The organism is Streptomyces sp. CB02366, assembly GCF_001905905.1.
GTDB lineage: Bacteria > Actinomycetota > Actinomycetes > Streptomycetales > Streptomycetaceae > Streptomyces.
Genome location: NZ_LIVT01000004.1, coordinates 456688 through 512987 on the forward strand (window position 1 = coordinate 456688; position 56300 = coordinate 512987).

The 56300-nt window shown below is 72.8% G+C and carries 51 protein-coding genes and 2 other RNA genes (2 of these 53 only partly in view); 20 read left to right on the top strand and 33 right to left on the bottom strand.

Translation table 11 applies throughout. From position 1 onward, the window contains the following. Positions 1-832: the 3' portion of an ABC transporter permease gene (locus tag AMK24_RS16355; RefSeq protein ID WP_073769471.1), read on the top strand. It extends 29 nt beyond the left edge of the window; the window shows 832 of its 861 coding nt (coding positions 30-861); the start codon falls outside the window, past its left edge; it ends in the stop codon at positions 830-832. Between the two features lie 69 nt (positions 833-901). Here the strand turns inward: AMK24_RS16355 and AMK24_RS16360 are convergent, their stop codons facing one another. Further along, positions 902-4288 (bottom strand): AfsR/SARP family transcriptional regulator, encoded by a 3387-nt coding sequence (locus AMK24_RS16360; protein WP_073769598.1) that lies wholly within the window; start codon positions 4286-4288, stop codon positions 902-904. Positions 4289-4447: 159 nt separating this feature from the next. Here AMK24_RS16360 and AMK24_RS16365 point away from each other — a divergent pair, with 159 nt between their 5' ends. Beyond that, positions 4448-5254, top strand: a complete 807-nt coding sequence (locus tag AMK24_RS16365) for a site-2 protease family protein (protein ID WP_073769472.1) — start codon at positions 4448-4450, stop codon at positions 5252-5254. A 45-nt stretch (positions 5255-5299) separates the two neighbouring features. Here the strand turns inward: AMK24_RS16365 and AMK24_RS16370 are convergent, their stop codons facing one another. From AMK24_RS16370 to npdG, 3 genes are all read right to left on the bottom strand, one after another. Further along, positions 5300-6412, bottom strand: a complete 1113-nt coding sequence (locus tag AMK24_RS16370) for a DUF3533 domain-containing protein (protein WP_384578320.1) — start codon at positions 6410-6412, stop codon at positions 5300-5302. A 180-nt stretch (positions 6413-6592) separates the two neighbouring features. Beyond that, positions 6593-6793: a hypothetical protein gene (locus tag AMK24_RS16375; RefSeq protein WP_073769474.1), complete on the bottom strand. Its 201-nt coding sequence runs from the start codon at positions 6791-6793 to the stop codon at positions 6593-6595. A gap of 241 nt (positions 6794-7034) precedes the next feature. Continuing rightward, positions 7035-7745 carry an NADPH-dependent F420 reductase gene (npdG, locus tag AMK24_RS16380; RefSeq protein WP_073769475.1) on the bottom strand — a complete coding sequence of 237 codons (711 nt, stop codon included), beginning with the start codon at positions 7743-7745 and terminating at the stop codon, positions 7035-7037. A gap of 299 nt (positions 7746-8044) precedes the next feature. On the opposite strand from npdG, the gene AMK24_RS16385 reads away from it, so the two are divergent. Beyond that, complete coding sequence (locus AMK24_RS16385) at positions 8045-9304, top strand: MFS transporter (protein ID WP_073769599.1); 1260 nt, start codon at positions 8045-8047, stop codon at positions 9302-9304. 118 nt (positions 9305-9422) lie between these two features. Here the strand turns inward: AMK24_RS16385 and AMK24_RS16390 are convergent, their stop codons facing one another. After that, the gene (locus tag AMK24_RS16390) at positions 9423-9659 is read right to left on the bottom strand and encodes a hypothetical protein (RefSeq protein ID WP_073769476.1); all 237 of its coding nucleotides are present in this window, start codon (positions 9657-9659) and stop codon (positions 9423-9425) included. Between the two features lie 58 nt (positions 9660-9717). On the opposite strand from AMK24_RS16390, the gene map reads away from it, so the two are divergent. Together map and AMK24_RS16400 are read left to right on the top strand one after the other, a co-directional pair. Then, positions 9718-10575 (top strand): type I methionyl aminopeptidase, encoded by an 858-nt coding sequence (gene map / locus AMK24_RS16395; RefSeq protein ID WP_073769477.1) that lies wholly within the window; start codon positions 9718-9720, stop codon positions 10573-10575. Positions 10576-10772: 197 nt separating this feature from the next. Further along, the gene (locus AMK24_RS16400) at positions 10773-11438 is read left to right on the top strand and encodes a biliverdin-producing heme oxygenase (protein ID WP_073769478.1); all 666 of its coding nucleotides are present in this window, start codon (positions 10773-10775) and stop codon (positions 11436-11438) included. 71 nt (positions 11439-11509) lie between these two features. On the opposite strand, the gene AMK24_RS16405 is transcribed toward AMK24_RS16400, so the two are convergent. Continuing rightward, positions 11510-12190, bottom strand: a complete 681-nt coding sequence (locus AMK24_RS16405; protein WP_073769479.1) for a PhzF family phenazine biosynthesis protein — start codon at positions 12188-12190, stop codon at positions 11510-11512. A 283-nt stretch (positions 12191-12473) separates the two neighbouring features. On the opposite strand from AMK24_RS16405, the gene AMK24_RS16410 reads away from it, so the two are divergent. After that, the gene (locus AMK24_RS16410) at positions 12474-13493 is read left to right on the top strand and encodes a hypothetical protein (RefSeq protein WP_073769600.1); all 1020 of its coding nucleotides are present in this window, start codon (positions 12474-12476) and stop codon (positions 13491-13493) included. A gap of 127 nt (positions 13494-13620) precedes the next feature. Here the strand turns inward: AMK24_RS16410 and AMK24_RS16415 are convergent, their stop codons facing one another. Then, on the bottom strand, positions 13621-14367 hold the full coding sequence (locus tag AMK24_RS16415) for a bifunctional DNA primase/polymerase (RefSeq protein ID WP_073769480.1): 747 nt from the start codon (positions 14365-14367) through the stop codon (positions 13621-13623). A gap of 165 nt (positions 14368-14532) precedes the next feature. Beyond that, positions 14533-15198, bottom strand: coding sequence for a TetR/AcrR family transcriptional regulator (locus AMK24_RS16420; RefSeq protein WP_073769481.1), 666 nt, complete (start codon positions 15196-15198; stop codon positions 14533-14535). A gap of 181 nt (positions 15199-15379) precedes the next feature. Here AMK24_RS16420 and ddaH point away from each other — a divergent pair, with 181 nt between their 5' ends. Beyond that, a complete protein-coding gene (ddaH, locus tag AMK24_RS16425; protein ID WP_338012697.1) occupies positions 15380-16261 on the top strand; it encodes a dimethylargininase in 882 nt (293 codons plus the stop codon). Between the two features lie 17 nt (positions 16262-16278). Here the strand turns inward: ddaH and AMK24_RS16430 are convergent, their stop codons facing one another. Further along, positions 16279-17277, bottom strand: coding sequence for a small ribosomal subunit Rsm22 family protein (locus AMK24_RS16430; protein ID WP_073769483.1), 999 nt, complete (start codon positions 17275-17277; stop codon positions 16279-16281). Between the two features lie 230 nt (positions 17278-17507). Between AMK24_RS16430 and AMK24_RS16435 the strand changes: the two genes are divergently transcribed. Next, positions 17508-18830 (top strand): hypothetical protein, encoded by a 1323-nt coding sequence (locus tag AMK24_RS16435; protein WP_073769484.1) that lies wholly within the window; start codon positions 17508-17510, stop codon positions 18828-18830. A 63-nt stretch (positions 18831-18893) separates the two neighbouring features. Here the strand turns inward: AMK24_RS16435 and AMK24_RS16440 are convergent, their stop codons facing one another. After that, complete coding sequence (locus AMK24_RS16440) at positions 18894-20324, bottom strand: multidrug effflux MFS transporter (protein WP_073769485.1); 1431 nt, start codon at positions 20322-20324, stop codon at positions 18894-18896. A gap of 89 nt (positions 20325-20413) precedes the next feature. Between AMK24_RS16440 and AMK24_RS16445 the strand changes: the two genes are divergently transcribed. Next, positions 20414-21430: a Gfo/Idh/MocA family protein gene (locus tag AMK24_RS16445; protein WP_073769601.1), complete on the top strand. Its 1017-nt coding sequence runs from the start codon at positions 20414-20416 to the stop codon at positions 21428-21430. Between the two features lie 10 nt (positions 21431-21440). On the opposite strand, the gene AMK24_RS16450 is transcribed toward AMK24_RS16445, so the two are convergent. Beyond that, entirely contained in the window at positions 21441-23108 is a 1668-nt protein-coding gene (locus AMK24_RS16450) for an alkaline phosphatase D family protein (RefSeq protein ID WP_073769486.1), read from the bottom strand. 144 nt (positions 23109-23252) lie between these two features. Between AMK24_RS16450 and AMK24_RS16455 the strand changes: the two genes are divergently transcribed. Together AMK24_RS16455 and AMK24_RS16460 are read left to right on the top strand one after the other, a co-directional pair. Further along, on the top strand, positions 23253-24080 hold the full coding sequence (locus tag AMK24_RS16455; RefSeq protein WP_079190536.1) for an SDR family oxidoreductase: 828 nt from the start codon (positions 23253-23255) through the stop codon (positions 24078-24080). Positions 24081-24305: 225 nt separating this feature from the next. Then, a complete protein-coding gene (locus AMK24_RS16460) occupies positions 24306-24785 on the top strand; it encodes a lamin tail domain-containing protein (protein WP_073769487.1) in 480 nt (159 codons plus the stop codon). A gap of 333 nt (positions 24786-25118) precedes the next feature. Here AMK24_RS16460 and tnpA read toward each other — a convergent pair whose 3' ends face one another. The 3 genes from tnpA to AMK24_RS16475 all read right to left on the bottom strand — a co-directional run bounded on the left by tnpA (position 25119) and on the right by AMK24_RS16475 (position 27411). Continuing rightward, a complete protein-coding gene (gene tnpA / locus AMK24_RS16465; RefSeq protein ID WP_073769603.1) occupies positions 25119-25481 on the bottom strand; it encodes an IS200/IS605 family transposase in 363 nt (120 codons plus the stop codon). A 129-nt stretch (positions 25482-25610) separates the two neighbouring features. After that, positions 25611-26675, bottom strand: a complete 1065-nt coding sequence (locus AMK24_RS16470; protein WP_073769488.1) for a hypothetical protein — start codon at positions 26673-26675, stop codon at positions 25611-25613. A 109-nt stretch (positions 26676-26784) separates the two neighbouring features. Further along, complete coding sequence (locus AMK24_RS16475; protein ID WP_199876438.1) at positions 26785-27411, bottom strand: TetR/AcrR family transcriptional regulator; 627 nt, start codon at positions 27409-27411, stop codon at positions 26785-26787. Between the two features lie 206 nt (positions 27412-27617). Here AMK24_RS16475 and AMK24_RS16480 point away from each other — a divergent pair, with 206 nt between their 5' ends. From AMK24_RS16480 to AMK24_RS16490, 3 genes are all read left to right on the top strand, one after another. Next, entirely contained in the window at positions 27618-29018 is a 1401-nt protein-coding gene (locus AMK24_RS16480) for an MFS transporter (RefSeq protein WP_107427413.1), read from the top strand. A 169-nt stretch (positions 29019-29187) separates the two neighbouring features. Then, the gene (locus AMK24_RS16485) at positions 29188-29814 is read left to right on the top strand and encodes a GNAT family N-acetyltransferase (RefSeq protein WP_073769605.1); all 627 of its coding nucleotides are present in this window, start codon (positions 29188-29190) and stop codon (positions 29812-29814) included. A gap of 79 nt (positions 29815-29893) precedes the next feature. Then, complete coding sequence (locus AMK24_RS16490; RefSeq protein ID WP_073769490.1) at positions 29894-30796, top strand: glycosyltransferase family 2 protein; 903 nt, start codon at positions 29894-29896, stop codon at positions 30794-30796. A gap of 116 nt (positions 30797-30912) precedes the next feature. Here AMK24_RS16490 and AMK24_RS16495 read toward each other — a convergent pair whose 3' ends face one another. Next, a complete protein-coding gene (locus tag AMK24_RS16495) occupies positions 30913-31425 on the bottom strand; it encodes a GNAT family N-acetyltransferase (RefSeq protein ID WP_073769491.1) in 513 nt (170 codons plus the stop codon). 280 nt (positions 31426-31705) lie between these two features. Then, positions 31706-32113: RNase P RNA component class A (gene rnpB, locus AMK24_RS16500), an RNA gene on the bottom strand. 243 nt (positions 32114-32356) lie between these two features. Here rnpB (AMK24_RS16500) and bglS point away from each other — a divergent pair. Then, positions 32357-33136, top strand: a complete 780-nt coding sequence (gene bglS, locus AMK24_RS16505; protein WP_073769492.1) for a beta-glucanase — start codon at positions 32357-32359, stop codon at positions 33134-33136. A gap of 58 nt (positions 33137-33194) precedes the next feature. Here the strand turns inward: bglS and AMK24_RS16510 are convergent, their stop codons facing one another. From AMK24_RS16510 to AMK24_RS16560, 11 genes are all read right to left on the bottom strand, one after another. Further along, positions 33195-34463, bottom strand: a complete 1269-nt coding sequence (locus AMK24_RS16510) for an ABC transporter permease (protein WP_073769493.1) — start codon at positions 34461-34463, stop codon at positions 33195-33197. Then, positions 34460-35158, bottom strand: a complete 699-nt coding sequence (locus AMK24_RS16515; protein ID WP_073769494.1) for an ABC transporter ATP-binding protein — start codon at positions 35156-35158, stop codon at positions 34460-34462. Before AMK24_RS16515 ends, AMK24_RS16510 begins: the two co-directional genes overlap by 4 nt. Continuing rightward, positions 35155-36609: a hypothetical protein gene (locus tag AMK24_RS16520; protein ID WP_073769495.1), complete on the bottom strand. Its 1455-nt coding sequence runs from the start codon at positions 36607-36609 to the stop codon at positions 35155-35157. Before AMK24_RS16520 ends, AMK24_RS16515 begins: the two co-directional genes overlap by 4 nt. Positions 36610-36717: 108 nt before the next feature. Next, positions 36718-37275: a hypothetical protein gene (locus AMK24_RS16525; protein WP_143203713.1), complete on the bottom strand. Its 558-nt coding sequence runs from the start codon at positions 37273-37275 to the stop codon at positions 36718-36720. Then, positions 37272-38228 (bottom strand): hypothetical protein, encoded by a 957-nt coding sequence (locus tag AMK24_RS16530; protein ID WP_143203714.1) that lies wholly within the window; start codon positions 38226-38228, stop codon positions 37272-37274. The genes AMK24_RS16525 and AMK24_RS16530 overlap by 4 nt, the downstream gene beginning before the upstream one ends. A gap of 63 nt (positions 38229-38291) precedes the next feature. Next, on the bottom strand, positions 38292-38588 hold the full coding sequence (locus tag AMK24_RS16535; RefSeq protein ID WP_073769498.1) for a hypothetical protein: 297 nt from the start codon (positions 38586-38588) through the stop codon (positions 38292-38294). 647 nt (positions 38589-39235) lie between these two features. Further along, positions 39236-39997, bottom strand: coding sequence for a twin-arginine translocation signal domain-containing protein (locus tag AMK24_RS16540; RefSeq protein ID WP_073769606.1), 762 nt, complete (start codon positions 39995-39997; stop codon positions 39236-39238). A 5-nt stretch (positions 39998-40002) separates the two neighbouring features. After that, positions 40003-40461, bottom strand: a complete 459-nt coding sequence (locus tag AMK24_RS16545) for a hypothetical protein (protein ID WP_073769607.1) — start codon at positions 40459-40461, stop codon at positions 40003-40005. Between the two features lie 10 nt (positions 40462-40471). After that, on the bottom strand, positions 40472-42709 hold the full coding sequence (locus AMK24_RS16550; RefSeq protein ID WP_073769499.1) for a glycoside hydrolase domain-containing protein: 2238 nt from the start codon (positions 42707-42709) through the stop codon (positions 40472-40474). A gap of 523 nt (positions 42710-43232) precedes the next feature. Further along, positions 43233-43640, bottom strand: an RNA gene (rnpB, locus tag AMK24_RS16555) — RNase P RNA component class A. 57 nt (positions 43641-43697) lie between these two features. Next, positions 43698-44267 carry a Uma2 family endonuclease gene (locus AMK24_RS16560; RefSeq protein ID WP_073769500.1) on the bottom strand — a complete coding sequence of 190 codons (570 nt, stop codon included), beginning with the start codon at positions 44265-44267 and terminating at the stop codon, positions 43698-43700. Positions 44268-44446: 179 nt separating this feature from the next. On the opposite strand from AMK24_RS16560, the gene AMK24_RS16565 reads away from it, so the two are divergent. The 4 genes from AMK24_RS16565 to eda all read left to right on the top strand — a co-directional run bounded on the left by AMK24_RS16565 (position 44447) and on the right by eda (position 47717). Next, positions 44447-45196 (top strand): MerR family transcriptional regulator, encoded by a 750-nt coding sequence (locus tag AMK24_RS16565; protein WP_073769501.1) that lies wholly within the window; start codon positions 44447-44449, stop codon positions 45194-45196. Between the two features lie 11 nt (positions 45197-45207). Beyond that, positions 45208-46104 (top strand): hypothetical protein, encoded by an 897-nt coding sequence (locus AMK24_RS16570; RefSeq protein ID WP_073769502.1) that lies wholly within the window; start codon positions 45208-45210, stop codon positions 46102-46104. 81 nt (positions 46105-46185) lie between these two features. Next, on the top strand, positions 46186-46986 hold the full coding sequence (gene yaaA / locus AMK24_RS16575) for a peroxide stress protein YaaA (RefSeq protein ID WP_073769503.1): 801 nt from the start codon (positions 46186-46188) through the stop codon (positions 46984-46986). Positions 46987-47066: 80 nt separating this feature from the next. Further along, positions 47067-47717 (top strand): bifunctional 4-hydroxy-2-oxoglutarate aldolase/2-dehydro-3-deoxy-phosphogluconate aldolase, encoded by a 651-nt coding sequence (eda, locus tag AMK24_RS16580; protein WP_073769504.1) that lies wholly within the window; start codon positions 47067-47069, stop codon positions 47715-47717. A gap of 60 nt (positions 47718-47777) precedes the next feature. Here eda and AMK24_RS16585 read toward each other — a convergent pair whose 3' ends face one another. The 5 genes from AMK24_RS16585 to AMK24_RS16605 all read right to left on the bottom strand — a co-directional run bounded on the left by AMK24_RS16585 (position 47778) and on the right by AMK24_RS16605 (position 52872). Then, entirely contained in the window at positions 47778-48563 is a 786-nt protein-coding gene (locus AMK24_RS16585) for a sulfite exporter TauE/SafE family protein (protein WP_073769505.1), read from the bottom strand. Between the two features lie 11 nt (positions 48564-48574). After that, positions 48575-50011, bottom strand: a complete 1437-nt coding sequence (locus tag AMK24_RS16590) for a bifunctional RNase H/acid phosphatase (protein ID WP_073769506.1) — start codon at positions 50009-50011, stop codon at positions 48575-48577. Continuing rightward, positions 50011-50754 carry a zinc ribbon domain-containing protein gene (locus AMK24_RS16595; RefSeq protein ID WP_199876443.1) on the bottom strand — a complete coding sequence of 248 codons (744 nt, stop codon included), beginning with the start codon at positions 50752-50754 and terminating at the stop codon, positions 50011-50013. Before AMK24_RS16595 ends, AMK24_RS16590 begins: the two co-directional genes overlap by 1 nt. Further along, positions 50751-51587, bottom strand: a complete 837-nt coding sequence (locus tag AMK24_RS16600) for a Nif3-like dinuclear metal center hexameric protein (protein WP_073769508.1) — start codon at positions 51585-51587, stop codon at positions 50751-50753. Before AMK24_RS16600 ends, AMK24_RS16595 begins: the two co-directional genes overlap by 4 nt. A gap of 241 nt (positions 51588-51828) precedes the next feature. Next, positions 51829-52872: an ABC transporter substrate-binding protein gene (locus AMK24_RS16605; RefSeq protein WP_073769509.1), complete on the bottom strand. Its 1044-nt coding sequence runs from the start codon at positions 52870-52872 to the stop codon at positions 51829-51831. A 211-nt stretch (positions 52873-53083) separates the two neighbouring features. Here AMK24_RS16605 and AMK24_RS16610 point away from each other — a divergent pair, with 211 nt between their 5' ends. After that, on the top strand, positions 53084-54517 hold the full coding sequence (locus tag AMK24_RS16610; RefSeq protein ID WP_073769510.1) for a hypothetical protein: 1434 nt from the start codon (positions 53084-53086) through the stop codon (positions 54515-54517). 432 nt (positions 54518-54949) lie between these two features. Here the strand turns inward: AMK24_RS16610 and AMK24_RS16620 are convergent, their stop codons facing one another. Further along, positions 54950-56300, bottom strand: the 3' portion of a protein-coding gene (locus AMK24_RS16620; RefSeq protein ID WP_073769512.1) for an MFS transporter. It continues 92 nt past the right edge of the window; only the last 1351 of its 1443 coding nucleotides appear in the window; the start codon falls outside the window, past its right edge; the stop codon is at positions 54950-54952.

Here is a 56300-nt window from a genome sequence, read left to right on the forward strand (position 1 = left end):
CGCCGGGTCCGCGGGCGCCGAACCGGCGGACCCGGCGGCGGCCGACGAGGGCCGGATCGGCCTGCGGGCCAACCTGCGGCACATCGGGGCCCTGGCGCGGCGCAACCTGCTCCAGATCAAGAAGGACCCCGAGTCGATGTTCGACGTCCTTCTGATGCCGATCGTCTTCACGCTGCTGTTCGTGTACGTCTTCGGCGGCTCGGTCGGCGGCAGCCTCGGCGGCGACCGGCAGGACTACCTGAACTACCTGGTGCCGGGGCTGATGGCGATGATGGGGATGAACATCGCCATGGCCGTCGGCACCGGCGTCAACGACGACTTCCGCAAGGGCGTCATGGACCGGTTCCGGACGATGCCGATCGCCCGCTCCTCGGTGCTCATCGCCAAGATCGTCGTCGAACTGGGCCGGATGACGGTCGCCATCGTCATCCTGCTCGCCATGGGCTTCGCCCTCGGCATGACCCTGGGCACCTCGGTGTTCGGCCTGCTGGGCGCCGTGGCCCTGTCGGCGGTGTTCGGCGCCGCCATCATGTGGATATTCATCGTGCTCGGGCTGGTCATGAAGACGGCCCAGTCGGTCCAGGGGATGGGGATGCTGGTGCTGATGCCCCTGCAGTTCGGGTCCTCCATCTTCGCCCCGCCGACGACCATGCCGGGCTGGCTACGGACGTTCACCGACTACAACCCGCTGTCCAACCTCGCGGACGCGGTACGCGGCCTGATGATGGGCGGTCCGGTCGCGGACTCCGTGGGGGTGACGCTCGCCTGGGCCGCCGCGATCACGGTGGTGATGGCCCCGCTGGCCGTGTCCAAGTTCCGCAAGAAGGCGTGAGCGCGCAGGCGTCGCGCCGGGAGGGGCGGGACGCCGAACGGATCCCCGGGGGCGCGCCCCCGCCGGGCGTCATGCCGGCGGGGGCGTTTGCCGGTACGTCTCCGCCAGGGCGGTGGCCTCGTCGAGGGTGAGGCCGCCGCCCTGTTCGTACGCCTCCTCGTACGCCGCGTCGTCGAGCCGGTCCCGGACGGCCTGCTCGGCCAGCGCCAGGTTGCGGCGCTCCATCGTGCTCGGCACGTGCCCCTTCGGCAGAAGCGTCCCCTGGAACGCCAGCAGCCTGGCGGCGTCCCGCGCCGCGTCGGCGCCGCCCCGCCCGGCGAGCGCCTGGGCGATGGCCGTCAGATGGGCCGAGGGCATCTGCGGGGCGATCATCATCGACAGCGGCTCGCGGGCGCTCTCCAGGGCGGACAGCGCGTGGCCGAGAGCGGACGCGTGATCGCCGTCGAGGTTGTCCAGCCAGGCCAGCACGCCGTGGATGAAGCCGCCGAAGATGGCGACGTCGCGGTCCTTGAAGTCCTCCCGGACCCAGTGCGCCTGCTGCCGGGCCTCGTCCACCCGCCCCTGGAGCCCGAGGACGAACGCCAGGTGCATCCGGGCCATCGGGGTCGCCTCGTGGCCCGACTGCCGGCCGTTCTCGGTGACGTCACGCAGGATGGCCTCGGCCTCCGGGAGCCGTTCGAGCTCGATGAGGGATCCGGCGTACCGGGCCCGCAGGAGCGCCGCCTGGCTCTGGGCGCCGATCTTCCGCGCGTACTCCACGGCCTCCCGGTAGTCGTCCAGGGCGGCCGGGAAGTCGCCGGCCTGCTCGTTGGCCTCGCCCCGGGCGGAGAGGGCCTCGGCGGCGCCCCAGTCGTCGCCGAGCCGCGTGTAGATCTCCAGGCTCTCGTCGGCGTCGGCGCGCGCGTCCGCCACCCGCTCGGGGTTGTTGGACCGGATGTTGGCGCGGGTGTGGAGCGCGGAGCCCAGCTCCCACTCGCCGCCGTGCACCCGCGAGGCCCGGACCGTCTCGTCGAGCACCGCGTTCAGCCGGTCCTGGTCACCGGTGAGCATGATCGCGAACAGCCACAGCGTTCCGGGCAGTCGGCAGGTCTGCGGCATGCCGGGCCGGTAGGTGTCCGCGATGATCCTCAGCCGCTCCTTGCCCTCGGGCGTCGACCAGGTGCTGATCGCGTGGTCCGCCCCGGCCAGTTGGAGGAGGGCCGCCCCGCGCCGCGCCTCCGCGAGTTGTTCGTCGTCCATCGGCGGCGGCCGGTCGATGGGCCGCTCCAGGAGCGCCGGGGCCCGGCCGCCGGGCGCGGCGAAGGGGTCGGGGCCGAGCGCCGTCACGGACGCGCTCCACTGACCGGCGTCCGAGCGCAGGTCCCGCAGCATCCAGTACCAGGCCAGCGACAGCACGATGCACAGCGCCTCGTGCTCGTCCCGGGCGGCGACGGCGTGGCGGAGCGCGGTGCGCAGGTTCTCGTACTCGCGCTGGAGGACCGCGATCGCGTCGCGCTGTCCGGCGCCGCGCACCCTGGGGCCGGTGCCGCGGGCCAGTTCCCGGTAGTGGACCAGGTGGCGGTGTTCGACGGCGCCGCGTTCGGCGGCGTCTACCAGGCGCTCGGCCGCGTACTCGCCGACCGTCTCCAGGAGCCGGTAGCGCATCTCGCCGTCCCCGCCGGGCGCGGCGACCACGAGCGACTTGTCGACCAGGGAGCCGAGCAGGGCCGCGACGTCGCGGGAGTCCACGGTGACGCCGTCGGCGGGTTCGGGCAGGGCGCAGACCTCTTCGGCGGCGGCCAGCGAGCAGCCGCCGGCGAAGACGGAGAGGCGGCGCAGTACGGCGCGTTCGGCGGCGTCCAGCAGGTCCCAGGACCAGTCGACGACGGCGCGCAGGGTCTGCTGGCGGGGCAGTACGGTACGGCTGCCGCTGGTGAGGAGGCGGAAGCGGTCGTCGAGCCGGTCGGCGATCTGACGCGGGGTGAGCATCCGCAGCCGGGCGGCGGCCAGTTCGATGGCGAGCGGCAGCCCGTCGAGCCGGCGGCAGATCTCGGCGCAGGCGGCGGCGGTCGCCCCGTCCGCGTCGGTACGGAAGCCGGGCCGGGCCGCCGCCCCCCGCTCGGCCAGCAGTCGCAGCGCCATCGGGTCGGGCAGCGGGTCGACGGGGCGCACCGCCTCCCCCGGCACGCCCAGCGGTTCACGGCTGGTCGCGAGGATCGTCAGCCGCGGGCAGTGGGCGAGCAGGTGGTCGGCCAGGGCGGCGGCGGCGCCGATGACGTGCTCGCAGTTGTCCAGGAGGAGGAGCATCCGCCGCGGCGCGCAGTGCTCGGTGAGGCGTACGAGGGGGTCGGCGGCGGCGCGGTCGGTGGCCCGCAGCTCCTCGGCCCCGGCGCCGCGCAGCACGGTCTCGCGGGCGCCGAGCGCGGTCAGGACCGCCTCGGGCACGGTGTCCGGGTCGTCGACGGGAGCCAGTTCGGCCAGCCAGACGCCCTCGGGCCACTCCTCGGAATCGGCCTCGGCGGCTTCCTGGGACAGCCGGGTCTTGCCGGCGCCGCCGGGTCCGAGCAGGGTGACGAGCCGGGAGCGGCCGAGATCCTCGCGCAGGGCGGCGATGTCGGTGTCCCGTCCGACGAAACTGGTGAGCCGGGCCCGGAGGTTGCCCGGGACGGGCCGGGGGGACGCCGGGGCCCGGCGGGACGACGGCCCCCGGTGGGGCGGTGGTTCCCGGCGGAGGAGCGGCTCCCGGCCGAACGGCGGTTCCTGGTGGAGCAGTTCGGTGTGCAGGGCGCGCAGGGCCGGGCCGGGCGCGGTGCCGAGCCGGTCGTCCAGCAGGGTGCGCACCTCCTCGTACGCGGCCAGGGCCTCGGCGGGGCGGCCGGCGTCCCGCAGGGCCCGGATGCGCAGCGCCTGGAGCGGTTCGTCGAGCGGACGGGCGTCGCAGAGCACGGCCAGCTCAGGCAGCGCCTCCCCCGGCCTGCCGAGGGCCAGGAGGGCGCCGAGCGCGGCCCGCCGGGCGTCGAACCTGCGGGCCTCCCAGCGGGACGCGGCCGCCGCCCGGTCGGGAAGATCGGCGAGGGCGGGCCCGTTCCACAGGGCGAGCGCCTCCTCCAGGGCCGCGAGGGCCTTCTCCGCGTCGCCGTCCTCCAGGGCCCGGCTCCCCTCCCCCGCCAGCCGCTCGAACCGGTACAGGTCCACGGCGTCCGGCGCGGCGGCGAGGCGGTAGCCGCCCTCCGCGGACTCGACGGCGCCGTGGCCCAGGGCGCGCCGCAGCCGTCCGACGAGGGCCTGGAGCGCACCGGCGGCGTCGGCGGGGGGATCGCCGTCCCACACCTCGCCGACCAGGACCCCTGCCGAAACGGTCCGCCCGGGGCGCAGCGCGAGGACGGTGAGGAGGGCGCGCAGCCGCGCCCCGCCGAGGGCGACGGCCGTGCCGTCGTCGCGGAGTGCCCGGGTGGTGCCGAGAACGCAGTAGTGCACGGGCCCATTGTCCGTGACGGCCGGCGGACCGCCGGTGACCGGGGGGAACTCCACAAGCGGTCGCCGACGTTCCGGCTGTGCCGGACCGTACGATCACCCGAGCCCGTACCCCCGTGCGGTCCCGTCCCGTCCCCGTACCGCCCCAGGAGTCGAACGCCGATGACCACAGCAGCCACCCGGGGCGACCGGAGGATCAGCCCGGTCTTCCTCGGCATCGCCGCCGTCACCGCGGTCGCGGGCTGGGCGGTGTGGACGGGTTTCGCGGACTCCACCGGGTTCGCGGTGTTCCTTTTCGTCACCGGGGCCTGGATCGTCTCGCTCTGCCTGCACGAGTACGCGCACGCCCGGACCGCGTTGCACGGCGGGGACCTCACGGTCGGGGCGAAGGGCTATCTGACGCTCGACCCGCTGAAGTACACGCACGTCCTGCTCAGCATCGTGCTGCCGGTGATCTTCGTGATCATGGGCGGGATCGGGCTGCCCGGCGGTGCGGTGTACATCGAGCGGGGCCGTATCCGGGGCCGGTGGAAGCACAGCCTGATCTCGGCGGCGGGCCCGCTGACCAACGCCGTGTTCGCGGTGGTGTGCACGGCCCCGTTCTGGCTGGGCGCGCTCGACGAGGTGCCGCGCGCCTTCTCGTACGCGCTGGCGTTCCTGGCGATGCTCCAGGTGACGGCGGCGATCCTGAACTTCCTGCCGGTCCCGGGTCTCGACGGGTACGGGGTGATCGAGCCCTGGCTCCCGTACAGGATCCGCCGCCAGGTGGAACCGTTCGCCCAGGTCGGGCTGGTCGCGGTGTTCGCGCTCCTGTGGGTGCCCGAGGTGAACGTCGCGTTCTTCGACGCGGTCCACGCGCTGCTGCGGGGGTTGGGCGTCGAGGAGTACCAGCGGTACTGCGGCTACGACCTGTACCGCTTCTGGCGGGGCTTCTTCGACGAGCAGGACCCGGGCTGCGCGGTGGGCTGACCCGCGGCCGGGCGCCCGGGCCCTGCCCTGGGGGATTCCCCGCGTTCAGACCGCGGGAGCGGCGGGCCGTGCCGGTGGGGTCTCCCGGGCGGACCGGGACGTGCGCAGGGCGGCGGCGAGGACCGCCACGACGACGCCCCCGAAGGCCCAGGCGCCGAGGACCCACAGGGCGCCGGTGGTGGCGTTCCCGTCGAAGTAGACGGTGTTGCGGACCACGGTCGTCCCGGCGCCCGGCGGGAGGGCCTGGCCGATCGCGCTCCAGAACGGCGGCAGCAGCGAGGACGGGTAGACCCCGCCGGAACTGGGGTTGCCCAGGATCGTGAAGATCAGGATGGTGAGCCCGAGGCCGACCGTGCCGGCCACCGACTGCAGGGCCACGCCCACCGCTCCGGAGGCGAACACCACCAGGGTGCCGATGCCGGCCAGCTCCCAGAACGCGCCCGGCAGACAGTCCAGCACCGGGCCCACGATGATCGCGCCGCCGATGCCGGAGACGAATCCGTATGGCAGCATCGCCGCGAGCCGGACCAGGGTGCGGGACAGCGTGGGCTTCTTGGAACCGGCGGCCATGTTCAGGGCCGAGGCCGCGAGGTAGCCGCCGATGGTCCAGCTCAGGACGAGGTAGAAGGACGACAGCCCCCGCGAGTCGCCCGCTGCGGGCGGGCGGATGTCCCGTACGACCAGGGTGCGGTCCTGTGCGCGGGCGACCTCCCGGAGGATCTCGACGGCCGCCGTGGAGGCCGAGGGCCCGCCGGCGGAGGCGACGATCAGGGTGTCGGCGCGGCTCGCCGGGTCCACGACGAGGGCGGCGTCGGTACGCCGCTCCAGCAGACGGGCGCGGGCCTGGGCGCGGGACTCGACGGGAGTGACCCGGAGCGGGTCGCCGGGCAGTCCGTCCAGGCGGGCCACCAGGTCGCTCTCCATGGCGGCCGGGGCGACCAGGGTGATCGGCACCCGGTGCGGCTCGGGGGCGTGGAAGGCGCCCATGTAGGAGAGTGCGAAGCCCAGTTGCAGCAGGAGCACCCCGAGCATGACCAGGGCGGAGCGGGTGGAGACGGCGTCGCGCACCTGCCCCGGGAAGCCCCGGGCTCTCCGCTCGCTCCGCACGCTCGCCACCGAAGCGGTCGATCCCGGCCTGTCGTCCCTCGCGTCCACCACGCGGCCCTCCCTCGTCCGGCTCCGCCACGGCAGGGGCGGGCCGTCACATGTTCGGCCCCGGAGGGTGGACGCCGTCCCGGGCACGCCCGGGGGGGAGGAGCGCCCGACCCGATCGGCCGAATCACCCGCGCGAGGGAAGCGCGAGGGAAGAAGGAAGGGCGGGGAGGAGGGGCCGGAGGATCAGGCCGCGTCAGGCGCGGAGGCGGTGGCGGCGTCGGCGGCCAGCCGGTGCCTGCGGACGTAGAACCAGGTCATGTTCGAGGAGAGCCCCGCGATGAGCACCCAGACGATCCCGAGCAGGCTGCCCTGAACGAAGGAGACCACGGCCGCCACGACGGCGAGGACGCAGACGACGAGGGCGTAGAGGGCGATGCGGGGCATGGGGGTGGACTCCTGTCGGAACGGGTCGCGCTCCCTGTCGGGAACGGTCGCGGTCCCCTCCAGTGTCCCCCATGCCCCGATGTGCCCCGCCCCGGGGCGCGTCCGGACCCTCGCGCGCGGCGCGCGACCGGCCGCCGGACGACGATGGGGCGGGCCCCGGAGGACGGCGGCACGGCCCTCGGACGACGGTGGCGCGCCCCTCGGGCGAGGGTGGCACGGCCCTCGGGCGAGGGTGCGGGCGTCAGACGTCGGTGGTGCGCAGCCCGGCGTGGGCCTTGTAGCGGCGGTTGACCGAGATCAGGTTGGCGACCAGCGACTCGACCTGGTGGGCGTTGCGGAGCCGGCCCGCGAAGACACCGCGCATCCCGGGGATGCGGCTCGCCAGCGCCTGCACGATGTCGGTGTCGGCCCGCGCCTCGCCCAGGACCAGCACGTCGGTGTCGATCTCCTCGATGGCCTCGTCCTGGAGCAGCACGGCCGAGAGGTGGTGGAAGGCGGCGGTGACCCGGGAGTCCGGGAGCAGGACGGCGGCCTGCTCGGCGGCGCTGCCCTCCTCCGGCTTGAGGGCGTAGGCGCCCTTCTTGTCGAAGCCGAGCGGGTTGACGCAGTCGATGACGAGCTTGCCCGCCAGCTCCTCGCGCAGGGACTCCAGCGTCGCCGCGTGGCCGTCCCACGGCACGGCGACGATCACGATGTCGCTGCGCCGGGCGCACGCGGCGTTGTCCGCGCCCTCGATGCCGAAGCCCAGCTCGGCGGCCGCCTGCTCGGCGCGGGCCGCGTCCCGGGAGCCGAGCGTCACCTTCTGCCCGGCGCGGGCGAGCCGGTAGGCGAGGCCGCGCCCCTGCGGTCCGGTCCCGCCGAGCACGCCGACGCTCAGGCCGGAGACGTCGGGCAGGTCCCAGGGGTCCTTGGCGGGGGGCTTGGGCGCGTTGCCGTTGTCCTGTGTAGTCATGGGCCGACCCTACTGCCAGGTAGCGCCCGGGACGCCGTTCCCCGGCCCCGGGCGCCGCTCCCCGTGCGGTGGCCCGTTCGAGTGAGGGGGCCGGGAGCGGGGCGCGGCGAGACGGTGCTGCCGCTCGCGCCGGACCGGCCGGGCGGCGCCCCCCGCGGCGGCCCGCCGGGTCCGCGGCGGAATACCCGGTTGCCCGGGGCGCCCCGTTGTACGGATGATGACCCCTCGTGACCTCAGCACCTCCGCCGCCCGGCCCCTCCTCGCCCCCGCCCGCCCCCGCCCCGCCGCGGCCGGGCAGGATCCGCGCCCTGCTCCCGGACCTCGCGCCGTGGCGTTCCTCGGCGGACTTCCGGCTGCTGTGGGTCCAGGGCCTCGTCACGTACTTCGGCAGCTTCATGGCGCTCATCGCGCTGCCGCTCCAGATCAAGGACCTGACCGGCTCCCCGCTCGCGGTCGGGGCGATGGGCGCGGTCGAGCTGGTCCCGCTGGTGGTGTTCGGGCTGTACGGGGGCGCGCTCGCGGACTCGGCCGACCGCCGCCGGGTCATCCTGCTCACCGAGGCGGGGCTCGGCGTGCTCGCCGCGATCCTGCTGGTGAACTCCCTGCTGCCCGAGCCCCTGCTGTGGCCGCTGTACGTGGTCGCCGGCGGGGTGTCGGCGCTGGCGGGGCTCCAACGGCCCGCGCTGGACTCCCTGATGGCCCGGATCGTGCCGCACGCCCAGCAGACGGCGGCGGCCGCCCTGAACTCGCTGCGCTGGCAGATCGGAGCCATCGCGGGCCCGGCGCTGGCCGGGCTGGTGGTGGCGTACGCGGGTCACGGCACGGCGTACGGGGTGACGGTGTGCACGTTCGCCGTCTCCGTGATCCTCTGCCTGCGGCTCTCCCCCGCCCCGCCGGCCGGCGACGCGCAGAAGCCGTCGCTGCGCGGGATCGTGGAGGGGGCGCGTTACGCCTGGAGCCGTCCGGTGCTGCTGGGGACGTACGCGATCGACCTGGCCGCGATGTTCTTCGCCTTCCCCAACACGATCTTCCCCTTCCTGGCGGACGACCTGGACGCGGAGTGGTCTCTGGGCCTGATGTACGCGGCGGGCTCGGTCGGCTCGCTGGCGCTGGGGCTGACCAGCGGCTGGACGAGCCGGGTGCGGCGGCACGGGCTGTTCGTGGTGTTCGGCGCGGCGGCGTGGGGGCTGGCGATCGCCGCGGCGGGCTGGTTCTCCAGCGTGTGGGTGGTGCTGCTCTGCCTGGCGGTGGCGGGTGCGGGCGACATGCTGAGCGGGCTGGGGCGGGCGACGATCTGGAACCAGACGATCCCGGAGGAGCTGCGGGGCCGCCTCGCGGGCATCGAGGTGCTGTCCTACAGCGTCGGGCCGCAGCTGGGCCAGGTACGGGCCGGGGCGATGGCCGGGTGGACGGGGACCCGGTCGGCGATCTGGACGGGCGGGGTGGCGTGCGTGGCGTCGGTGGCGCTGCTGACGGCGGCGCTGCCGAAGCTGGTGCGGTACGACTCCGAGACGGACGAGGACGCCGTGCGCAGGCGGGCGGCCCGGCCGGAGGGGTGACCCGCACGGCCCGGGCGGCGCGGGCCGCGGGGCTCCGCCCGGCACACCGCGCCGGGCCCGCGCCCCGCTGCCCGCGCGCCGGTCCCCCTCCGCGCGGGCTCCGCGAGGAGGGGGGACCTCAGTCGTCGGACGGCCGGGAGGGCCCCTTGTCGTCGTCGTGCCACTTGGGGTCGGTGTCCCACTCCAGGTTCCGGTCGCGCGCCGTCTCCATCGCGTGCTGGGCCGCCGCGCGGGAGGGGTAGGGGCCGAATCGGTTCTGCGCCGGGCATTCCGGCCCTTCCTCGACCTTCTTGTGCTCCAGGCAGTAGTACCACTCGCCCGGTTTGCCCACCGTGCGCTTCTTGAACAAGGCCATCGACGGCTCCTTTCCTTATCGCCATGGTGCCCCGAGGCCGCTGGTTAGACTCGCTGACATGTCTGGCCAGTCGCTTCTCGTACCAGGGGAGATCACTCCCGTCCGTTCCGTACCCGGAAAAATCCGGCGCCCCGAGTACGTGGGGAAGCCGGCTCCGACGCCGTACACCGGCCCGGAGGTCCAGGACGCCGAAACCGTGGAGCGGATGCGCGTCGCGGGCCGCATCGCCGCGCAGGCGATGGAGGAGGCCGCCAAGCACATCGCCCCGGGCGTCACCACGGACGAGCTCGACCGGGTCGCCCACGAGTTCATGCTCGACCACGGCGCGTACCCCTCCACCCTCGGCTACCGGGGCTTCCCGAAGTCGCTGTGCACCTCGGTCAACGAGGTCATCTGCCACGGCATCCCCGACTCCACCGTGCTGCGCGACGGCGACATCGTGAACCTGGACGTCACCGCGTACATCGACGGGGTGCACGGCGACAACAACGCCACCTACCTCTGCGGCGACGTGGACGAGGAGTCCCGGCTCCTGGTCGAGCGCACCCGGGAGTCGCTGAACCGGGCCATCAAGGCGGTCAGGCCGGGGCGGCAGATCAACGTGATCGGCCGGGTCATCGAGTCGTACGCGAAACGGTTCGGCTACGGGGTGGTCCGCGACTTCACCGGCCACGGCATCAACACCTCGTTCCACTCCGGCCTGATCATCCCGCACTACGACAGCCCGCACGCCACCACCGTGATGCGGCCCGGCATGACGTTCACCATCGAGCCGATGCTGACGCTGGGCACCCACGAGTACGAGATGTGGGAGGACGGCTGGACCGTGGTGACGAAGGACCGGAAGCGGACGGCCCAGTTCGAGCACACGCTGGTGGTCACGGAGACCGGGGCGGAGATCCTGACCCTCCCGTAGACCGCTCCCGCGCCCACAGCACGGCGCCCTCCGCGCCCGGGTTTACCGACAACCGGTCGGCAACCGGTTGACTTAGGTAAACCTAAGAACGAGGATCGGCGTACCGGCACGCGCCGTCGCACCGCCGCGGCGGTCGCCTGCCGGCATCTCCGTCCCTTTCCGGACGTCCCGTCCCCCTCGGTCCCCGGAGGCCCGCCTTGGACGCAACCGCCACCGCCACCCCCTTCTCGACGCTGATCCGCACCGCCTCGCACGAGCAGCACACCGAGGCCGAGACCTCGACCTTCATGGGCGACCTGCTCGGCGGGCGGCTGGGGGTGGAGGCGTACACGCGCTACACCGAGCAGCTGTGGTTCGTGTACCGGGCGCTGGAGGAGGGCGCGGAGGCCCTGCGCGGGGATCCGGTCGCCGGTCCGTTCATACGGGCCGAGCTGATGCGCTCCGCCGAGCTGGAGCGCGACCTCGCGCATCTGCGCGGGGCCGGCTGGCGCGCGGGCCTCGAACCGCTGCCCGCCACCGCGGCGTACGCGGCCCGGGTCGCGGAGTGCGCGCGCACCTGGCCCGGCGGTTACGTCGCCCACCACTACACGCGCTACCTGGGCGACCTGTCGGGCGGTCAGATCATCCGCGACAAGGCGGAGAAGACCTGGGGGTTCGAGCGCAAGGGCGACGGCGTCCGGTTCTACGTCTTCGAGCGGATCGCCAATCCGGCGGCCTTCAAGCGGAGCTACCGGGAGCTGCTGGACGCGGTGGACGCGGACGACCTGGAGAAGCGGCGGATCGTCGAGGAGTGCAAGCGGGCCTTCGCCCTGAACACCGCGGTCTTCCACGCGTTGGGCGCGGCCTTCCCGCTCGGCGCGTGACCGGCTGACGGGCGCGAGGCGGCTCCGCCGGGACCTCCCGGCGGAGCCGTCCGCCCTCGGCCGTCCGGGGCTCAGCCCCGGACGGCCATCAGGACGCGGCCCCCGACCTCCACCGCGCCGTCCGGCCCGGGTGCGGTGAGGATCTGGGAGCCGCGGCCCTGCGTGATGTTCAGGGCCCGGCCGAGGCGGGCGCTGAGCAGGAGGGCCGCCGCACCCGTCGCCTCGTCCTCCACGATCCCGGCCGCCCCCTCCCCGCGCCTCGGGAAGGCCCGCGCGCGCACCCGCCCGGCTGCCTCGTCCTCCCAGGCCCAGGCGTAGAGCCACCCCTCGCCGGGCGGCGGTCCCGGCAGCGCCTCCACCTCGGCGGCGCTCGCGTACTGCTGGAACGTGCGGGGCGGAACCCACTCGGGGCGGGCCGTGATCCAGGTGAACTCGCCGTCCTGGCGCGCGAACACGTCCCCGACCGTCAGCTCCAGGACCTCCAGGTCGAGCAGCCAGGCCGCGCCCACCAGCGGATGCCCGGCGAACGGCAGCCGCAGCCCCGGGGCGTGGATGTCCACCCGTCCGCGCTCCGGGTCGTCGACGAACACGGTCTCGCTGAAGCCGAGCCGCCGGGCCAACCGCTGCCGGGACGCCTCGTCGGGGTGGCCGCGCCCGTCCCGTACGACGCCCAGGGCGTTGCCGTGCCGGCCGTCCGGTCCGCAGAACACCCGCAGGACGTCGATGCCCCGGGGCACGTCGTAGTCGTTCACGGAGGCATTCAAGCACTGCCGGGTGACGGGACGGGGCCCGAGCGGGTACGCACGCCCGCGGGGCCGCGCCGGGCGGTGGGCCGCCGGTACGGCCCCGCGGGAGGGGGTCCGAGCGGTGCGGGCCGGGCGGGGCGCCGCACCGTGCCGGTCCGTCGGGTCCGGCCCGCGGGGGCGGGTCACGGTGGGGACGCGGTCCCCGGTCCCCGCCCGCACGCCGTTCGCCGCCCGGTAGGGTTTCGACGGTCAGTGCGGGCGACGGATGCAGAAGGCGCAGAAGCAACGGATGACGAGACACCCTGGGCTGGGCCGGCTGGCGGCGGGGATCGCGGCGGCGACGGTGCTGTGCGTGACGGCGAGCGGCTGTGTGACGGTGCACGGGGAGCGGGAAGTGCTGCCCGGCGCGAAGAAGTCCGAGGCGGCCCGGGCCCTCAAGGACTTCACCGACGCCTACAACGCGGCGGACGAGGCGTTCGATCCGGCGCTGGACGCGGACCGGGTGACGGGTTCGCTCGGCGCCGTCAACCAGGCCGGGCTGAAGGCGCGGCGGACGTACAACCCGGACGGCAACAAGCAGCATCGGCCCCTGGTGCTGGACGACGCGACCTACGTCGTCCCCAAGAAGGCGGGCTGGCCGCGCTGGTTCCTCGCCGACACCGACTCCAACCGGGACGAGGAGGGCGGGAAGCTGGACACCCGCTGGCTGCTGGTGTTCGTACGGTCGGGCCCCGACGCGCTGTGGAAGGCGGCCTACCTCGCGGTCCTCCCGCCGTCGCAGGTACCGGAGTTCGCCCTGGACGAGGACGGCTTCGCCTCCCCGGTGGAACCGCGGGACGACACGCTGGCGGTGGCGCCCGCGGAGCTGAGTTCCTCGTACACCGGTTTCCTGCAGAACGGCTCCCCCGACGTGTTCGCCCCCTCCGCGTCGACCACGGGGTGGCGCGAGACGCGGCGTACCACCAGAAGGCCGGGGTTCACCTACCAGTACGCCGACCAGCCGTTGAAGGACGCGTCGTTCGCGCCGCTCGGACTGCGCACCGAGGACGGCGGGGCGCTGGTCTTCTTCAGCAGCAGGCACTTCGAACGGCAGACGGCGGCGAAGGGGCTGCGACCCGAGGTGAACGCGGACACGAAGGCGCTGCTCACCGGCGAGGTCGACAGCAGCCTGACCAAGGAGCGGATCTCCGGGCAGGCGGCGCACGTGCCGCCGCGCGCCCAGGGGGCCGGTTCCGGCTCGGACGCGGGCGGCGGCAAGGTGCGGATACTGAACCGGCTGCCGGGCCTGGTCGCGGCGAAGGGCGAGTAGGAGCGCGCCGCCGGTCGGACGGCGGACCGGCCGCGGCTCAGCCGCCGAGGGCCCGACGGCCCTCCCCCGCGCGGCTCACCCGGCGAAGCCTCCCGGCCCGCCGGGGCACGGTTCACGTGTCAACGGCCTACCGGCTCAGCGGCCAGGCCACCGCGTCGTGGTCCAGGTCGCTCTGCTCGGCGCTGACCGCGTACCGCGCGCAGGCGTCGGTGAGCGTCTCCAGCAGGGTCAGCGGGTCGGGCAGCTCGTGCTCCGGGCCGCGGACCCAGCGCACGTCCAGTTCTCCGGGGAGCCGGGCCGGGGGCAGCAGGACGTAGCTGCCCCGGCAGTGCCAGCGCAGCCCCGGGTGGGCGTCCATCGTCTCGGGGTGGCAGTCCAGCTCGCAGGGCCACCACTCGTCCTCGTCCTCGGGGGTGCCGCGGGTGGCGGTGAAGAAGAGCATCCGGTCCTCGCCGGACTGGGCGACCGGGCCGACGTCGACGCCCGCGTCGAGGAGCCGCTCCAGGGCCTCCCGGCCGGCGGTGAGCGGGACGTCCAGCACGTCGTGGACCATGCCGGTCGCGGTGATGAAGTTGGCCAGCGGCTGGCCCGCGGCCCAGCGCTCGATCTGGGCGCGGTCGGTGGTCGACTGCGTCTGCCAGGCGAAGGAGACGGGATGGCGGGCGGGGGTGGGGCAGCCGATGCGCTCGCACGAACATCGGTATCCGAGGGGATGGGCGGCGGGGGCGATGGGCATGCCCGCGTCGGCGACCGCCAGGAGCAGCGCCACTCTGGCCGTCTCGTCGGCCTCGGCCCCCGATGACGCGGGACGTCGCCGCAGCCACTGGGAGATCCTGCTCTCTGTGCCGCGGAAACGGCCGGAATCGGCGCCCATCTATCCCCTCACCTCAGCAGTTCACCTCAGCGTTGCCTCTCCATGGTCGCACCATCCTGCGGTTCGGGTGGCCAGAGTTCACCAGCGGGGCCGTGTACCACTGCGCCGAGTGAGCACCATCACGCCCGATGTCGCCACATACCGGATAAGCCGACTGTTCGGTCCTCAGGGCCGGGGGGCGAGCCCTCCGACCGCGTGGTCGACCACCGCGTCGGCGTACGCGTGGGTGAGCGGCAGGGTCCGCAGCAGCCAGCGGTGCATCAGCGGGCCGACGAGCAGTTCCAGGGCGACCCGGGGCTCGACGTCGGCGCGCACGTGTCCGGCCTCCTGGGCGGCCCGCAGCCGTGTGACGTACAACGCGAGCTGCGGATCGAGCAGCTTGCGGACGAACTCGTCGCCGAGCTTCGCGTCCACGATGCCCTCGGCGGTCAGCGCGCGGGTGACGGCCTCCAGCACCGGGTCGTTCAGCTCGTCGACGGTGGCCCGCAGGACGGCCTTGAGGTCGGCGGCCAGGTCGCCGGTGTCGGGGAAACCCGGGGCGCCCCCACCGGGCGGGTCGGCGGCGGGGGGCTCCTCGCCGTCGCCGGGCCCCGTCCCGGCCTCCTCGGCGGTGCGGCCCGCCAGGTCCAGGAAGGCGTCCATCAGCACGGCGGCCTTGGAGGGCCACCAGCGGTAGATGGTCTGCTTGCCGACCCCCGCACGGGCGGCGATACCCTCGATCGTCGTACGCCGGTACCCCACCTCCGCGACGAGGGCGAGGGCGGCGTCGTGGATCGCGCGGCGGGAGCGGTCGCTGCGGCGGCTGGAGTCGGGCGCCTTGGTGGGTGGCATGCCCCCAGACTACGCCCGGCGAGCCGATACGTTTCGTCTTGCCGAGGGGGAGGGCGGCGACCCCACCCTCGGCGCCCCGTCCTCCCCGCGCCGCGGCCCGGCGGATCATCGCACGGACCTCACCCCCGGTAAACCACCTGATCGGTTCACTGCGGATCCGACGCACAGGGCCCACCATGGGCTGACGCACAGGCCGTGCGCATCCCACCGTTCCGCGGCCACCGCCGCCGATCGCGAGGAGCCCGAGTTGAACCGTGACGCCACCCCTCGTCGCTACCTGATGTGCGCCCCGGCGCACTTCCGGGTCACCTACTCCATCAACCCGTGGATGGACCCGTCCAAACCCGTCGATCTGCCGCTGGCCCAGACCCAGTGGGAGGACCTGCGCGACCGCTACCGCGCCCTCGGCCACACCGTCGACCTGCTCGACCCCCGTCCCGACCTGCCCGACATGGTCTTCGCCGCCAACGGGGCCACGGTGATCGGCGGCCGGGTGCTCGGAGCGCTGTTCGCGTACCGGGAGCGGTACGCCGAAGCCGGGGCGCACCGGGAGTGGTTCCGGGAGCACGGCTTCACCGAGATCCATGAACCGGAGCACGTCAACGAGGGCGAGGGCGACTTCGCCGTCACCGCCTCGTACCTGCTGGCCGGGCGCGGCTTCCGGTCCAGTCCGCTCTCGCACGCGGAGGCCCAGGAGTTCTTCGGGCTGCCGGTCGTCGGGCTCGACCTGGTGGACCCGCGCTACTACCACCTGGACACCGCGCTGTGCGTGCTGGACGCGGCCGCCGACGAGATCATGTACTACCCGGACGCCTTCTCCCCCGGCAGCCGGGCGGTGCTGCGGCGGCTGTTCCCGGACGCGCTGCTCGCGCGCGAGGCGGACGCGGCGGCGTTCGGCCTCAACTCGGTCAGCGACGGCCGGCACGTGCTGCTGCCGCAGGGAGCGACGGGACTGCTGGACCCGCTGCGGGACCGGGGTTTCGAGCCGATCCCGATGGACCTGGGGGAACTGCTCAAGGGCGGCGGCAGCGTGAAGTGCTGTACGCAGGAGCTGCGGGTCTGACCGGGCGGCAGGCGGCGCTAGGGAGTGCCGTCCGCCGGCGGCCAGGGGTCGCCCCAGGCGGCGTTCCTGGCCGCCCGGTACAGCGCGCCGTGGCGCTTGGCGACCGTGGCGCGGGCCAGCCCCTCCTCCCGGGTGCACAGCTCCAGCAGCACCTGGCCCTTGCGGATCTGCGGCCTGCGGGTGATCCGGGCGGGCGCGGGGGCGGTGGGGAAGCGGGTGGCGACGACGTAGCTGAACTTCTCGTCCTCGTGGCTGAGCGAGCCGCCCTTGACCTGCCGGTGCAGGGAGGAGCGGCTGACCCGGGCCGAGAAGTGGCACCAGTCCGCCCCGGGTTCGATGGGGCAGGCGCCGCTGTGCGGGCAGGGGGCCGCGATCCGCAGCCCGGCGGCGATCAGCCGGTCGCGGGCCTCGATGATCCGGGCGTACCCGTCGGGGGTGCCCGGTTCCACGACCACGACCGCCTGCCCGGCCGCCGCCGCCGCGTCGACCAGTTCGGTCCGGGCGGCGGCGGTCAGTTCCTTGAGGACGTAGCTGACGGTGACCAGGTCCACCGGCTCCAGCTCCAGCGCCGCGCCGATCCGGGCCCGCTCCCAGCGGGCGTCGCGGAGGCCGGGGGCCCCGGACGCCGCGGCCAGTTCGCGGCCGAGGGCGAGGGCCGGTTCCGCCCAGTCCAGGACGGTGGTGGCCGGCCCCTCCCAGGCCCCGGCCACCGCCCAGCTCGCCGCCCCCGTGCCGCCGCCGACGTCGGTGTGGGTGGCGGGCGCCCAGTCGGGCGCGGCCTCGACCAGGGCGTCCAGGGCGGAGCGGACGGCTTCGAAGGTGGCGGGCATCCGGTACGCGGCGTACGCGACGACGTCGGAGCGGTCCCGGAGGATCGGGGCGTCCGTCGGGGTCTCCCCGCGGTAGCTGGCGATCAGCCGGTCGACGGCCTGCGCGGCCTGCTTGGGCGGCAGGCCGTCGAGCAGACCGGCCAGCGCCGTGCGCAGGGACTGGGCGGTGGGGAGGGTGGCGTTCACCGCCGAATTGTAGGCGGCGGCGGCCGGTGGGCCGCATTCCGCTGCCCCGGACCGGACGGGGCCTGTCGCCGCGCGCGCGGGGCGGCGCGGTCCCGGCGCGGGGCCCGCGCCCCGTCCCCGTGCGACCGGCGGGGAACGGTGTTCCGGCGAACTCCACGCCTTCGCGGGCCTGTTGCTACGCTGGCCCGCGCGTGGACGGCACCAGATCAAGAGGGTCCGGCAGGGGAGCCATGAGGCAGAAGATCGTGCGGCTGACGCTGGTCGGCGGGGTGGTCTTCCTCGCCCTGCTCCTGCTGCTGGCCACCTGCGGCGGGGACCCCGGGGGCGACGGGAGGAACGGCGCGGCGACCGGGACGGCGAAGCCCGTGGAGTCGCCGAGCGGCGGGCCGGTGACCCGGCTGACCGTGCCGCCGCAGTACGCGACGGACCGGGGCTGGGAGATCATCGGGGCCTCCCCCGACGTGGCGGTCTCCCACACCGCGGGGCTGCTGGCCTATCTGGAGCGTTCGAAGGACAACCGCTACCGGCTGCGCACCGTCGACACCGCCACCGGCGAGCTGGGCTGGCGGGGCAGGGCGTGGACCCAGCCGGACCCGCTGCACTACCCCAAGCTGGCCACGGTGGCCAAGGGCGACCGGCAGTACTTCGTGACCTGGTCGTACGGGAAGGTCGGCGACGGCCTGTCGCCGTCGAGCACCTTCATCGCGCTCGACCTCTACGACGTGACGAACGGGAACCGGCAGCGGGTCGAGGTGCCGTGGTCCGGAGCCCCGGACGTCCATACGACCGGACCCGACATCGTGATCAGCGACGGGAAGGCGAACAGCACCCTGGTGGACCCGGTCACGGGCGAGGTGTCCGAACTGGCCGCCGACAAGCTGAAGTACCCCAAGGGCTGCACGGCCTGCAAGCAGCTCACCGAGGTGCACGGGCAGACCCCCGAGGGCCTGCTGCTGGGCGGGGCCCGGGAGTTCTGGGTGCGCGACGGCTGGTTCAGCCGGAACGTGGCGCCCAAGGGGACCGACCGGGGCAGCGGTGTGGTGACCTCGGTGGCCCCGGGCCGGGTGCTGGCGAAGTGGGCGCCCGCGAAGAAGACCAAGCGGGCGGCGACCCACGAGCTGTGGGCGGTGCACGACGCGGCGAGCGGCGAGGTGCTCACCTCGGTGGAGTGCCACAGGCCGGCCATAAAGCCGGGGCGCTATCCGCAGGCCGTCCTCTCCCCCTCGGGCGCCTACCTGATCGCCGGGAACCTGGCCTTCGATCTGGAGGCGAAGCAGGGCCGCTGCTTCGAGGACGAGGAGGGCGCCGCGCACCTGACGCTGGCGACGGTGACGGACGACGGCATCGCGTACGGCGCCGAGAACGCGCGCGACGCCTCGGAGGCGCTGGCCGGCGGCGGGATCCCGGTCGCGATGGACTTCGCCACCTGGAGCACCGAGCGGCTGTCGCGCAACGCGCGGCTGCCGGGCACGGAGACGACCGGGGTCGGGGTGTTCCGCTGGACGGACCGGCAGGACCGCACGCATCTGATCGGCTATCCGCGCGCGGGCTGACCTTCGGCGGCCGGGCCGGTCCCGGGCCGCTCCCCCGCGGGGCGGGCCGCCGCGTGCCCCGTCTCAGAGGCCGCCGGCCTCCTGGCCCGCGCGCTGCCAGGGGCGGCACAGGAGCAGGAAGCAGCCCACCGCCGCCGCGGCGCAGACCACCTGGACCACGGCCATCGGGACGGCCGTGTCCTCCCCCGCGATCCCGACCAGCGGGGAGGCGACGGCTCCGATGAGGAACGAGGACGTGCCGAGCAGCGCGGAGGCGGAGCCCGCCGCGTGCTTGGTCCGCATCAGCGCCTGGGCGTTGGTGTTCGGCATCGCGAGGCCCATCGCCGACATCAGGACGAAGAGTCCGGCCGCGACCGGGACGAGCCCGACCTCGCCGAAGACGCCGAGTGTCATGAGCAGCAGGGCGACGGCGGCCAGCACGATCACGGCGAGGCCGAAGCCGAGCACCTTGTCGAGGCTGATCCGGCCGACGAGGAGTTTGCCGTTGATCTGCCCGACGACGATCAGGCCGATCGAGTTGAGCCCGAAGAGCAGGCTGAACGTCTGCGGCGAGGCCCCGTAGATCTCCTGGACGACGAACGGGGAGGCGGAGATGTACGCGAACAGGACGGCGAAGGCGAGACCGCCCGTGACCATGTAGCCGGTGAAGACCCGGTCGGCGAGCAGTCCGCGCATGGTGCGCAGGGCGTCGGCGACCCCGCCGGTGTGGCGGTCGGCCGGCGGCAGCGTCTCGTGCAGCCACTTCCACACGACGAGGGTGAGCACGATGCCGACGGCGGTCAGCACGACGAAGATGCCCCGCCAGTCGGTGACGCGCAGGACCTGCCCGCCGATCAGCGGCGCGATGATCGGGGCGACGCCGGAGATCAGCATGAGGGTGGAGAAGAAGCGGGCCATCTCCACGCCGTCGTACAGGTCGCGCACCACGGCCCGCGCGATCACGATGCCGGCCGCGCCCGCGAGCCCCTGGAGGAGGCGGAAGCCGATGAGGAGTCCGGCGGTGGGGGCCAGGGCGCAGATCGCGGTGGCGAGGACGTAGACGACCATGCCGAGCAGCAGGGGCGTGCGGCGGCCCCAGCGGTCGCTCATCGGTCCGACGACGAGCTGGCCGAGCGCCATACCGGCCAGGCACGCGGTCAGCGTGAGCTGGACGGTGGCGGCGGGAGCGCTCAGGGAGTCGGTGACCGCCGGGAGCGCCGGGAGGTACATGTCCATGGAGAGCGGCGGGAGGGCGGTGAGTCCGCCGAGGACCAGGGTGACCAGGAGTCCGGTACGGCGGGTGGCCTTCGCCGCCCCGCCTCCGGGGCCCGCCGCGCCGGGAAGGGCCGGCGGGCCGGGCAGCCCGGCCGGGGCGGTGGCCTGCGGGGCCCCCGGGTCCACGGAGAGCGCGCCCGCGTCGCCGTGCGGGACGACGGGTGCGTCATCGGTCCCGGGACCGTTCCCGGAAGGGGGTATGTGCGCTCGCTGGGCCCGGCTGCCGCCGCTCTCCGGCATTCTCATCTCCACATCGTTGAATCCGCATCTATGCTCTCAGCTCGGCCGGAGTGGTCGATACCTTTTCGGGGCGGGCTGGGGTGGCGGAGATGGCTGGAGCGACGGGCGCGGGCACGGGCACGGTGCGCTGGGGCGTGCTGGCGACGGGCGGCATAGCCGCGACGTTCACGGCGGACGTCCAGCGGCTGCCGGACGCCGAGGTGGTGGCGGTGGCGTCGCGCACGGAGGCGTCGGCGCGGGCCTTCGCGGAGCGGCACCGGGTGGGGCGGGCGTACGGGAGCTGGGCGGAGCTGGTGGCGGACGACGAGGTGGACGTGGTGTACGTGGCCACCCCGCACTCGGCGCACCACGCGGCGGCCTCGCTCGCGCTGCGGGCCGGGAAGCACGTGCTGTGCGAGAAGGCGTTCACCCTCAACAGCCGGGAGGCGGAGGAGCTGGTGGCGCTGGCCCGCGAGCGGGGCCTGTTCCTGATGGAGGCCATGTGGACCTATCTCAACCCGGTGGTCCGCCGGCTGACGGAGCTGGTGCGGGACGGGGCGATCGGCGAGATCAGGACCGTGCAGGCGGACTTCGGTTTCGCCGGCGACGTCGCCCCCGGACACCGGCTGCGCGATCCGGACCTGGGCGGCGGGGCGCTGCTGGACCTCGGGGTGTACCCCGTGTCGTTCGCCCATCTGCTGCTGGGCGAGCCGGACCGGGTGGCGGCCCACGCGCTGCTGTCGCCGGAGGGTGTGGACCTGAACACCGGCATGCTGCTCGGCTGGGACTCGGGGGCGTCCGCGCTGCTGTCCTGTTCGATCGTCGGCCACCATCCGACGGCGGCCACCGTGATCGGGACGGCCGGGCGGATCGACGTACCGCGCGACTTCTTCCACCCGGACCACCTCGTGCTGCGGCGGGCGGGCGCGGAGCCGGAGACGATCACGTCGGGGCCGGGCCCGCGGGGGCTGTCGGGCATGCAGTACGAGGCGGCCGAGGTGGCGCGCGCGGTGCGGGCGGGCGAGCCGGAGTCCCCGCTCGTGCCGCTGGAGGGGTCGCTGGCGGTGATGCGGACGCTCGACGCGGTACGGGACCGCATCGGCGTCCGCTATCCGGCGGACCGCTGAACCCGCGCGGTCACGCGGGGGTGAGCCCCGGGTTCCCGGCCTCGGTGGTGAACGAGGCGGCGGTGGTGACGGGCGCGCCGGGGGTGGTGACGGCCGCGACCGTGCGGAAGTCGGCGCGGGCCTCCGTCGTGCCGAGGGTGATCAGCGCGTAGCCGCGCCGCCCGTTGTAGTGCTTGAGGTGCGGGTTGGCGCGGGTCTGGTTCTCCCAGTTGGCGGGCCGGTCCGCGCCGTCCTTGCCGCTGGCGATCGAGGTGGTGACGATCTCGGTGCCGACCGTGCGCGAGGCGGGGTCGTCGAAGTCCTTCTTCAGGTCGAAGGCGTAGGAGACGTGGACGTCGCCGGTGAGGACCATGAGGTTGTCCACTCCGGCCGCCTCGGCTCCGGCGAGCACCCGCTGCCGGGAGGCGGGGTAGCCGTCCCAGGAGTCCATGGAGAGCTTGAAGGCGTCGGTGGGCACGTCGCGCCGCCGGGCGAAGGTGACCTGTTGCGGGACGACGTTCCAGGTGGCGTCCGAGGCCCGCCAGCCGTCGATCAGCCAGCGCTCCTGGGCGGCCCCGGTCATGGTGCGCGCGGGGTCCTCGGACTCGGGGCCGGGGGTGCGCCAGCCGTCGCCGTACGCCTGGTCGCTGCGGTACTGGCGGGTGTCGAGGATGTCGAACTGGGCGAGCCGGCCGAACGTCAGGCGGCGGTAGAGCCGCATGTCGGGTCCGGTGGGGCGCTGGGGGGTGCGCAGCGGCTGGTTCTCCCAGTACGCGCGGTACGCGGCGGCCCGGCGGAGCAGGAACTCCTCGGGCGGCACGTCGTTCTCGGGGGTGCCGCCCGCGTAGTTGTTCTCGGTCTCGTGGTCGTCCCAGGTGACGACGAAGGGGTGGGCGGCGTGGGCGGCGCTCAGGTCCGGGTCGGTCTTGTAGAGGGCGTACCGCAGCCGGTAGTCCTCCAGGGTGACGGTCTCGCGGTTGAAGTGCGCGGGGAGCTGGCGGTCGGTGTAGTTGCGGGCGCCGCCGACGGCGTTGACGGCGTACTCGTAGAGGTAGTCGCCGAGGTGGAAGACGGCGTCGACGTCCTCGGCGGCCAGGTGGCGGTAGGCGGTGAAGTAGCCGTCGTGGTACGCCTGGCAGGAGACGGCCGCCAGGGCCAGGGAGCTGGTGCGGGCTCCGGCGGCCGGGGCGGTGCGGGTGCGGCCGACCGGGCTGGTCCAGTCGCCGGTGCGGAAGCGGTAGTAGTAGACCCGGCCGGAGGCGAGGCCCTGGACCTCGGCGCGGACGCTGTGGGCGAACTCGTGGTGGGCGGTGGCCGATCCGCGCCGCTCGATACGGCGGAAGCCCTCGTCGCGGGCCACCTCCCAGCGCACCTCGACCCGGGCGCGCGGCAGTCCGCCGCCCGGCTCGTAGGGGCGGGGGGCGAGCCGGGTCCAGATCAGGACCGACGACGGGTGCGGGTCGCCGGAGGCGACGCCGAGGGTGAACGGGTTCTCGGCGATGCGGCGGGCGTCGAGTTCGGCGGCGCTCGCGGTCCCCGCGGCGGGCAGGTTCACCGCGAACGCGAGCGCGGCGGCGGCCCCGGTGGCGGTCAGGAAGCGTCTGCGTCCCACGCCCGGTTCGAGCAGCCGTGCGGCGGCGCGGAGTTCGGTGGCCCGTGTGTCCTGATCGGGCGTCATGATGGTCTGTGCTGCTGGCATGTGCCCCTCCTCAGCCCGGATGCTGTCGGCATTCATGGCACTCGCACGTGACGACGCACCGTTGTCGCGTGCACCACATCCGCATGGCGGGTCGATGAGCACCGCGTGCGCCGCCCGCGGACCTGTCCCGTACGCTGCCGGGCCATGAACAAGGAGCAGACCGAGCAGAACGAACGGACCGAGCGGGCAGGGCGGGGCGAGGCGGCCGGGCGGACCGGCGGGGCGGACCGGAAGGTCGCCGTGGTCACGGGGGCGGGATCGGGGATCGGGCGGGCCGTCGCGCTCGCCCTGGCGGGCGCCGGCTGGTCGCTCGCGCTCGCGGGCCGGCGGGCCGAGCCGCTGGCGGAGACGGCGGCCGGCGCGGGGGGCGCCGAGGCGCTGTGCGTCACCGCGGACGTGGCGGAGGCCGCCGAGGTGGACGCGCTCTTCGCCGCCGTACGGGAGCGGTTCGGGCGGGTGGACCTGCTGTTCAACAACGCGGGCACGTTCGGCCCCGGCGGTGTGCCGCTGGAGGAGCTCGCCGTGGCGGACTGGCGGGCGGTGGTGGACGTGAACCTGACGGGGGCGTTCCTGTGCGCGCAGGCGGCGTACCGGCTGATGAAGGAGCAGGACCCGCAGGGCGGTCGGATCATCAACAACGGATCGGTCTCCGCCCACGCGCCCCGGCCGCACTCGATCGCGTACACCGCGACCAAGCACGCCGTCACGGGGCTGACGAAGTCGCTGTCGCTGGACGGCCGTCCGTACCGGATCGCCTGCGGCCAGATCGACGTCGGCAACGCGGCGACGGAGATGACCGAGCGGATGCGGACCGGAATCCTCCAGGCCAACGGGGAGCTGATGGTGGAGCCGGTGATGGCGGCGGCGGACGTGGCGCGGACGGTGGTGCACATGGCGGAGCTGCCGTTGGAGGCGAACGTCCAGTTCGCCACGGTGATGGCGACGAACATGCCGTACGTCGGGCGCGGCTGAGTCCGGACGCGCCGTTCGGAGGCGGCCGGACCGGGACGCCGCCCCGTTCGGGCGCGGCCGTCTCCGGCACGATCACTTTCGTTCGAAAGGTGCATGAAGGTGCACGAACTGGCCGCCCAGTGACCGTTTTTGCGGGTTTCTCCATCCGTGACCGCGCCAGGGTGCACTGTCCGTATGATCGCATCCTGTTACCCCTTCACCGGAACGACACATAAGGAACACCGCATGCGCATACGCACGGCCGCGCCGCTCGCCCTGGTCGCCGCCACCGCCCTGGCCGGCTCGCTCCTCGCCACGGCGGTCCCGGCCACGGCCGCCGCCCACCAGGGAGGGCTGCACTTCGGCGCCGTCCAGTACGACGGTCCCGGCAAGGACGACCGGTCGAAGAAGTCGCTGAACGCCGAGTGGGTGAACATCCACAACAACGGCAAGAAGAAGGTCCAGCTCAAGGGCTACAAGGTGAAGGACAACACCGGCTACACCTACACCTTCGGCAGTTACACGATCGGCGCGGGCAAGACGGTCAAGCTGCGCACCGGCAAGGGCGAGAACGTCTCGGGCACCGTGCACTGGAACCGGGGCTCGTACGTCTGGAACAACACCGGCGACAAGGCCCGGCTGATCAAGCCGAACGGGAAGCTCCAGGACTCCTGCTCCTGGGGGAAGTCCACCAAGGCCAACAAGGGTGCCAAGAACTGCCACTGACGCGTCGTCGGCGGCATGTCCGCCGGACGGCCCGTAGGCCGGGGGCCGGGCGCGGAACGAGGGTCCGCGACCGGCCCCCTCCCGCATGCCGGGGCAGGGGCGGGTGCCGTACCAGGCCGTGCCGGGCTGGGCCGTGCCGGGCCGTCAGCGGAGCCGCGGGAGGCGCGCCGGGCGGCTGTGCGGGAGGTCGGGAATGGCGGGCGCAACGGGGCGGGTGGAGAGCTGCATGACACCTGATCCCGGGCCCGAGGTCCTGCGCTACCGGGGTAGTCGCTGTGCTCTTCCGTTTGCGGGGGAGGTGAAGCGTTTCTGGGCGTTGCTCTGGCCTGCAGGCTAGAGCGGACGGTTCTGCTGCTCGATGTACTGACGGACGCTCGACAGCGGCGCGCCGCCGACTGATCCGGCGAAGTAGGAACCGGACCACAGCCGCTGAGCCCGCCAGTAGTGCCGGACGAGGTCGGGAAACTCCTGGCGGAGTCTGCGGGGGCTGACGCCTTTCAGCGAGTTGACCAGCTTGGACAGGGCCACCTTCGGCGGGAAGTTCACCAGCAGGTGCACGTGGTTGTTCTGGCCGTTGAACTCCACCAGCTCACACTCGAAGTCTTCGCACACGGCGCGCACGATCTCCTCCATGCGCATCCGGTGCGTGCCCTTGAAGACCTTGTGCCAGTACTTCGTCACGAAAACCAAGTGCAGGGCGCCGGGAACGGCCGCGGCGCGGCTCGGAACCGTGCGCCGCCGCCCGGGCCGGGCGGCGGGCGGCGTCGTTCCGCCGCCCTTCCGCACGCTCCGGTCCCCGCGCCGGGCCGCCCTCCGGGGCCGGACTCAGCCGACGGCGCCCTCGGCCCCGACGGGCTCCTTGGCCGAGGAGACGGCCGGGGAGACGGCCGGGGAGACACGGGCGTACCAGCGCTCCGTCTCCTCCGGGTCGAGGGTGCGTTCCAGCAGGACGTCGCCGCGCATGCCGGGGAAGAACCGGCCGGCGGGCCAGGACCGCCGGCAGGACGGCTCGTCCAGGACCAGCAGCCGGACGCCGTCGACCACCGGGATGCCGGCGGGCGCGCCCTCGTTCCCGATCGGTTCGCCGGTCGGGGCCGTCAGGTCGAAGGAGCCCTCGGTCGCCACCTGTCCGGGGGTCTCCCGGCAGACGGCCGCCTCCTGGGGCGCGGGGGCGCGGCCCTCCACATGGCCGCCGCCGATGAGCGCGTCGGCGAGCAGGGTGTGCAGCTGGAAGTTGTCCCCGACGCCGGACAGCCGCAGCAGGTAGCCGGTGCCGCTGGCCCGGTGGAGGACGACGAGCGGTTCGCCGTCCAGCACCATGAGGGCGTAGGCGAGGGAGGTGAACTCCTGGCCGGACGCCTCCGCCACGGTGGCGAGCAGCCGCAGCAGCCCGCTCCGGTCGGCGACCCCGTCGCGTACCGCACGGTCGTTCAGCAGGGCGACGGCCGCCGACTCCCACGAGCGGAGCGTCCACCACCCGAGCGCCGGATCGAGCCCCGTACGCTCGACGGCCTCCGCGTCCGGGCCCCCGTCGTCCGGCACGGGGAAGGCTCCGCCGCCGCTGGCGGCCCACGCCCCGGCGAAGGCGGCGGCCTGCTCCAGGGCCCACCGCAGACCGGCCAGGACGCCCGGGGCGCAGCGCCCGGGGTCGGCGCCGCGCTCGACGCACGCCCCGACGAGGACGGCGACGACGGCACGGGGGCCGGGGGGCGCCTGCTCCAGCACGGCGGCGAGCCGCGGCCCGCCGTCCAGCAGCTCCGACTCCCGGGCCTGGCCGAAGGTCTCCTGCAACCGGCCGAACGCCTTGCGGAACCGCTTGGCGTCCTGCGCCGTCACCGCGGACTCGAAGTCGGCGACGGCACCCCCGAACCCGGCTTTACCGAATATCATTCCAGCACTTTATCGATGGTCCGCCGGGGCCACGAAGCCGGTCGCCGCCCCGCGTCCACCGCCCCTCACCGCCCCGAGTCCCCGGCGTCGCGGGAAGGCCCCGGGCCTCTCACCGCACGAACACCCCCGCCCGCGCCGCCGCGACGGCAGCGGCGGCGGCGCGGTCGGCCGCCGCCTCGTCCAGCGGGGCGCCACTGGCCAGCAGCCGGTAGTAGAGGGGCGCCGACACCGCAGCGACGACCTCGCCCGGATCGGTGCCCACGGGCAGTTCCCCGCGCTCGACCGCCGCCTCCACGCAGCCCGACCACTCGCCGATCCGCACCGCGTAGAAGCGGTGCAGAGCCTCGGCGGTCCGCCGGTCGCAGGTGGCGGCGGCGATCACGGCCGCGAAGAGAGCCCCCTGCCGGGCGTCGGTGAGCGTACTCACCACGAGGCGGGCGTTGGCCCGGAGGTCCTCGGCGATCGACCCGGTGTCGGCGCGCGGCGCCGACTGCTCCGCCATGTCCGAGAGCAGGTCGGCCACCAGTCCCGCCGGGTGGGACCAGCGCCGGTAGACGGTCGTCTTGCCGACCTCGGCCCGCCGGGCGACGTCGGCCAGGTCGAGCCCGTCGAATCCGTGCTCGGCCAGCGCGTCCCCGGCCGCGCGCAGCACCGCCTCCCGTACGCGGGCGGTACGGCCGCCGGGGCGCACCGTCCCGGGCTCCAGGCCGTCCGCGTCCGAACCTTCAGAAGTCATAACGGGTCTCCAGTTCCATTAACTCCACCACCCCTGTTACGGTGACACCACCTTAACGGAACCACGGAACCGTTAACGAGTCCCCTGCTCAGGAAGGCGTCCTCGCCATGCCCGCATCCCGTACCGCTCCCGGTACCGCCGCCGACACCGGCCCCGCTCCCACGGGACGGGCGGCGGCCGGTCCGCGCCCCGCCCCCGCCTCCCGCATGACCGGCCGCCAGAAGCTCGTGCTGGCCCTGCTGCTCGGCTCCCAGTTCATGATCGCGGTGGACTTCTCGATCCTGAACGTGGCGCTGCCCGTCGTCGGGGAAGGGCTCGGTTTCTCCCTGGCCCACCTCCAGTGGATCGCCACGTCCTTCGCGCTCGCCGCGGCCGGATTCACCCTCCTCTTCGGACGCGTCGCCGATCTCGTCGGCCGCAAGAACCTGTTCATCGGGGGCATGGCCGTCCTCGGCCTCTCCTCCGCGCTCGGCGGCCTCGCCGCCACCCCCGAGGTCCTGCTCACCGCCCGCGTGCTCCAGGGCCTGGCCACCGCGGCCGTCACCCCCGCCGGGCTCGCGCTGCTGACGACCGCATTCAAGGAGGGGCCGCTGCGGGAACGCGCGCTCGGACTCAACGGGGCCCTGATGTCGGCCGGGTTCACCGCCGGGGCGATCCTCGGCGGCCTCCTGACGGACCTGCTCTCCTGGCGCTGGGCCTTCCTCGTCAACGTGCCGGTCGCCGCCCTGGTGGTGATCCTCGCTCCGTCCGCGATCACCGACTCCCGGCCGGACCGGCGGCCCCGGCTGGACGTGCCCGGCGCGGTCACCGTCACCGGCGGGCTGCTGCTGCTCGTCCTCGGCCTCAGCCGGGCCGCCGAGACGGGCTGGACCGCCCCCGGCACCCTCGGCGCCCTCGCCGCCGGGGCCGTGCTGCTGGCCGCGTTCGTCTCCATCGAACGGCGCGCCGCCGCCCCGCTCGTCCCGGTCCACATCCTCAAGCGGCGGAGCGTGGTGTGGGGCAACGCCGCCGGGCTGGCCGCCTTCGTCACCGAGACCTCGCTGGTGTTCCTGCTCACCCTGTACCTCCAGGAGGTCCTGGGCTACTCCGCGCTGGCCACCGGTCTCGCCTTCGGCGTCCTGGGCGTCGGCACGGTCGTCGGCGGGGTGCTCGGCGGGCGGGCGGTGGGCCGGTTCGGCAACCGCCGCGCCATCGTGCTGGGCGGGTCCGTCCAGGCCGGGGCCACCCTCACCCTGGTGGCCCTCGGTACGTCCGGCGCGTGGATCTGGCTGCTGCTGGCCGCCACCTTCGTCGGCGGCGTGGGCAACATGCTGATGATCGTCGGCTTCATGGTCACGGCCACCTCGGGGCTGCCGGACGAGGAACAGGGACGCGCCACCGGGCTGGCGACGATGACCCAGCAGGTCGGCATCGCCCTCGGCATCCCGGTGATGAGCGCGGTCGTCACCGCCCGGACGGGGGGCGCGACCGGCCCGGAGGCGGTGCTGTCCGGCGTCTCCACCGCCGTCCTCGTGAACTCCGCCCTGGTCCTGGCGGGCGCCCTGCTCGCCGGCCGCTTCCTCGCGAAAGGGGACCGGGCGGGGGCGGAGGAGGAGAAGGACGGCTGAGCGGACGGAGAAGGGCGCGAGCGGGCGAGGAGGGGGGCGGGTGAGAAAGGCCGGGCGGGCGAGGAAGCCGGGCGGGCCGGGAAAGGCCGGGCGGGTGGAGAAGGACCGGGCGGCCGGGGGCCGAGCGGCGTGGTGGACGGACCAGGACCGGCGGCGGGAGAATACGCCCATGGCGTCCGCCCCCGAACCCGACCCAGGCCCCGCCCCTGCTCCCGCCCCCACTGCGCTGACCGTCCCGAGCCTGTCCGCCGGCCCCGACTTCGTCCTGCGCCCCTGGGAGATGAGCGACGTCCCCCTGGTCCGCGAGGCGTCCCGCGACCCGTACATCCCGCTCGTCACCACCGTCCCGGCCCCTTACTCGGACGCTGCGGCCGAGGCGTTCGTCCGCCGGCAGTGGGAGCGCGCGGCGACCGGGGCGGGGTACCCGTTCGCCGTCGTCCGCTCCCGGGACCGGCGTCCGGTCGGCGCGATCGGGCTCTGGCTGCGCGAGCTGCCCGAGGGCCGCGCCTCGCTCGGCTACTGGCTCGTCCCCTCCGCGCGCGGCCGGGGCGTGGCCCGCGCCGCCCTGCGTACGGTGTCCGGGTGGGCCCTGCGCGACCTCGGCATCCCCCGCCTCCAGCTCTACATCGAGCCGTGGAACACCGCCTCCGCCCGGGTCGCGGAGGGGGCCGGCTTCCGGCGGGAAGGCCTGCTGCGCGGCCGGCAGCTGATCGGCGGCGAGCGGCGCGACATGGAGGTGTACGCGCTGCTGAACACCGACGGGCCCGCGGGTGGCCGGGCGGCGACCCCGGACTGAACGGCGAGGCGTTACGATCGCGGGCACCGCTGCCGACCACCAGTCGACGACCGGCAGCCGAGCACCAGGAGTACCGAACTTGTCCGCACCACGCATCGGCGTATCCATCGTGACCATGGGAGACCGCCCGCGAGCGGTCGAGGCGCTGCTGGCGTCGGTCGCCATGCAGGACGTCCGGCCCACCCGGCTCGTGATCATCGGCAACGGCACGACCCTCCCGGACTACGCCTCCACGCCCGGCCTGGAGGATCTCGACGGCGGGGTGACCACCATCGAGCTGCCGGAGAACCTCGGCTGCCCCGGCGGCCGGAACGAGGGGCTGCGCCGGCTCGCCGAGATCGGCGACGTGGACGTGGTGGTCGAGCTGGACGACGACGGCCTGCTGGTCGACAAGGACGTGCTGCGCCGGGTACGGGACCACTTCGCGGCCGACGACCGGCTCGGCATCGTCGGCTTCCGGATCGCCGACGAGCACGGCGAGACCCAGCGGCGGCACGTGCCCCGGCTGCGGGCGGGCGACCCGATGCGCGGCGGCCCGGTCACGGCGTTCCTCGGCGGCGGCCACGCTTTCTCCATGAGGATGCTGGCCCAGACCGGACTGTGGCCCGCCGAGTTCTTCTTCACCCACGAGGAGACCGACCTCGCCTGGCGCGCGCTCGACGCGGGCTGGAAGGTGGAGTACGACCCCGAGCTGCTGCTCCAGCACCCCAAGACGTCCCCCGCCCGCCACGCCGTCTACTACCGGATGACGGCCCGCAACCGCGTCTGGCTGGCCCGCCGCAACCTGCCGCTCCCCCTGGTCCCCGCCTACCTCGGCACCTGGACCCTGCTCACCCTCGCCCGCACCCGCGACCCGAAGGGTCTGCGCGCCTGGGCGGGCGGCTTCGCGGAGGGCGTCCGCACCCCGTGCGGCGAGCGGCGGCCGATGCGGTGGTCCACGGTCTGGCGGATGACCCGGCTGGGCCGCCCGCCGGTCATCTAGCCTCCGCGACCCCCGGGGGGCTCGGCCGGCCACAAAGCCGCCGAGCCCCCGGCCACGACCTCACGGCCCCGCGGACCCGCAGGCTCACGGCCTCACGGCCTCACGGGCTCACGGGCTCACGGGCTCCAGCGGTACAGCACATCGGGTTCGTTCTCCTCGTTGCGAGCGCCGTCGTCGAACGCGACGGCGGTGAACCCGTGCCGCTCGTAGAAGGCGCGGGCGGCGGTGTTGCGCTGGAACACGTACAGGCTCAGGGCGCCCTTCGCCGCACCGCGCACCTCGGCCAGCAGCCGGCTCCCGATCCCCCGCCGCAGCGCGTCCGGCCGCAGATAGAGGTGGTCCAGCTCCTCGTCCGCGTCGGTCCCCCCGCCGGCGAGCACGGCGAACCCGAGCGGTCCCCCGCCCTCCCCCGGCTCCTCTGCCACCCACACCCCGGTACTGGTGGGCAGTACCACGTGGGTCATCCAGGCGAGGGTGTCCTCGTCGCTGTGGACCCGGGCCAGATACGGCATGGCAGCGGCACGGGAGTCCAGGAAGACCCGTGTGACGGCCTCGGCGTCGGCGGGCGTCGCCGCGCGTATCCGTACGCCTTCGTGTGCGGGTCGGCGCCCGGCTTCATGATCCGCCATACAGGTGATCAAAGCACGGGGCGGGCCCCCACCGAAAGCACCACGGTTCAGGAAGGAAGCAGCGAGCGACAAGCACAGCGCGATATGCGGCACCTGACGCGCAGGGAGGTGCTGCCGCCGGTCGGCAACGCCGAGGGCCACTCCTACGTGCCCGGATCCCGCTGCCCCCGGGACGTCCTGGCGACGGCCGGCCTCCCGTCGGGTGTTCCGGGAGAGGCGAAGAAAAGGGAGAACCGCCCCCAGGCCCCTCGCGGGCCCCTCGTGCGGGGAAGCCTTGGGGCAGACGAGCCGGCCTGTACGCCGGGTTCTGTCGCCCGGTCGCCTCGCGGCGGCCGGGGAGACGGCCATCCATCTAGGACCGGCATTGCTGCCGGCCTCCTGCGGTCTACCCGTGAACTCGGGCGAGCAGCCCTCGAACGTTCACGCAGAGCCGTCCCGTTCCTGGCACGACCCCTCTTGACCTTGCTCCGAGTGGGGTTTACCTAGCCGCCTGAGTCACCTCAGGCGCTGGTGGTCTCTTACACCACCGTTTCACCCTTACCCGCGACCGGAGTCACGGGCGGTCTGCTTTCTGTGGCACTGTCCCGCGGGTCACCCCGGGTGGCCGTTAGCCACCACCCTGCTCTGTGGAGCCCGGACGTTCCTCGGGAGGATCCGGGGATCCTCACGCGGCCGTCCGGCCGACTCGTCTGCCGTACCGCCATCGTACCGGGCCGTCCGGGCGGCTCGACCGAGGTCCCCGCCCCTCCCCCGGCCGGAGTCCGTGCTCTCCCTGCCGAAAACGGAGGGCTCGGGCGGAGGGAGCGGTTTCCCGTACGCCGAGGGCGGGGCATCCGTGGCGGTCGTCGTCCTCCTCCCCCCGGCACAGACGTACCGTCAGCGGACGCCGAGCCTGTCCCGCCCATGGGTTTCACGGCACAAGGAGGCCGAGATGCACTCCCGCACGAGATCACGTCGGTTCCCCACACCTCGCTGGCTGCTGGCTCCGCTGGCCGCCCTCGCCCTGATCTTCCAGCCGATGACCGCCCCCGCGTACGCCGTCGGCGGCAGCTTCATCGACACCTTCGACGCCTACGACACCGGCCGCTGGCACAAGGCCGACGGCTGGTCCAACGGAGGCATGTTCAACGTCGGCTGGCGCGCCGACCACACCTGGTTCAACGGCGGCGTCATGGGCCAGAACCTCGACGTCGCGACCTGCCCCTCCGGCTGCTCGGGCAAGCCCTACGCCTCCGGGGAGTACCGCACCAACGAGCTGTACTCGTACGGCCGCTTCGAGGCCCGGCTCCAGGCGATCAAACGCGAAGGCGTCGTGACCGGGTTCTTCACGTACACCGGGCCGAGCGACGGTCAGCCCTGGGACGAGATCGACGTCGAGATCCTCGGCAAGAACACCACCCAGATGCAGACCAACTGCTTCACCGACGGCGTCGGCGGCCACGAGACCGTCATCGACCTCGGGTTCGACGCCTCCGCCGGGTACCACGACTACGCCATCGAGTGGTGGAACCAGGGCACCATAAACTGGTTCGTGGACGGCAAGCTCGTCCACCAGGAGAACGGCTCCCGCGGCCCGCTCCCCACCCGCCCGATGCGCATCATGACCAACCTGCGGCCGGGGATCGGCGTCGACGGCTGGCTCGGCCCGTTCACCTATCCGGGCACGCCGCTGACCGCCCGCTACGACTGGATCAAGTACACGAAGTACTGATGCCGGCCGAGGAAGCCAGCCGTCTCGCAGGTGCGGGTGGTGGTGGCCCCGAGGTGCGTCAGCGGCGCAGCGCCTCCACCGGCTGGATTCGGCTCGCCCGCCAGGCCGGGTAGAGGCCGGCCAGCAGGCCGGTCAGCAAGCCGATCATGGGAGCCATCGATACCGTCGCGGGGTGGATGACGGGGGTCCATTCCCGGGCGATGGCAACACCGACCACGGTCAACGTCCCCAGTGAGGTGCCCACCAGTCCGCCCAGGGTTCCCAGAGCAGCCGACTCGGTCAGAAACTGGACCGTGATGTGCCTGCCTCGCGCCCCCAACGCACGCCGCAGTCCGATCTCGCCCGTGCGCTCAAGCACCGCGACGAGTGTGGTGTTGGCGATGCCCACCGCGCCGATGAACAGGCAGATCGCGGCGAGGAGGAGGAAGAGCTGGTCCAGGTCGCTCGTGACCTTCGCGCGCAACGTTCTGGGGTCGGGCGGCGGGATGGCCTTGAAGTACTGCGGGTGAGCGGGGTCGAGGGCGGTGGCCGACTCTTCGGCCACCAGCCCGGCCGCGCCGAGGCGGGTCGATATCAGCATCCTGGCACCCTCTTTCGGAGGGCCCCAGAGGTGTTGGGCGGTCGACCGGGGAACCATGACGGACAGCAGGAGGTCCGCCTTCCGTTCGACGTCGTCGATGACACCGATCACGGTGAAAGCCTCGTCACCGATGAAAACCGCAGGCTGCGTCTCGACGGTGGAGATGCCGAGCCGCGCTGCGACCCCGGATCCGAGGACCGCGACACGCTGCCGCGTTCGGTCGTGCCATCGGTCGAAGACGCGGCCCTGACTCACTGAGGGTCCCGCGGCGTTGAGGACTCCCGAGGAGGCGGCCACGACCTGGACGTCTTCTCCGCCGCGGGAGCCGCCCACGGGTGCGGAGCGGACCGTACCGGTGTCCGGCAGCTGAACGGGCCAGTAGACGCCGGCGTGCTCGACTCCGTTGAGCCGTTCGACCCGCTGGTCGGCGTCGTCGGGGAACCCGAGGTCGACGAACGAGTTCTGGTCGTGGGCGATGTCCTCGACGGTCACTTCTGTCGCGCTGAGGGCGTTGAACCGCTCGTCGATCTGCGAAGAGGCTGTCGCGGTCAGGCCGAGTACAGCCACGAATGTGCCCACGCCGAGCACGGTACCCACCGATGTGAGCACCGAACGCGCGGGACGCTGCAGGATTCCGGCCAGGGACTCCGCCATCAGGTCCCGGGCCGAAAGCCGGGTGACGGGGAGGGGCTGAGGCCTACGGGAGGAGCGCCGCAGCCGGAAGCGCACGACTTGACGGCTCCTCATGTACGCGTGTCCTCCGTCAGTTCACCGTCGCGGATGGTGATGGTCCGTTCGCCCAATGCGGCCACGCCGGGATCGTGCGTGATGACCACCACCGTCATGCCGTCCGCGTGCAGTTCTTGAAGCAGTTCGAGAATGGAGAGCGCGGTGGACGTGTCGAGATTTCCCGTGGGCTCGTCGCACAGAAGAAGGGACGGCTGCCCGACCAGAGCCCGGGCGATGGCGACCCGCTGACGCTCGCCGCCGGACAGGGTGGATGGCAGGGCGTCCGTACGGTGCGCCAGACCGACGCGCGTGAGCGTGTCCCTGGCCCGTCGCGTTCGCTCCTTGCCGCCCGCACCGCGGTAGACGAGCGCGAGCGCCACATTCTCCCAGGCCGGGCGGTGGGGCAGGAGGTGGAACGACTGGAAGACGAAGCCGATGCGATGACCGCGCAGCGCGGTGCGTTCGCTGTCGCGCAGTCGCCCGGTGTCGAGTCCGTCGAGCCGGAACGTCCCTTGTGTGGGTGTGTCCAGAAGTCCGATGAGGTTGAGCAAGGTGGACTTCCCCGCTCCGGACGGCCCTACCACCGTGACGAACTCGCCCCGCCTGACCACCAGGTCGCAGGGCCGCAAGGCCGTCACGGGCGGGGGGCCGCCGTATGTCAGGCCCACCCCCTCCAGATGGATCACCGGAGGCGTCTGCTCCGCGGCGGTCACCGGGGCGTCGCCCCGGCAGGTGAGAGACCCCGAGCGCCGATCACGACTTGTTCGCCCTCGGCCAGACGATGGCCGGCGAGCGGACGGACCTCGACATATCCGTCCCCCGTGGTTCCGGTCGTGACCGTGACCTTCCGGTCGGCGCCGGTCGCGGCCGCCACCGTCACCGACGTCGCTCCGTCCACGCCCGCCGTGACCGCGGATACGGGAACGACCAGTGCCTTTCCCTTCGTGGAGGCCGCCCGCACGGTCAACCGCACGTCCTGACCGGCGAGCTCCGAGGGCAGTTCCTTCGTGGGCTTGACGACGGTGAGGTAGCCCCCCGGGTTCGCCCCGGTCTGCGGCCCGTCGGGATTGCCAGGCTGTTCCTGCTGCATGGTGTCGGAGACGGACGCGATGGTGGCCGCGGCGGTGAGGCCGGTGGCCTCGGAAAGGATCTGCACCTGCAGACCTGGGCTCACCAGTTCCTTCTGATGCTGTTGCAGGTAGCCGTTGACGATCAGCTCCCCCGCGGAGACGGTGAGGACCTTGCCGGTGACCACAGCGCCGACCTTGGCACTGACACCGTCCACCCGTGCGGGGAAGCCTGCGAGGAAGACGACCTCGGATGCCGGGAGGATCGGACCGTTTCCGGCCTGCGCGTCGGCCAGCCTCTCGCGCGCTCGGCGAAGGTCTTCCTGGGCTCGCTGGACCACCCGGGTCGGCGGAGTGACCGGATTCCCGGAGTCTTCCGGGGCCTCGGTCCCGCCGGAGGGCTGGGGGCGAAGAGGCCGCTCCGTCTCAGAGGCGGAGGAGGCGCTCAGATCCTGCGCGTCCTCCAGCGCCCGCTCCGCCTGGGTCACCGCTTCATTCGCCGCACCGACTTCCGCGTCCCCGTCGGGTTCGGCGGGCAGGGGGTCGTAACCGAGGCTTGCGTAGAAGGCGGAGAGAGCGGTCTTCGTGCCGACGCCGAAATGCCCTTCTCGGTCCTTGCCCGTGCCATGGCCCATGCGTCCGAGAGCAGCCTGCAGTTGCGCGACATCGTCGCCGTCCATCCCCGGCTTGAGGTCCCGGTACACCGGCAGTCGTCCCGGCAGCGCGAAGACCGGACGGCCTGAGACCTCCAACAGGACCTGACCGGACTCGAATCGCTCACCGGCCTTGACGCGGAGCTTCGTGACCACGGGGGCGGACGCCTCCGCGGATGATCCCGTGGGCGCGACGTCCACCGACTGTTCGGCCGTCACCGCCCCGCGGACGATCACGGAGTCCGTGAGAACCCTGTACTCGACAGGCGCGGTGATCACACTGGCGGGCGGCGCGGCCGAGTCGACCGCGGCCTGGGCCGGCGACTGGACGACCTGAGTGGCCGCCAAGCCCGCCGCCGAGACCAGCACTGCCCCGACGGCGACCCCTACGACCCATCGGCGCCGCGAGCCGGTGACCGGCTCGGGCGATTCGTTCTCCGGCACGTGACTCCCTCCCCTTGTGTTTCCTCGTACTGCGGCTTCACTACCGCGTGGGACCCGGCGTACCGCGACGAAGCCCCGGCCGCGCTCGATCGCCGCACGATGGCACCCCTAATTGCCTGCGAGGCCCGCGACAACGCCCTGATGCAGATCGACCGGCGCCTGGGCGATGACGGCACTATGACCGAGGCACTGTGCCCGCACGGAGGGATCGGACGGGCCGACCGAACACCGGGCAGCGGAATAGCCGCGCTCGGCGTCGAGGATCTTGTCCGCCACCAGCCGAAGTGTCGCGTACTTTCCCGCGCCCTCGATCTGTTTGACCGCCGCCCGCGCGACGCCCGCCGTCTCCTCGACCGCTTGCGCGCAGTCACTGGTGAAGAGCTTCGGCGAGGCCGACGAGCAGGGGGAGTTCGTTCCTTCACCGAAGGTGTTCCGGAGATGATTGATCTTCGGGTCGAGGTGCTCCTTGAGATCCTGCGCGTCGGCGACAGCGCGAGGCGCCACATCTTTCGGCCCGGGATCTTCCGGCTCGGGCTCGGATGCTCCTGGCTTCGCCGAAGCGTGGGTCGAGGGCATGCCGTCGGGGGACGCTTCGCCGGAGGTGGTCGAACATGCGGCGAGCGGCCAGACGAGCAGCATCAGGATGGAAGCGGTTGTTTTCCTCATGAGTTCTTCCCGGACAGCACGTCGGACGCGTTCTTCAGAGAACGGTCCGTCTCGGTCCGCCCCTCGGTGAGGATCTCTTCCTTCTTCCCGATCATGGTCTCCTGAATCACTGCCTCGACGGCACTCCAAATACCGATCAGATTTGTGTCGTACTTGCACGTGATGTCCGCCGCCGCGACGGTTTTTTCCTCGGGCGTGGGTTCGTCGCCCCCCATGGTTTCCAGCGGATCGAGCGGGGAGTCGAAGTCGTATCCGGATTTTTTCATGCAAGCCGACCATTTCGCGATGGCCGCTTTGACTTTCTCGTCGTTCAGCGAAACCTGGAAGCTCGCCATGTTGATGTCATTGGCGGGGCGGTTGGAGAGTCCGTTCCCGATCTTCCGCTTGGATTCCCCGGAACAGCCGCCCTCCGGTATCTCGACACCGTTGACCTCGGCGCCACGTTCCACCTTGCGGGTGGGATCCGAGTCGCCCAGGAAGACGCGAGTGGCGGCATCGCTCATCTGGGCGCTGGGAGGCTGTCCCGTAGCGTCCTCCACCATCGGCGCCCCTGTCCCGTAGCCGTACTGCGACGCGATCGCCCGATCCACGATGCCGTACCGGCGTGACCTGTTCGCGGCATTGTCCTCGGGGGCGCTCCGCTGCCCGGAGGAGGCGCTCCATGAATAGTCGAAGCCGAATCTCGCCATGCAGTCCTTGGCGAGGACACGAGAGGCCCTCAGGATCTGATCTTTTTCTCTCTGAGAGACCAGATACCCTTCGATCGGCAGGGCAGGAATGGTGGCCGAGTCAATCTTGGGGGTCTGCGAAGGCTCCGGATACTTCACATTCAACTGCCCCTCGCCGCCCGCCGCGTCATCCGCCTTCCCACCGGCCTCCGAGCATCCAGCGACCAGGGAAAGCGCAAGGAGCGATCCGAGAATTCCACATGCGCGGAGTTTGTGCTTCAGCACGACTACCGTCCGATCCAGGGTCCCCGGGCCGGCCGAAAGCCCGGCCGGCCCGGCGTTACCTAATTAGCATTCACCGCAGACGCGCGCCTGCGAGGCGTTGTCGTTGTAGGTCGCACTGAGGTTTCCGAAGTAGGTTCCCCAACCGTACGGGTCCCACTCGTCCGCCGGTCCGGTCCAGCCACTGTTGTAGAAGACACGCGTACTGGTGTCGTTGTAGTTGTAGACGGAGGCGGCGTTGTTCTTCACCTTCTGGCCGTAGCCGGCGGAACCGGAACCCTCCGAGTAGGTGAAAGGAAGGCAGCCCTGAGAAGAGCAGTGAGGGGAGTAGTCGTAGTTGTGGACCTTCCCGAAGATCCCCACCTTCGCGCCCTTGAGATTTGAATTGAAGTAGACACAGAGAGGGAAGTTGCCATTTCTACCGCACTTGTACACAGTGCCGTCAGAAGGATGGTCCCCGTATGCAGCAGAACTGGAAGGGGCGCTCATCATGAGCGCCGCAAGGGCGCCGGCAAGAACGATACTGACCGATCTCATACGCATTTCAGACCCCATTGATTCACACGGACGTGGATTGACCGAAGCCCAGCTCAAACCCTTTCGACCTGTGGCCGACCGGCTGAGCACACGAACTCCGTTCGCGACGCGATTGAATCCGAGGGGATGTGCACAGTTGCGCGCACCATAAAATACTGAATCGCCTGCACAAAAAGTCCAGGTAGGACAGTGCGACCCAAGCCCCCCCGGGCCGACCGACATCGTTGATGAACTCTACTCAGGAAAAGTTCAATCAGCTACATAAAAATGCAGAGCCGTGAACGGAAAAGACCCTCACAGCCCACAATCGCCCCGATCGTCGGCCATGCGCCCCATACCGTCACGCTTCTTGACGACTCGTCCTGGTGCGGGGGCCTCCCGGCGTCGGCTACGGGTTTCGCCACCCGAACCGCGCCGGAAGGCCCGCATCCATGCCGAGACCGCTCAAACGCCCGGGGCCCCGTGCAATGGCGTCAGGACGCGTTCCTCTGACGACGGGCGAGGGCGTCTGCGGCGGCGCGGCGGCGCTTGTCGTGGATGTCCACGAGGACGCCGGCGCCCGCGCCCGCGGTCATCTCGCGAACCCGGAGACGTTCGGCGACAGCTGCCAGGCGAGGGTCGTCGGGACCAACGGCGAGATAGAGGAGAGCCTCGTCGACGTTGCGGTCGTCACCACCCCAGCGGACCACCCCGTCGAGCTCGGCGAGGACATCGCGGAGAACCGCGAGTTCGAGGGGGAAGTATCCGCCCTTGGTGCCGGGAGGGTAGTGGCCGGGGCGGATACGGACGGCGGTACCGGAGGCCAGGTTGCGGGCCGGGCCACGAAGCCCCTTCTGCGGCGTCCAGCCGACGACCTCACCCGGACGGAGCGCGGCGATCTCGTAGTGGAAGCGTCGGACGAGGTGGACGAGGACGACCTCGGGAGCGCCGAGCCGGATCTGGAGGTCCGTCACCGGGGTGCCCGGAACGGGCCGGGTCGCGATGGAGCCGCCTTGGTCGGCGGCCGTCTCCATGTCCCACCCGTTGGTCGAACGAGCACCGGCGAGGAGTCGCTGGTTACGGGCCTCGGCCCGTGCGACGCCCTCGCGAACGGCCTTGGGGAAGGCGTAATCCCGCGGTTCGGCAGCGTACGCCGGGGAAGCCAGGGCCTGCGAGTGCGGGAGCACTGCTGCGGCGGCGCCGACGGCGGCGGCGCGCAGCAGGAATCCTCTGCGGGACAGCGGGGTGGAGGGGATGACGCTCACGTGTTCCTCTTCTCAGGGTGCTCAGGTCTGGTGGTGCGGCGGTTTTCGGTGAGGGCGATCAGGACGAACGTCACCGCGATCACCGCGCAGCCCGTCATCACGGGCGCAAGAAAGTCCGGGACAGCTGCCGTGTAGGAACCACCCGACGGAATCCGGCAGTTGAGGGCAGGCGGCAGGTAGGACACTTCGTAACCGCTCACCTGCCCGTACAGCGAGGGGTTCGCGTCCTGGCAGGCCTGGGCGGTACCGCTCTCGTCGAGGAAGAGCGATCCCAGGCCCCAGGCGTAGCAGAGTGCGGCCAGGGCACCGGTGAGTGCGGCGCCGGCGAGAGCCACGGCCTTCCGGCCGCCCCTGCCGATCGTCTGGAAGCCGTATCCGATGAGTCCGACGGCGGTCACACCGGCGATGACGATGCCGAGCAGCAGGGGCAGAGCCGCAGGATACGAGGAGGTCATGGCGACCATCTCACGCGCCGGCGAGCTGCCGGACAAGGTTGTTGTACTTCTCAAATATGTGGTACAGAGCCATCCGCTTGGCTGCGTCGGCCTCGGCCTGGGTGCCCCAGCCCTGGTAGCGGCGGATGATCTCGAAGATCTCGCCCTCGGTGTAGTCCAGACTCATGGTCCGCAGGGTGGTCTCGCCGCTCGGCGGGTTCTTGCCTCCCGGCTTGCCCGCGACGCCCCACAGGTGGACCAGCGGCACGGACCTCATGGTGAAGGCGTTGTCCTTGTTGACCTTCTGCCACATGGCCCAGATGTCGGCGTCCTTGGTCGGGTCGGTACGGGTGCCGGTGACGAAGCCCTTGTCGATGCAGTGGTTCCAGGCGCGGATGCCGACTTCGCCGCTGATCTGTCCGATCCCGGTCGAAGAGTCCTTGACGATGCCGATGCCGTTGAGGTGGTACGAGGCGACCTGGTGGTCCACGCCCTGGTCGATCAGGTCGTAATGGCGCATCTCCCAGTACGCGGAGGTCTGGATCAGCGCCTTGCGCATGTTGTACGTACGGGACAGCTGGGTGGTCTGCGCGTCGTGCGACATGATCGTCTCGAAGCACTGGGTGTGGGTGAAGAGGCGGGCGTCGGGGCCGGTCCCGCCGTCGTCCTCGAAGCCGATGCTGCGCATGTAGCGGCTGAGGTCATCGTGGAGCGCGTTGAGGAAGGTCCCGTCGAAGGCGACGTCGGGGCGTGGCGGCCGCGGCGCGTTGAAGGAACCCTGGCCGGTGTCGCGGCCGGAAGCGATGTTGACGTCGATCTCGATGGCCCCGGCGCCCGATCCGACCGTGCGGGTGACGATCTGGTCGTACGCCCAGTCCGCCGGCAGGGGGTAGCCGAAGTTCCCGGAAAAGCCGGAGGACATGTCGGAGACGAACGAGGCGGTGGAGTGCCCGGCCTGGCCGACCCGGGTACAGACGTTGCGCGGTCCGTACACCCCGACCTCGAAGCGCCCGCCGTCCGCGGCCAACGCGTCCACGATGCCCTTGAAGTGCGGCAGGATGCTCGACGTCACCTCGTGGTCGAGCGCGTCGAAGTCGACGGCGAAGAAGATCCGGGCGCCGGGCTTGAAACCATGGTCCAGGGCCGCGTTGGCGGCAGCCTGTCCGGCCGCCCGTCCGGCCGCGTAGTTGAATCCCGCGGCGTCGCGGCCGTACGTCTGGTAGATCGGGAAACAGCGCAGGCCGTTCGCGGCGATGGTGGCCAACTCGCCCGGCTGGATGGCCTTCTCGGGGAGTGAGGTGGCGCTGGGGTTGGTGAGGTATCGGCCTATGTACTTCACACCGGCAGCCTTGAGCGTGGCTGCCCGAGCGTCGGTGATCTTGGTGACACCGTCGCAGGCTTCGCCGTTGCGGCTCTGGTCGCCGTAGGAGACGAGGAGGGAGGCCCAGGTGGGAAAGTCGCCCTTGCCCGTGACCGAGAGCTTCGCGAAGGACTGGAAGCTCTGTACGGCGGTGGAAACCGCGCTGGTGAAGTTACCGAAGGCGACTGAACGCTGATTGAGGATCATCGCACCGGTGAAGAGCCGCGCCCAGTTGCCGGAGCTACCGACCGACAACGTGTTCGACTTGAGACCGGCTTGGGTGCCGGGACCGAAGGCACCGTTGGCGACCCCGTCCGCCATCCCGATCTCGTACTGGACGGCGAAGAGCATCGACTTGGCGACGTCCCGCGAGTGGTGCCCATCGCAGGGGATGACGTAGAAGTCCTTGCGCAGCACATACTGGCCGTTGAGCCACTGCTGGACGGAACGAACAGCACTGGAGCCGCCGCTGATCGTCACATAGGCATCCATGTTGAACAGGCCCTTGATGACCTTCGGCCACAGCGCACTGCCCGGATACACCGTGCTCAGCCCCATGTTGGCGTTGAGCTCGGTGACGGACTGCTGAACGCGCGCACTGTACGTGCCGTCGATGCCGCCGCCGTCGTAACCCTTGCAGTACAGGGCGGACTGGAGAATCCGGCAGAAGTCCGCGGACGGCACGTTGGAGGCGTCGATCTTGCCGTACTTCTCGGCGATGGCCGCCAGGGTGGCGGGGCCGAAACTGTTCGACAGACTGGTAATACCCAACTCGTACTGGAGCGCGCGAGTCAGGGCGTACATGGTGTTCCAGCCGGTCTGCCCGTTTTCCTCGACGGTCATCCCGATTCGAGCGCCGTATGTACGGTTGATGAATACCTGGGCTTGACGCACCATTTCGTCGGCCATGGAGTGCCCTCTCGACAGGGGATACAGAGCCGCACCCGGAACAGGGCGGCACTTCTTGGGTAGAGCGGCACCGGGTGATGGGGCCCCGCCGTTCGGGATCGAACGGACCACTCGCGTTCTGTTCACACAGCTGGACGTCTCCGGCCGTCCGGACGACACCGGAGGCCGAGGGTCCACACAAAGGATGAAGAAGGGAAACGCAGGGGCAGGATCAACGCCCGCTGGCCTGACCTTTCCATGACACCCGACAAGACGATCTTGCAAAAATCCCGGCAATCACGTTCGAATCCGGCCCCACGAGCGGCCTTTGTGATGGACTTGTGTCCTGGAAGACACCAAACACGTGCACAACCTTTTATTCGCTTGCACGTTGCAATTTCATTGCTGTATGAGGTGCTTGCCGACCGCTGTCCCGGGCCGAGCCGAGCCGAGCTGAGCAGATGCTCCAGGAGCCCATCGGGGCTGTTGGTAGGGCTGTATTTGCTGGCAGCCATCTGCGTATGGCGCCTGAACCCGTTGGCGGCAGACGAGCCGTGCTGTACGCCGGGTTCTGTCGCCCGGTCGCCTCGCGGCGGCCGGGGAGACGGCCATCCATCTAGGACCGGCATTGCTGCCGGCCTCCTGCGGTCTACCCGCGAACTCGGGCGAGCAGCCCTCGAACGTTCACGCAGAGCCGTCCCGTTCCTGGCACGACCCCTCTTGACCTTGCTCCGAGTGGGGTTTACCTAGCCGCCTGAGTCACCTCAGGCGCTGGTGGTCTCTTACACCACCGTTTCACCCTTACCCGCGACCGGAGTCACGGGCGGTCTGCTTTCTGTGGCACTGTCCCGCGGGTCACCCCGGGTGGCCGTTAGCCACCACCCTGCTCTGTGGAGCCCGGACGTTCCTCGGGAGGATCCGGGGATCCTCACGCGGCCGTCCGCACGGCTCGTCTGCCGTGATCGCCATCCTGCCCGGCTGTACCGGCCGACAGCCCTGTCGGCGCCCCTCAGCCGAAGTCGCCGGTCTCCAGGTCGAAGGCGAAGGGCTCGGGGAGCGGGAGCGGTTTCCCGTACGGGATCGTGAGGTGCTGGCGGTAGTCGTCGCGCTCCGGGTCGCTGAAGAGCGTCACCGAGCTGTCGTCCCGGTCGATGAGCAGGTAGAGCGGGATGCCTCCGCGCGCGTAGCAGCGGCGCTTGGCCTCGCGGTCGGCCTGCGGCTTGGTGGAGGTGACCTCGACCACGAGGGCGACGCCCTCACAGGGCATCCAGGGGTCGGCGCCGCGGAAGAGGCGGAGCTCCAGCGGGGCAAAGGTGCCGTCGGGGATGGCGTGGTTCTTCGGGCAGCCACCGCCGCTGCGGAGTTTCAGCCCTTTGTTTCCGGAGAACTGCATGCGCGTTCGGGCGCGCCTGGCCACCTGGTCGACGATCAGCCCGATGTAGTCCTCGTGGTCCCCGTCCGGCGGCGGCGTCACGACAATCTCCCCCTCAATCAGCTCGGCCCGGAAGCCTTCCGGCGTGTCCAGGGCCAGGAAGCCCTCCAGAAGGACTTCTGCCTGCGTGAGCGGCTCGTGCGCCATGGCAGTCATGTCACGCTCCTTCCTCGGTCGCTCGCCAGACTCGGGCATCGGGGGACCAGCCGTCCGTGAGAGGGGAATTCTTCTTCCGATCGTGGCACAGGACCGCTCGGCGTGGACCAAAGCGCGGGAAGGAACGCGCCGCTTGACCTTGTCGCAACGTCAACGTTTCTACTGGCCGCATGCGTATCGGAGAGGTCGCCGCGCTCGTGGGAGTCACCTCCCGGGCCGTCCGGCACTACCACCACATCGGCCTGCTGCCCGAGCCCGCCCGGCAGGCCAACGGCTATCGGGCGTACACCGTCCGCGATGCCGTACTGCTGGCCCGGATCCGGCGGCTGACGGAGATCGGGCTCTCGCTCGACGAGGTGCGGGACGTGCTCGCCGATGACGCGGGGCGGGAGCTGGGCGAGGTGCTCGCGGAGCTGGACGCCGATCTGGCGCGGCAGGAGCGGGCGATTCAGGAGCGGCGGCAGGTGCTGGCCGTGCTGCTGGAGGCGCCGCTCACCTCGGACGGGCCGCTCTCCCCCGCCCTCGCCGCGCTGCTGGACCACGCGCCCGCCACCACCTCCCCGGCCGCCGCGAAGGACCGCGAGCATCTGGCGTTGCTGGACGCGGCGGGCGACGAGGCCGGGGCCGCGGTGTTCGCGGCGCTGCGGCCGCTGGCCGAGGACCCGGCCCTGCTCGGGTTGTACGAGCGGTTGGACGAGCTGGACGGGGCCCGGGTGGACGACCCCCGGATCGCACTCCTGGCGGCCGAGCTGGCAGCCGCCGTACCGGACGAGGTCCTGGCCGTCATCCCCGAGGGGGAGCCGTCCGCCACGGGGGTGGGGCGGGTGCTGCTCGACGACCACCCGCCCGCGCAGCGCGAGGTGGTGCGCCGGGTGATGGAGGAACTGGCCGAGCGGGTGCGGAGGAGGGGGAGGCCGTGAGCGCGGGAAGAATGACGGGGCCGCGGGTGGCGCGGATCGCGGTGTGGGCGGTGCTGCCCGGCGAACTGGCGTTGGCGGTCTGCCTCGTGGCGGGGGTGCGGATTCCGGGGGCCGTCCTGTTCGGGGCCGAGGCGCTGGTCGTGGGAATGCTCGCGCTGGAGGTCCACGCCATGCGGCCCCTGTACACCGACCGGCGGCGGGCCGGTGACAGGCGGTGCGAGGCTGGAGTGGCGGCGCTGCGCGCCGTGGTGCCGGTGGGCGTGCGGCGGCTGGTGGTGCACGAGTTCCGGGCGATGCACAGTCTCGGGCTGTGGCTTCTGCGCCGACGCCATCGGCTCCCGGCGGGCGCCCGGCCGTTCGCGTACACCGAGCCGCAGTCCTGGATCATGGGGGCTTTCCTGTTCGTCTCCGTCGTGGAGACCGTGGTGCTGGCGCTGGTGGTCCCCTGGCCGCTGGTCCACGCGATCGTGCTGGTGGTCGGCGTGTACGGGATCCTCCTCGTCCTCGCCCTGCACGCGGCCTGTGAGACCCGGCCCCACGTGGTGGCGGCGGACGGTGCGCTGCGGCTGCGGTACGGGGCATTGTTCGACCTCCGGGCGCCGGCCGCCGTGATCGCCTCCGCGCGGGTGGAGCGGCGTTTCACCGACGGAGGGCTGGTGCGGGTGGACGAGGAGGGAACGCTCGATCTGGCCGTCGGGAGCGGGACGACGGTGAGCGTGGAGCTGACGGAGCCGGTGGAGTTCGTGCGGCCGCTCGGCCGGCACGGGAGCGCCCGGACTCTCCGCTTCCACGCGGACGACCCGGGGGCGATGGTCGCCGCGCTCACCCGGGGGGCGCCTCCGCGACCGGGCGGCCCGCAACGGGGCGAGCGTTCGGGCCCGGCCGAGCGGACGCCGCCGGCCGCGTAGACCCCCGTACCCTTGCCGAGGACCCGGCGAGCCCGCACGCCCCCGGATCCGCGCTCGCCGTACGTATGAAGGAGAACCGCCGTGCTCGTGCTGTTGCCGCCCTCCGAAGGAAAGGCCGCCTCGGGGCGCGGGGCTCCCCTGAAGCAGGAGTCGCTGTCGCTGCCGGGGCTCGCCCCGGCCCGGGCGGCGGTGCTGGACGAGCTGGTCGAGCTGTGCCAGGCGGACGAGGAGAAGGCCCGGGAGGTGCTGGGACTGAGCGTGGGCCTGGCGGGCGAGGTCGGGAAGAACGCCGAGCTGCGCACCGCCGGAACCCGGCCGGCCGGGAAGCTGTACACCGGGGTCCTGTACGACGCGCTCGACCTGGCCTCGCTGGAGGCGGACGCCCGGCGGCGGGCGGCGAAGTCGCTGCTGGTCTTCTCGGGGCTGTGGGGCGCGGTCCGGATCGGCGACCGGATTCCGCCCTACCGCTGCTCGATGGGCGTGAAGCTGCCCGGTCTCGGCGCGCTGGGGACGTACTGGCGCACCCCGATGGAGACCGTGCTGCCGGAGGCGGCCGGGAACGGGCTCGTCCTGGACCTGCGCTCCTCCGCGTACACGGCGGCGTGGAAGCCGAAGGGCGAGGTGGCGTCGCGGACGGCGAGCGTGCGGGTGCTCCACGCGCAGATCGTGGACGGTGTGGAGAAGCGGTCGGTGGTGAGCCACTTCAACAAGGCGACCAAGGGCAGGCTGGTGCGCGATCTCCTGATCGCCGGTGCGCGGCCCGGGAACCCGGCGCAGCTGGTGGAGGCGCTGCGGGACCTCGGGTACGCGGTGGAGGCCGAGGCCCCCGCGCGTGCCGGGCGGCCGTGGTCGCTGGACGTGGTGGTGACGGAGATCCACTGATCTCCGCCCCGCCCACCTCACCATTGCATCCTGCGCAACGCTCGTTGCAGATATTGACCCGCTCCCGGCAGGATGGCCCCATGACCTCCCCTTCCGCGCCCGCCGCCCCCTCCGACGCCTCCGTCCTGGATCTCGCGCCCGTCGTCCCCGTCGTCGTCCTGCACGACGCGGCCGACGCGGTGCCGCTGGCACGGGCGCTGGTGGCGGGCGGGCTGCCCGCGATCGAGGTGACGCTGCGGACGCCCGCCGCCCTGGCCTCGATCCGGGCCATGGCCGCCGAGGTGCCGGGCGCGGTGGTGGGCGCGGGCACGGTGCTCACGCCGCAGCATGTGCGGGACACGGTCGACGCCGGGGCCGGGTTCCTCGTCAGCCCCGGCTGGACGGATGTGCTGCTGGAGGCGATGAAGGCGTCCGGCGTGCCGTTCCTGCCGGGCGTCTCGACCACCTCGGAGGTGGTGGCCCTGCTGGAGCGCGGGGTGACCGAGATGAAGTTCTTCCCGGCCGAGGCGGCGGGCGGCACGGCCTACCTCAAGGCGCTGTCCGCCCCGCTCCCCCAGGCCCGGTTCTGCCCGACCGGCGGCATCTCGGCCGCCTCCGCGCCCTCCTATCTCGCCCTGCCCAACGTCGGGTGCGTGGGCGGCAGTTGGATGGTGCCGGGCGACGCGGTGGCGGCGAAGGACTGGGACCGGGTGGCCCGTCTGGCGGCGGAGGCGGCGGCGCTCGCCGGGTGACCGGTACGCCTGCGCCGGGCGCCCGCCCCCACGCCCCCGTGAGCCCCCGGCCGGGCCGGCTCAGCGCAGGATCTGTACGGCGTAGAGCCCGCCGACGCCCAGCGCCAGCACCCCCAGCAGCAGCCGCAGCGCGGTCTCCGGCAGACGCGGCTGGAGGCGGGCGCCGAGATAGCCCCCGCAGAGGCCGCCGAGACCGCAGGCCAGGCCGAGGGACCAGTAGGGCGTGATGTCGCCGGGGGCGGTCAGGGACAGCAGCGCGTACGTCCCCGCGCCCACCACCGACGTCACGAAGGTGGCGGCGAGCGCGGCGGGGGCCACCTTCGACATCGGTACGCCGCGCCCGGCCAGGATCGGACCCAGGAGCGATCCGCCGCCGATCCCGTAGATCCCCCCGGCGACGCCGACGGCCATGGCCAGCCGGGTGACGGCGCGGGGCGAGGGCTCCCGTGCGGCGGCCGGGCGGGACTCGCGGCGCAGGGTGCGCAGGCAGAGCCAGCCCCCCAGCGGCAGCAGCAGGACGGCGATGAGCAGCCGGAACACCGCCGGGCCCGGCACCGCGAACACCCGGATCACCGCCCCCACGACGACGCCGGGGACGGTGCCGAGGACGAGCAGCCGGGTGAGCGGTCCCCGCAGGGTGCCGGCCCGGTGGTGCCGCATCAGCGCGCCGGGGCCCGCCACCACGTTGTAGAGCAGGTTCGTCGGGGTGACCGCCGGGCTGGGCACTCCGAGCACGCTGATCTGGGCCGGCAGCAGGAACACCGCGCCCGAGACGCCCACGGGCGCGGTGACCACGGAGATCAGGAGCCCGGTGGCGAACCCGAGCAGCTCCGTCGACCAGCCCACCCGCGTTCCCCCTAACGCAGGTGCGAGGTGTCGTTGAGCAGGCGTACGGAGGCGTTGCCGTCGCCGTAGTACGCGACCGTGGAGATCGAGGCGGCCGACAGCTCCATCCGGAACAGCGCCTCGGGCGGTGCTCCCAGGGCGAGCCGGACGAGCGTCTTGATCGGGGTGACGTGGGTGACGGTCAGGACCGTGCGGCCCGCGTACCGGGCGACGATCCGGTCCCGGGCCGCGGCGACCCGCTCGGCCACCTCCGCGAAGCTCTCGCCGCCGCCGGTCGGGGCGGCCTCCGGGGAGGCCAGCCAGGCGGTGAGGTCGTCGCCGTACCGCTCCCGTACCTCTGTGAAGGTCAGGCCCTCCCACGCTCCGAAGTCCGTCTCGCGCAGCCCCTCGTCCACGCGGACGTCCAGGCCGAGGCGGGCGGCGACGGCGGCGGCGGTCTCGCGGCAGCGGCGCAGCGGGGAGCTGACGATCTCCTGGACCGCGCCCAGGGCGGCGAAGTGCTCGGCCGCGCGCTCGGCCTGACCGCGACCGGTGGCGGACAGTTCGGGGTCGGTGCCGCCGCTGCCGGAGAACCGCTTCTGGGGCGTGAGGGCGGTCTCACCGTGCCGGAGCAGGACGAGCGTGGCGGGAGCCCCCAGGTCGGGCGCGGACCCCCAGCCGGTCTGCGGAGTACCGGCCGTCTCCAGCGGGGCGCCGGGCCTCCCCTGCGGGTCCTGCCCGGAGACCGCCTGGTCCGGCCGGGACGCGGGCGCGAGCGGTAGGGGTGCCGGGCCGGCCGGCCCGGATGCGGGCGGTACGGGCGACGGCGCGACCGGGGCCGCCCCGTCCGGCTCCCCGGCTTCCGGCAGCGGGAAGAGCCCCTCCGGAGCCGCCGCGCCCCGGGCCGCCGCCAGCACCGCGCGGGCCTTGGCCGCCCCCGCCGCCTGGTCGCCGGGCGGGCCCGAGGGCGGGATGCTCGCGGTGCGGGCGGTCGGGGCGTCCAGGGCGGCGGTCGAGGCGGACGCCTCCCACCGCCGTCCGTCGCGGCCCGCGTCCATCGCCTCGTTGGCGAGCCGGTCGGCGTGCTTGTTCTGCGCGCGCGGGATCCACTCGTACGTCACCCGGGACGGCGGCAGGATCGCGGCGGCGCGGGCCGCCAGGGGCTTCATGTCGGGGTGCTTGATCTTCCAGCGGCCCGACATCTGCTCGACCACGAGCTTGGAGTCCATCCGGACGTGGACCCGCAGGGCGTCCCCGGCGTCCGGGAACAGCGCCTTCGCGGCGGTCAGACCGGCGATCAGACCCCGGTACTCGGCGACGTTGTTCGTCGCGACGCCGATGTACTCGGCGGCCTCGGCGAGCGTCTCGCCGGTGGCCGGGTCGATGACGACCGCGCCGTAGCCGGCAGGGCCCGGGTTGCCCCGGGAACCTCCGTCGGCCTCGACCACCACGGAGCGGGCGACGCTCATTACAGGCCCGACTCCGAGGTGCGGACCAGGATGCGGTGGCAGTTCTCGCAGCGCAGGACCGTCTCGGGGGACGCGGCCTTCACCTCGTTGACCTCGGCCATGTTCAGCTCCAGCCGGCAGCCCTCGCAGCGGCGCTGGTAGAGCCGGGCGGCGCCGACCCCGCCCTGCTGGGCGCGGAGCTTGTCGTACAGCTTCATCAGGTCGGCGGGGACGGCCTCGGCCACGACCCGGCGGTCCTTGGCCACCGTGGCGGCCTCGGCGTCCAGTTCGGCGGTGGCGGCGTCACGGCGGGCGGTGGCGTCGTCGACCTTGGCCTGGACGGCGGAAACCCGCTCGGTCAGCTCGGTGACGCGCTCCTGGGCGGCCTCCCGGCGCTCCATGATCTCCAGGACCACGTCCTCCAGATCGCCCTGGCGCTTGGCGAGCGAGGCGATCTCGCGCTGGAGGCTCTCCAGGTCCTTGGGCGAGGAGACGGCGCCGGAGTCCAGGCGCTGCTGGTCGCGGACGGCGCGCTGGCGCACCTGGTCCACGTCCTGCTCTGCCTTGGTCTGCTCGCGGGCGGTGTCGCTCTCCTCGGTGGTGGAGGCGACCAGCAGGTCGCGCAGCTGGGCGAGGTCGCTGCCGAGCTGCTCGATCTCGGCGTGCTCCGGCAGCGAGGTCCGCTTGTGGGCGAGCTGGGCGAGCCGGGTGTCGAGGGCCTGGACGTCGAGAAGTCGGATCTGGTCGGCGGGCGCGGCGTTCAGTTGGGGGCTCCAGAGGAATGGTGGGTGGTCCAGGGATCGGTGACCTGCTTCGAGACGTGGACCCGCAGGCCCCATCCGTGGCGGTCGGAAAGCGCGTCGAGCTGGGCGGCCGCCTGCTCGCACCAGGGCTGCTCGGTGGCCCAGTGCGCGGCGTCGACGAGGCCGAGCGGCGAGTGCTGCACGGCCTCGGACGCCGGGTGGTGGCGCAGGTCGGCGGTGAGGAAGGCGTCGACGCCCGCGGCGCGCACGGCGTCGAAGAGGCTGTCGCCGGAACCGCCGCTGACGGCGACGGTGCGGACGAGCGCCTCCGGGTCGCCGGCCAGCCGGATGCCCTGCGCGGTGGCGGGGAGCCGGGCCGCGGCGCGCGCGGCGAAGGCGGCCAGGGTCTCGGGGTGGTCCAGTTCGCAGATCCGGCCGAGGCCGCGCCGCCCGTGCGGGTCGGTGGGGTCCGGCACGAGGGGGCCGGTGACGCGCAGGTCCAGGGCTCCGGCGAGGGCGTCGGAGACGCCGGGGTCGGCGGTGTCGGCGTTGGTGTGCGCGACGTGGAGCGCGATGTCGTGCTTGATGAGGGTGTGGACGACCCGGCCCTTGAAGGTGTCGGCGGCGACCGTCGTCGTCCCGCGCAGATAGAGCGGGTGGTGGGTGACGATCAGCTGGGCGCCGAGCTCCCTGGCCTCCTCGGCGATCTCGCGGACCGGGTCGACGGCGAACAGCACCCGGTCGATCTCCGCGTCCGGGTCGCCGCAGACCGTCCCCACCGCATCCCATCCCTCGGCCCGCTCGGGTGGCCAGAGGGCGTCGAGGGCGGCGATGACTTCAGACAGACGGGGCACGGGGGAAAGGCTACCTGTCCGGGACGGCCGGCCGCCCGGGGCCGCCGGTCCTGTACGCCGGGTCCGGCGGCCGGGCCCGTGCCCCGGGTCCGGCGACCGAGCCTGTGCTCCGGGTCCGGCGGCCGGACACGCGTCCTCGCCCCGGGGCCCGCCGCGGCCCCGGACACCGGCAAGGGGGCCTCGCCCCGACGGGCCGCACCGGCGGGGCCTCACCTCACTCGGGCGTCACTTCGCCCGGGCGTCACTTCACCAGGTCGGCGCGGAGGTCGTCGAGGACCAGGCCGGCCGCGGTGACGCCGAGGCCCAGGTACCAGGTCTCGTCGGAGACGTCCTTGGCCCGGCCCTCCTTCACGGCCTTCAGGTTCTTCCACAGCGGGTTGGAGCGGGCGGTGTCGCGCTGGGTGGCCTTCGGGTCGCCGTAGACGCCGGTGAAGATCCAGTCGGCGTCCGCCTCGTCGATCCGCTCCGGGCTGATCTCGGCGGCGAGGTCGTCGATCTGCTGGTTCTTCGGCCGCGGCAGGCCGACGTCCTGAAGGATCGTGCCGATGAACGACGCCTTGGCGTAGAGCCGGAGCCGGTCGGGCATGTAGCGGACCATCGAGACGGTCGGCTTGTCGGGGCCGATGTCCTCGGCGAGCTTCTCCGCCTTCTCCTCGTACGCGGCGAGCGCCGTCTCCGCCTGCTCCGTACGGTCCAGGGCCTGGGCGTTGAGGAGGTAGTTCTCCTTCCAGGTGAAGCCGGGGCGGATGGAGAACACGGTGGGGGCGATCTTGGACAGCTCGTCGTACTTGTCCGCGGCGCGGAGCTGGCTGCCGAGGATCAGGTCCGGCTGGAGGCCCGCGATGGCCTCCAGGTTGAGGCTGTTGATGGTGCCGACGCTCTTCGGGTCGCCCGCGTCCTTCTTCAGATAGGAGGGGAGGGCCGCGTCGCCCTCGCTCGGCGCGTAACCGACCGGCTTCAGGCCGAGCGAGACGACGTTGTCCAGCTCGCCGACGTCCAGCACGACGACGCGCTTGGGCGCGGCCTTGATCTCGGTCTTCCCCATGGCGTGGGTGACCGTACGGGGGAACTCCCCGGCCTTCGCGTCCGTGCCGTAGGCCGCCGTCTTCTTCGCGGCGTCCGCGAAGTCCTTGCCGCCGGTGGCGACGGCGGCCTTCTTTCCGCCGCCCCCGTCGGACTTCGCCGCGTCCGCTTCCCCGCCGCCACCGCCACCGCAGGCCGACAGGGAGAGGGCCGCCGCGACGGCCAGGGCTACTGCGGCGGTACCGCGGGGACGGAGGGACATCACGTGCTCCAGGTGGTTCGTGTACGTGCGTGGTGACACGAGTGAAGGTGAGGGCTGCCTTACCTTAATCGCGGCCCCGCTCATCAGCACACCCACCCCTCCTCCCACCGGAGAATCCGGGCATCGCCACCCTTATGTGTGAAGTCGGGTGACTCGTGTTGTCCGGCTGGACGTGCGAAAACTACCTTTCGTAGCCGGAGGTGACCAGTCCATGACTGCCTGTGCCATCGAGGGTGGATCCGCCGGGGCCGCCGCGACGGCGGAACCCGTACCGGAACGGGGAACGCGCCCCGGCCCGGAGCCCCGGCCGGAGTCCGTACCGCCGGGGTCCGATCCCCCGGAGGACCCCGGAGCCCGGCCCCCCGCGGGTTCCGGCCCGGCCGGTTCCCGCCCGGAGCCCGACCCGGGGCCGGGGGCGGAACCCGGTGCGGGGCCGGGAACGGAACCCGGCGCCGAGACCGGTCCGGCGCCCCGCGCGGGGACCGGCCCGGAGGCGCCCCGCGCCCCGCGGAGCGGCGGCGCACCGTGCCCCGGGAGCCTCACGCTCACCGCGGACGGCTCCTACGCCGCAAGGCTCACCGCGGCCCCCGGTCCGCCGGGCGGGCGGTCCTGGTATCCGGAGCGGTGGACGCTGGACGGGCCCGAGCCGTACGCCGTGCCCCTCCCCCTCGACCAGCCCGAGGAACCGGACTCCGAGGTGGCCCCGCTCGCCGACGGACGGGTGCTGATCCGGCGGCGCGTGGCGGACCGGCAGACGTTCTCGCTGCTCTACCCGACCGGCCCCGGCACCGGAGAACTCCTGCTGGGCGCGGTCGAGCGCACGGAGATGGTGCTGCTGCCGCCCTCCCCGGACGGCCGGTGCGTGTACGCGCTGGCGGCCGGGGACCGGGAGTCGTCGCTCTGGCTGGTGGCGGGCTGCGCGTTCGGCCCCGAGGAGGTCGCGCGGGTTCCCGGCCACTGCTCGGGCGGGACGTGGCTGGACCGGGAGGGCCGGATGCTGGCGCTGGACCGGCGGGTCCCGGGCGGAGGTCCCGTGAAGGCGGTCGCCGTCGACCTGGGGCGGCGGGGCGAGGTGACGCCGCTGCTCCAGATCGCGCCGGAGAGCGACGACCGGCTGCTGCTCGCGGACGCCGACAGCGGGCTGCTGCTGATCCGTTCCGACGCCCCGGGCCACGACCGGCTCGGCTGGGGGGTGCTGGGGAGCTGTCTGCCGGTCAGGTTCCCCGAGTGCCTGCGCCTCCCGGAGGCGGTGGTGACGCCGTTCGCGGTGCAGCCCGGTCAGATGCTGATGCCGGAAAGCTGTGCGGTGGCGCTGCGGATCGACGGGGCCCCGGGCAGCTGGGTGGGCGTGTGGCGTCCGGCGGGCCGGCGGCTGCACCAGTTCGCCGCCCCGCTGGGATGGACGCCGGGAGCCGGATACTGGAGCCGGGACGGGGTGCTGCGTCTTCCGTACGCCAACGCGGCGACGTCCTGCGGCGTGGCGATGCTGGAGGCTCCCGAGGACGTGGAACCCTCCTCCGTGACCGGTCGCGCGGGTGACGGGGAGGACGGAACGGAACCGTCCGCCGCCGTCGCCGCTCCTGTGGTGTGTAAGCCCGTTCCGTTGGGGCAGGCGCCTCTGCGCGGGGCCGCTCGACCTGATTGAATTCGGCGCGTGGGCTGCGCGACCGTACCGGGCGGGCACCGGCGGTGACCGCGCCGGACTGCGGTGGCGGGGCTCGCGGCAGACGTACGTGCGACACAAGCAAGCGATCACGACGGGGTGACTTCCCAGATGTCCGAAGCCCGAAGCGAGATGACCCAGCAGCACCCGAGGGGGGTCGGCCAGGGGGCCGTGAGCGGTGGTTCCGGAAAGCACCGAGGGGGTGCGTCGGTGGAGACCGCGCCGGTGCGCCCGCACGGCCGCCACCGCCGGCCCGCCGAGGACGAGGCCCGGGCGGCCTGAGCCGCGCGGCGGACCCGGGCAGAGGTACCGGCGGTACCGGACGGCTCGACCGGGAGGGCCCGGACCGGCGGACAGCCGGTCCGGGCCCTCCCGCGTACGCCGCCCGTGCCCCGGCGGATACGCGGACCGCCGTCAGGAGGTGCGCGACGCCCGGTGGTTCGGCAGCCAGAGCAGCATCACGACCACCCCGGCGAGCAGCACGCCGCTCGCGGTGCGGAAGGCCATGGCGTACCCGGCGGTGACCTCGGCCGCGTCCCCGGAGCCCGCGGTGCGCGCGGCGGCGACGGTGGAGAGGACCGCGAGTCCCAGGGCGCCGCCCATCGTGCGGGAGGTGTTGACCAGGCCCGAGACGAGTCCGGCGTCGGCCGGGTCCGCGCCGGAGGTGGCGAGCGCGGCGAGCGGGGTGGAGGCGAGCCCGGCCCCGGCCATCATCAGGACGCCGGGCAGGCAGATCGCGGTGAGGTAGGAGCCCTCCACGCCCATCGTGGACTGCCAGCCGAACCCCGCGGCGGTGATCAGGACCCCGGCGACGGCGAGGCTCTTCGCCCCGGTGCGCACCATGAGGCGGGGGGCCAGCTTGGAGCCGATGACGACGGCGGCCGAGGTCGGCATCAGCGCGAGACCGGCCTCCAGCGGCGTGTACCCCAGGACGCTCTGGACGTACACGGTCATGAAGTACCACATGGAGAAGGTCGCCGAACCCATGAGCAGCATCGAGGCGTTGGCCGAGGAGACGGCCCGTACGGAGAAGACGCGCAGCGGGACCAGCGGGACGGCGGTCCGTGCCTCGACCAGGACGAAGAGGGCGAGCAGGGCGAGCCCGGCGAACAGCGGCACCAGGGTGGCGGCGGCCCCCCACCCCTCGGCCTCGGTCTGGACGATGCCGTACGCGACGGCGGCGAGGCCGGCGGTGACGAGGACCGCGCCCAGGAGGTCGATGCGGCGGCGGTCGCCCGCCCGCCCCTCGGTGATCCACAAGCCGGCGGCGAGCAGGACGAGTGCGCCGACGGGCACGTTGATCAGAAGGACCCAGCGCCAGGAGAGGGCGTCGGTGAGGGCCCCGCCGATGAGGCCGCCCGCCGCTCCGCCGCCCGCCCCGACCGCCATCCAGGTGCCGATCGCCCTGGTCCGCGCCGGCCCCTCGGGCACCGCGGCGGTGAGGATGGTGAGGGTGGCGGGGGCGAGGACGGCTGCCCCGAGCCCCTGGGCCGCGCGGGCCGCGAGGAGCTGCCAGCCCTCCTGGGCGAGGCCGCCCGCGAGGGAGGCGGCGGTGAAGAGGCCGAGCCCGACGAGGAACATCAGCTTGCGCCCGTAGATGTCCGCGGCCCGCCCGCCCAGGAGCATGAACCCGGCGAACGCGATCGAGTAGGCGTTGACGACCCACTGGAGGCCCGCCGCGCTCAGCCCCAGGTCGGCGCGCATGGAGGGCAGCGCCACATTGACGACGGAGACGTCGAGGACGACGAGGAACTGGCCGGTGCAG

Bases quoted from the DNA above. Each gene is read 5' to 3' on its own strand.
- AMK24_RS16365 (WP_073769472.1), top strand. From the start codon at position 4,448: ATGACCACAGCAGCCACCCGGGGCGACCGGAGGATCAGCCCGGTCTTC.
- AMK24_RS16375 (WP_073769474.1), bottom strand. From the start codon at position 6,793: ATGCCCCGCATCGCCCTCTACGCCCTCGTCGTCTGCGTCCTCGCCGTC.
- npdG (WP_073769475.1), bottom strand. From the start codon at position 7,745: ATGACTACACAGGACAACGGCAACGCGCCCAAGCCCCCCGCCAAGGAC.
- AMK24_RS16390 (WP_073769476.1), bottom strand. From the start codon at position 9,659: ATGGCCTTGTTCAAGAAGCGCACGGTGGGCAAACCGGGCGAGTGGTAC.
- map (WP_073769477.1), top strand. From the start codon at position 9,718: ATGTCTGGCCAGTCGCTTCTCGTACCAGGGGAGATCACTCCCGTCCGT.
- AMK24_RS16410 (WP_073769600.1), top strand. From the start codon at position 12,474: ATGACGAGACACCCTGGGCTGGGCCGGCTGGCGGCGGGGATCGCGGCG.
- AMK24_RS16415 (WP_073769480.1), bottom strand. From the start codon at position 14,367: ATGGGCGCCGATTCCGGCCGTTTCCGCGGCACAGAGAGCAGGATCTCC.
- AMK24_RS16420 (WP_073769481.1), bottom strand. From the start codon at position 15,198: ATGCCACCCACCAAGGCGCCCGACTCCAGCCGCCGCAGCGACCGCTCC.
- AMK24_RS16435 (WP_073769484.1), top strand. From the start codon at position 17,508: ATGAGGCAGAAGATCGTGCGGCTGACGCTGGTCGGCGGGGTGGTCTTC.
- AMK24_RS16440 (WP_073769485.1), bottom strand. From the start codon at position 20,324: ATGCCGGAGAGCGGCGGCAGCCGGGCCCAGCGAGCGCACATACCCCCT.
- AMK24_RS16445 (WP_073769601.1), top strand. From the start codon at position 20,414: ATGGCTGGAGCGACGGGCGCGGGCACGGGCACGGTGCGCTGGGGCGTG.
- AMK24_RS16450 (WP_073769486.1), bottom strand. From the start codon at position 23,108: ATGCCAGCAGCACAGACCATCATGACGCCCGATCAGGACACACGGGCC.
- AMK24_RS16455 (WP_079190536.1), top strand. From the start codon at position 23,253: ATGAACAAGGAGCAGACCGAGCAGAACGAACGGACCGAGCGGGCAGGG.
- AMK24_RS16460 (WP_073769487.1), top strand. From the start codon at position 24,306: ATGCGCATACGCACGGCCGCGCCGCTCGCCCTGGTCGCCGCCACCGCC.
- AMK24_RS16470 (WP_073769488.1), bottom strand. From the start codon at position 26,675: ATGATATTCGGTAAAGCCGGGTTCGGGGGTGCCGTCGCCGACTTCGAG.
- AMK24_RS16475 (WP_199876438.1), bottom strand. From the start codon at position 27,411: ATGACTTCTGAAGGTTCGGACGCGGACGGCCTGGAGCCCGGGACGGTG.
- AMK24_RS16480 (WP_107427413.1), top strand. From the start codon at position 27,618: ATGACCGGCCGCCAGAAGCTCGTGCTGGCCCTGCTGCTCGGCTCCCAG.
- AMK24_RS16485 (WP_073769605.1), top strand. From the start codon at position 29,188: ATGGCGTCCGCCCCCGAACCCGACCCAGGCCCCGCCCCTGCTCCCGCC.
- AMK24_RS16495 (WP_073769491.1), bottom strand. From the start codon at position 31,425: ATGGCGGATCATGAAGCCGGGCGCCGACCCGCACACGAAGGCGTACGG.
- bglS (WP_073769492.1), top strand. From the start codon at position 32,357: ATGCACTCCCGCACGAGATCACGTCGGTTCCCCACACCTCGCTGGCTG.
- AMK24_RS16510 (WP_073769493.1), bottom strand. From the start codon at position 34,463: ATGAGGAGCCGTCAAGTCGTGCGCTTCCGGCTGCGGCGCTCCTCCCGT.
- AMK24_RS16525 (WP_143203713.1), bottom strand. From the start codon at position 37,275: ATGAGGAAAACAACCGCTTCCATCCTGATGCTGCTCGTCTGGCCGCTC.
- AMK24_RS16545 (WP_073769607.1), bottom strand. From the start codon at position 40,461: ATGACCTCCTCGTATCCTGCGGCTCTGCCCCTGCTGCTCGGCATCGTC.
- AMK24_RS16550 (WP_073769499.1), bottom strand. From the start codon at position 42,709: ATGGCCGACGAAATGGTGCGTCAAGCCCAGGTATTCATCAACCGTACA.
- AMK24_RS16560 (WP_073769500.1), bottom strand. From the start codon at position 44,267: ATGGCGCACGAGCCGCTCACGCAGGCAGAAGTCCTTCTGGAGGGCTTC.
- AMK24_RS16565 (WP_073769501.1), top strand. From the start codon at position 44,447: ATGCGTATCGGAGAGGTCGCCGCGCTCGTGGGAGTCACCTCCCGGGCC.
- AMK24_RS16570 (WP_073769502.1), top strand. From the start codon at position 45,208: ATGACGGGGCCGCGGGTGGCGCGGATCGCGGTGTGGGCGGTGCTGCCC.
- eda (WP_073769504.1), top strand. From the start codon at position 47,067: ATGACCTCCCCTTCCGCGCCCGCCGCCCCCTCCGACGCCTCCGTCCTG.
- AMK24_RS16590 (WP_073769506.1), bottom strand. From the start codon at position 50,011: ATGAGCGTCGCCCGCTCCGTGGTGGTCGAGGCCGACGGAGGTTCCCGG.
- AMK24_RS16605 (WP_073769509.1), bottom strand. From the start codon at position 52,872: ATGTCCCTCCGTCCCCGCGGTACCGCCGCAGTAGCCCTGGCCGTCGCG.
- AMK24_RS16610 (WP_073769510.1), top strand. From the start codon at position 53,084: ATGACTGCCTGTGCCATCGAGGGTGGATCCGCCGGGGCCGCCGCGACG.